Genomic DNA, 55,641 nt, shown 5'->3' with positions numbered 1-55,641 from the left:
CCGCGGCCCCAGAAGCCGAGATCATCGCCGTCGACGCCGCAGGCGGGATGTTGGATGCGGCCAGGGCCAAGTCGTGGCCGCCCTCGGTGCGGTTCGTCCATTCGCGCATCGAGGACCTCAAAGACCATGACATCACAGGACCTTTCGACGGCATCTTCGCCGCTTACCTGATACGCAATCTGGCCGACCCGGACAGCCAGCTGCAGACGTTCGCTGCGCTGCTGCGCCCTGGTGCGCCACTGGCCGTGCACGAGTACTCCGTACGCGATTCCAGCATGGCAACCCGGATCTGGCACGCGGTCTGCTGGGGCATCATCATTCCGTCGGGATGGTGGCGCACCCGCAGCACCACGTTGTATCGCCATTTATGGCGCAGCGTCCTGACTTTCGACGGGGCCGCCCGGTTCCGCCGACGCATCTGCGATGCGGGCTTCTCCGCGGTTCGCAGCGAAACCATGCCGGGCTGGGAACGCGACATCGTCCACACCTTTCTTGGCACAGCACCAGATGGGCAGGCGCCCGAATGACCGACCGTCGCCGCCAGAAACACCACGCTTCGCCGGGCCTATCCGATGCCCGAGCACTGACGTGGCGACCACGCGTCGCCGTCGTCGGCGGTGGCATCGCCGGCTTGGCCGCCGCGACCGGTCTCGCCGAGCGAGGTGTCGCGGTCGAGGTGCTGGAAGCTCAGAGCTATCTCGGCGGCCGGGTCGGCGGCTGGACCGACGACACCGGTGGCACCGACCTGCCGATGAACCGCGGATTCCATGCCTTCTTCCGCCAGTACTACAACCTGCGGGCTCTGCTGCAGCGCGCCGATCCGCAGCTACGAATGCTGACGCCGGTGACGGATTATCCGCTGATCGACGGTGCCGGACGCCGGGACAGCTTTCGCGGACTGCCCCGGATACCACCCTGGAACGCACTCGCTTTCGCGTTGCGCAGTCCGACGTTTCGGCTCTCCGATCTGGTGCGCATCGACGCTAAAGCGGCTGCACCATTGGCCGCCGTGTCGGTTCCCGACATCTATCGCCAGTTGGATCACATCGACGCCGAAACCTTCTTGAAGAGCATCAACTTTCCCGAATCGGCGCGCCACCTCGCGTTCGAGGTGTTCTCGCGCAGTTTCTTCGCCGAGCCGTCTCACCTGTCAGCCGGCGAACTGGCGGCGATGTTCCACATTTACTTCCTCGGATCCAGCGAGGGCCTGATCTTCGACGTCGTCAATGCGAATTTCAATGTGGGACTGTGGAATCCGCTGCAGAACTATCTGCGCAAACACGAGGTCGATTTTCGGCTGGGAACCCAGGTGGAGCAGGTTGAAACCAGAGGTTCCGCGGGCTTCACCGTCCGCACCGATTCAGGTGATCCGGTGGAAGTGGACGCCGTGGTGCTGGCCGTCGATCAGGGCGGGCTGCAGCGAATCGTGGCTGCCTCCAACGAACTCGGCAATGAACTCTGGCGAGCTCAGATACAGGGGCTGCGCACCGCACCGTCCTTCATCGTGCATCGACTCTGGCTCGATCGGCCCGTCGCATCCCACCGGTCTGCTTTCCTCGGCACCGCGGGCCATCCGCCGCTCGACAACATCAGCGTGCTGGAACGCTACGAGGCCGAAGCCGCTGCCTGGGCCGGCAGCCACGGCGGCTCGGTGGTCGAACTGCACTCCTACGCGGCGGATTCGGTGGAATCGACAGAAGCCGGAATCCGGCAGCTGCACAAGCTCTACCCCGAAACCGCTGCCGCGCAGATACTTCACGAACGCGTATTGCGACGACGCGACTGCCCGTTGTTCACTCCGGGCACCTACACCCGCCGCCCGACGGTGGTGACGCCGCAACCCGGGCTGACGCTGGCCGGTGACGGCGTTCGCATCGATCTACCCGTGGCGCTGATGGAACGCGCAGCCACCACCGGCTGGGCGGCCGCCAATCAGCTGCTACACCAGTTCGGCATCGCGGGTCACGATCTGTACACGGTTCCCACCCGCGGGCGTTCGGCGCTGCTGCGGACACTGGCGACCCGGCAAGGATCCGCACGGCCATGAGAATCGGGGCGCGGCTACGCGATCAAATGCCGAAAGACTGGCCACTACAGGTGATCCCACGCGAGTCGTGGACGGGCCAGCGGCCTACCTACGGCCAGGCTAAGCCGAGCATCATCAACGCCGCCCTGGATCGCTCACAACGCCGGCCCAGCGGAAACTGGTTCGTCTTCGCCGCCAGTCGGGAGGTGCGCGACGGGCGTCCATTCGGCACCCGGGTCGCCGGCGTCGAACTCGTCGCATGGCGCGACCGACTCGGCCGGCTATGCGTCGGACCCGGCGGTTGCCCGCATCTGGGTGCGGATCTGTCCACTGGAACCATCGCCGACGGGGTGCTGTTCTGCCGATGGCACGGCCTGGCGCTCGACGGCAAGAGTTGCAAGCTCGGCTGGACACCGTTGCCCAGCCACGACGACGGGCTATTGGCCTGGGTACGGCTCGATTCGGTCGGCGGCGAAGCGCCACTGGATATGCCCGTGATCCCCACCCGGCCCACCGGCAACTCTCTGTCGGCGGTCACCCGCGTCGTCGGGGTCTGCGAACCATCCGACATCATCGCCAATCGCCTCGACCCGTGGCACGGCAGTTGGTTTCACCCGTATTCGTTCACTCGGCTCGAAGTGCTCACCACCCCGACCCCCGAGGACGACCGTTTCGTCGTCTCGGTCACCTTTCGTATCGGCCGACTGGGAGTGCCGACGATCGCGGAATTCAACTGTCCCGAGCCACGCACCATCGTGATGCGCATCCTCGAGGGCGAAGGCACCGGGAGCGTCGTCGAAACCCACGCCACCCCAATCGGACCCGGGTTGGACGGACAACCGGGCGTTGCCGTCATCGAAGCCATCGTCGCTCAGTCGCCGCGCCAGGGGTTCCAAGCGGCGCTGAAAGTGGGCTCGTTGCTCAGACCGCTGATGCGTCACGCGGCCGACCGACTGTGGCGTGATGACCTGGCCTATGCCGAACGCCGCTATCGGCTACGTGCGGGTTTGTAAATTTCGGCCCTGATTTCGCGGTACGGCCAATGAAAAAATTCTATGCCGCCATCGTCGTCGGCACCGCGGCCGCGCATTTCGCGTATCTCGCCTATCTACCCAGCGGCGGATTTCTGGCGCTGCGCTGGCGCCGGACTTTCTGGCTGCACCTGCCGGTCGTGTGCTGGGGCGTCGGCGTGGTGGTGTGGGAGTTCCCGTGTCCGCTCACTTCGCTGGAGTCATGGGCACGCAGCCGCGCCGGAATGGCTGAGTTGCCGAAAACGGGTTTCACGGGGCGATACATCGATGGCGTGCTGTATCCCGCGAACCGGACGGGTATCGCGCAAACGCTCGCATTCGCCGCCGCCGCCGCCTCATGGGCTGCGTTGCTGATTCGGGCCCGCCGTGCCGGGTATGCGGTCCGGGGGGCGCACGATCGCGAGGAGGCGAATCGCATTGACCGACAAGAAGTTCAGCAAGGGCGACAGCGTCGAGTGGAAGAGCCACGGCCAGACCGTCAAGGGAAAGGTCGAACGCAAGATCACCTCTGATACCGAGGAAGCGGGGCGCACGGTACGCGCCTCCAAGGACGAACCGCAGTACCAAGTGCGCAGTGACAAGACGGGCAAGGACGCGGTGCACAAGCCCGACGCGTTGCGTCGCGACAGCAATTGATCGAGACGTCATGAGCCTCGTCAGCACAAACGCGTAGGCGGCTGTGCCGAACTCCCAGGCGAGAACGCCGTACGCTGTAGATCTGATGATGGATTCAGGTCGGTGACCACACGCCGCGCTAGCGACCCACCTCCTGGCCGAGAAGAGCTGCACAGGCTGTTGTCGGCCGATATCCGCGCGATCACTGCGCAGTCCGACCGCGTCGGCCGTCACTTTGCCCGGATGAACGACGTCAGCAGTAATGATTTTCACGCGCTGCTGCACATCATGGTCGCTGAAACAGCCGGCAAGCCGCTGACCCTCGCTGAGCTGCGACAACGCATGGATGTCTCTCCCCCCGCCATCACCTACCTGGTCGATCGGATGATCGAGTCGGGCCATATCAGGCGCGAACCGGACCCGAAGGACCGCCGGAAATGGCTGCTGCGTTACGAGAATCGCGGCATGGCGTTGGCGCACTCGTTCTTCCAGCCGCTCGGTGGCCACATCAGCGACGCCATGGCCGAGTTGTCAGAGCGGGATCTCGCCGCCGCACACCAGGTCTTCATGGCCATGCTGTCCGCTATGTCGAAGTTTGAGGACGCCCTGAACGCCCCCTCAGCGGATCAACCTGCGAACTTACGGCGCAACGGTGCAACCGGACGCCGGCGGCAGGGAACTGCCCGTTCCGGCGCTACCACCGGCTGACAGCAAACGCTGCTCGATCAATTCCGCCCCCCGCGCCACACCTCCGGTAGCGGCGAAACCGGCGGCCACCCGTCGCGCGCCGTCGGTCATCGCGATCGCCTCGACGACGGCGTCGCGAAGCCGGCGTGCGGTGAGACGTTTCGCCGGCAGCCGGGTCCCGCACCCAGCCACCTGTACGCGGCGCGCGACTTCGCCTTGGTCACGGGCGTAGGGCACCACGCACACCGGGATGCCGCGATCGAGAGCTTTGACAGTCGTTCCCATGCCGCCGTGACTGATGACACAGACCGCGCGATCCAGCACGGCGCCATGCGGCACGAACTGACGCACCGTCGAGTTACACGTCTGCGGTAGCCCAGGCGGCACCCCCGCCGGGAAGGTAGCGACGACGTGTACTGGCGCACCGGCCATCGCACGCAGCGCGATGTGCCCCAGTTCAGCGTCGGCCTGCGCGATCGAGGACGTGTTGACCAGCACGATGGGACGGTCAATGGCGTCCAGCCAGCCTGGGGCCGCGCCGCTACTCGGTTCGAAGACGCAGGCTCCGACGAAGTGCACGGCGTCGCCCCAGTCCGGGTGCGGGTATTCGAACGGCTCACCGCCCACGGCGAGCAGCAGCGGTGCCCGCCGCATCAACTCATCCACCGAATCGACGGCCGGTACTCCCAGTCTCGCGCGGATGCCGTTGATCGGCGGCAACGTCGGACGATCGAAGAGAAACCTGACGATCGGGCGCATCGAGGCGTCGCGGACGCCGCCGACCAGACCGGGCAGTGGCCGCAAACCGGGACCGAACGGGGGTGCCTCGCGCGACCGCAGGTAGGGCGTGAACGGCGAAAACACCAGCCAGGGCAGTCGGCTGGCTTCTGCCGCACAGATCGCTCCCCAACAGTTCGCGTCGACGATGATCGCATCGGGTGCCACCTGGGCTATCGCACGGCGAAGGTCATCGACCTCGAACGCCGCCCGTCGGCAGAGTACGTCGATCGAGCTTTTCAGGACGCCCAGTGCGCCCCGCGCAAGCCAGTCCTGCCCGACGATGGCCTCGATCCGCGGGTCGATCGCCTCGGTGTGCACACCTGCCTTCCGCATGATGGCGACCTGACCGGCCATCGTGCGCAAATGAACCTGGTGGCCACGCGCGACGAGTTCAGCCAGTTGAGCACCCATCGGATACAGATGCCCCAGCGCGGGAGACCCATAAGCAAGAACTACTGCCACGCCCGCGCCTAGGTGATCGGGACCGCGCCGAGGCCACGCAGCGTGGGCAGGTCACCCGATCCGCATCCGTGCAGGCAGATGGCAAGCTCGTCGATGAATCCCTGCAACCACGAGGTGGCAGCGTCCGCCGACTCGATCGCGGCGGGCAACAGCGGTCGAGCGACGGCAACCACGTCCGCACCGAGAGCGAGCGCTTTGGCAGCATCCATCCCGGTCTTGATTCCACCCGAGGCGACCAGCGGTAGGTGTGGCAGCGCCGCACGCACCTCCAACAACGCCTGCACGGTCGGTATCCCCCACTCCGCCAAGTCCGGAAAACGCACTTCGCCGTAGCGCACCAACTGCTCGACCCGCGACCAGGAGGTGCCGCCCGCGCCCGCGATGTCGATTGCCGCCACCGGCACTTCGCCGGTCCAGCGCAGCAAGGAGGCGACGGCCGTGGCGCCGATGCCGTGGCCGACCTCCTTGAGCAGCACCGGATACTCCAGCATGGCAGCTACATCGTGCAGCCGGTCCAGCGATCCGGAAAAGTCACTGTCGCCGTTGCGTTGCATCGCTTCTTGCAGTGGATTCGTATGGACTGCAAGCACATTCGCCCCTACGCGGTCGAGAGCCCGGACGACGTCGGGCAACGAATCCTTGGTGAACTGCGCGAGGCCGATGTTGCCGAACAGCAGCACGTCCGGTGCCACATCACGGACGGTGAAGCTGGCTGCAGCCCGTTCACCCATGGCACTGTCCAGCATGACTCGCTGCGACCCCAGCATCATTCCGATGCCGAGCCGCTGCGCGGCGGTGGCCAGGTTCCGGTTGATCGTGGCGGACAACTCGGCGCCGCCGGTCATGGCGCCCACCAGAACTGGCGCCCGCAGCCGCTTGCCGAGGAAGTCCACGGAGAGATCGATGTCGGCCAGGCTGGTTTGAGTCAACGCGTTGTACGGCAGCCGGTAGCGTTCCAAACCCGTCGTCACCTTTTGATAGCCCACATCGCCGTCGCGACACACGTCGATATGTCGACGCTTGCGGGTTGTCATCTCGCCTCGATCAGCCGTCATGAGCTGTCCGGGCCAGATTGAACCAAGACCGCGATTTCGTTGCGACGCAACGCCGGAACAGTCCACGGCGGGTCGTAGAACCATGCCGCGGGGGTGTCGAGAGTTTCAAATCCGTACTCGCTCAACGTGTTCAGCAACTTCGCTGTCTGAGCGGCAACGGCGCGACGAGTGGGACTGCCGGCAAAGCGGCGCACCGCGACCGTCTCGGGAGGTACCGTCACCAACCTCACCGCAGCGTCATCGGGTTCGGGCAGCGAGTCGAGGGTCATCCCCGCGGGCATGAAAAAGCGGATCACCCACTCGGCGCCATCGGCCTGCTGGACCACCGGCGCGGTCATCGAGATCTTCTCCCCGCCTTCGCATTTGGACTGTTGAGATACCGGTGCCGTCATCGCAATCTTCTTCTGGACATGGTTCGCGCCGAAGATGTAGCGAGCGAGCCGGCGAAATCCGACGCTGCGCGCAGACTCCTCGCCGGCCTGCACGGCAGTCTCGGCCGCCACCCGAGCGTCGTAGCGACGTATCTCCACGCTGCGCGTCAGTTTCTCGGCACTGTGCAGGGGTTCCTCGGTGCCGTGCCGATAGCCGAACACCGAGCCTGCCGCATCGATGGCCTGACCCAACACGGCGACGATTGATCCCAGCATCGACACCCCTCCTGTCCGATACCCTCCCCGCGGCCCATTGCTACCAGACTACGCGGCGGCAGGATAGTAGTTAAGATACTGAATGATTAATTCGTTTAAGTTACGCGCCGGCGGCGCCCCGCAGCCGAAGCTATCCCCAAAGCGAAGCGCGATTGACTTAATTGCTTTTCGCCAATGCGTCAGGACGTACAAGGACTAAGCTTTCGCTAGTTGAGTCCACAGCTGAGACTCGGAGTGACGCACGGAAGCGTTGCCCTTGGCCTTCCACTAAGCGCAAATCATGAACGGCCACCCTCATGCATTCTGTTGGCTCGCAAGACAATAATCGCCCCCGCTACCGCTACACCATCGACTGCGGCCGAGCTCAAATCTTCGTCTACGCGCGCAGCCTCGCGGTAGTGCTCCGGGTCGACGGAGACATAGACGCCGTCAACGCCGCAACGGTCGGAACCGAGATCCGTCGCTTCAGCAAGCTGAAGACCCCATTGGTCCTTGATGTCAGCCGGCTGAATTACCTGGGCATCGACGGTTTTCAGGAACTGTTGAAACTTAATCACGAACATCAGACCACCTCGCTGTACTGCAGCATCGTCACCGGAATGGCGATGCAACCACTGCTGCGCATCATCAACGACCACGGACTTCCGGTGGTCAAGTCAGTCCCGGAAGCGTTGCAGCTAATCGACGATGCGCTTTCGGGACGACGTCAGTTCCTGCATCGACTCGTCCGGTAGCGCAACACCGCTAGCAGTCAGTGCCGCGGCCGAAGGTAACGTTCGACCCCTACGCCCGTGCAGATGCAGAACAGCGATTGGAGCGGTGCGATGACATCCCAGGACGACTTGCCCTCGATCTCTGGCCGCCATTTTCCGTTTCGCTACGACGTCCGCGTGGCACCGCTCTGGTTGCCCTTCAAGTGGCCCGGTGACCAGGGCGTCACTCTGACCGACGACGGCCGCTTCATCGCCCGGTACGGCCCGTTTCGCGCCGAAGCGCCGCTGTCACACGTGCAGGACGCGCACGTCGCCGGGCCCTATCGCTGGTGGACGGCGGTAGGGCCCCGCCTGTCATTCGTCGACGACGGCCTTACCTTCGGAACCAACGCTGCGGCCGGAGTATGCATCCACTTCGACCCGCCCCTGCCGAGAGTCATCGGGTTCAAGAGCCACTCGGCGCTGACGGTGACAGTCGCCGATCCTGAGGGTCTGGCGGCAGCACTCAAGAGCAACGCAGCAACTTAGCCGAGATCCGTCTGAAAGCCGCGCATCGCAACTATCAGCGCGGCGAATACTCGATGAGCTGCCTGCAGATCGACGTCAGTCAGGTGAGCCAGGGCTCGATGGGTATGCAAACTGAGCGGAGTGAAGAACGCCCTGGCGGTGGCCAACCCGGGTTCGGAGAACCGCAGGATCACCTTCCGGCGATCGGCAGGATGGGAGTCGCGCCGGATGTGGCCGGACTCGATCAGGCGGTTCACCAGATAGGTGATCGCCGCTCCAGACAGCCCCATGCGGTGACTCAGGTCACCCGAAGTCATTGGCTCGCCCGCGGTTTCGGCAACCATGATGTGCAGCAGAGCGCGAAAGTCGGTAGGTCGCACGTCCTGCGAGATCGCAAAAAGCCGGCCGATCTGGTCTGATTCTGTCGACAACTCTCGCAGATCGGCCGAGATCAGCGACTCCAGTTCGGTGCGGTTGGAGACCGGCTCATCAGGTTCCATTCGACCTACAGCGTATCGCTTTTTCGTTTTCATTTCAGTTGATTAATGTTTAAATCACTGAAATGCTTCGTCTGGTGTGGGAGGGGATCACTGCGGCCGTGACGGGCCGACGTTCATGGCTGCTCGGATTGGCCGTGATTCTGTTGGCCGGCGGTTTCATCGGACTGATCGGCGGGAACGCCGCAGCAGGACAGGCGCCGTTGTCGGTGCCTGACGACTCTGATTCGGCGAAGGTACAAACGCTGTCCGGCCAATTTCCCGGTGGTGACCGGGTTCCGCTGATCGTGGTGGTCAACCGCGCCGCCGGCGCGGAGATCGACCCCACAGCGCTGCAGCGCGCCACCGAACAAGCGCGTGACCGGATGCTGGCGACAGCACCCCAAGAGGCACCCACAGCGCCCGTGGTTCTGTCGGCCGATGGCCAGGCCGCGATCGGCGTGGTGCCGATCAGCACCGGCCTGTCCGGGTTGCCCCTCAACGATGCCGTGGCAGCAATGCGCAACGCCGCAGACCAGGGCCTACCGTCGGGATTGACCGCGCACGTCACCGGCGGTCCGGCCTTCGGCGCCGATATTGCCAGCGCGTTCAGCAATGCCAACATCACTTTGCTCGCGGTGACTGCGGCGGTAGTAGCCCTGTTGCTGATCGCCACCTACCGCTCACCGGTGTTGTGGCTGGTGCCCCTGATAGTGATCGGCTTAGCCGATCGGATTGCGAGCGCGGTAGGCACCGGGGTGGCGTCGCTGACCGGGCTGAGTTTCGACGGGTCGACGGCAGGCATCACGAGCGTGCTGGTGTTCGGTGCGGGCACCAACTACGCGCTGCTGCTCATTTCTCGCTACCGCCAAGAACTTCGGCGCCACGGCGAGCACCGGGACGCGCTACGGCAGGCGGTACGGATGGCGGGACCCGCGATTCTGGCCAGCAACGCCACCGTGGTGCTGGCCTTGCTCACCCTCATCTTCGCCTCCACGCCGAGTACCCGCAGTCTTGGCGCGCTGGCCGCCTGCGGCCTTCTTGTTGCCGCGGGATCCGTGCTGATCCTGCTGCCGCCGCTGCTCGCGCTCTGCGGTCGTCGCCTGTTCTGGCCCTTTATCCCGCGCCCCGAGGACTCCACGACCTCCGATTCCGGATTGTGGCACCAGGTCGCGCAGCGGGTAGCCCGTCGTCCGGCCCTGGTCGCCTCGCTCGCCATACTGCTGCTGACCGCTTTGGCTACCGGACTGCTGGGCACCAAGATCGGCTTGTCGCAGACGGAGCAGTTCCGGGTCAAGGCGGACTCGGTGACCGGGTTCGACATTGCGGCACAGCACTTTCCCGCCGGTCTGGTCAATCCCACTGTGGTGATCGCACCCGCGCGCGAATCAGCAATTGTGCAGCAGGCCATCAACTCCACCCCCGGCGTGGTGTCGGCCACCCGGGTGGGCGACTCGGCGTCGGGGCTGACCAAGTGGTCGGTCGTAATCAGCGCCGCGCCGTCCTCTCCGAAAGCGTTCAATACGATCACCGCACTTCGGCAGTCAACCAGGGACGCAAGTCCGGAGGCATTGGTCGGCGGTCCCGATGCGCAGGCCCTCGACACCAGAGACGCGGCACAACATGACCGGATATTGCTGATCCCGGCGATCCTCGCGGTCATCTTGGTCGTGCTCTATGTGCTGTTGCGTTCGGCACTGGCTCCCCCGACGCTACTGGCGGCCACGATTCTTGGGGCGCTGGCCGCGATCGGCCTCGGCGGCTGGGCCAGCATTCACATCTTCGGATTCCCGGCCCTGGACAACATCGCCCCGCTGTACGCCTTCCTGTTCCTGGCCGCTCTTGGTGTGGACTACACCATCTTCTTGGTCACCCGCGCCCGGGAGGAGGCGGCCGAGCACGGCGCGCGCGACGGTATGGTGCGTGCTGTATGGGCCACCGGCGGTGTCATCACCAGCGCGGGAATCGTTCTGGCAGCGGTCTTTTGCGTCCTCGGCGTGCTGCCGCTGATCGTGATGACCCAACTGGGCATCATCGTGGGCTTGGGCATTCTGCTGGACACCTTTGTGGTGCGCACCCTGGTGATCCCCGCACTATTTGCCTTGATCGGTGACCGTATCTGGTGGCCGGCAGTCGTTACGAACGTCAAAATAGAAGGGAGCCAACGTGAATAAATCAACACTGGCCGGAACCGGCCTTGCCGTCGCTGCGACGTCAGGCATTGGGAGCATCGCCAGCCCGGGGAGCACAACAGGCTGGTACGACACCATCCGCAAGCCGAGCTATCAACCGCCCAAAATCGCCTTCCCCTTGGTGTGGACCACCCTCTACGCCGACATCGCGGCCGCCTCCGCGGTGACTATCGACGAACTCCGCGCCGCGGGCCGCGACGACAAGGCGCGCAGCTTCATTGCCGCGCTGGGGATCAATCTGGTTCTCAACGCCGGCTGGAGCTGGCTGTTCTTCCGCTTCCGCAAATTGGGCGCCGCGGCGCTCGGCGCGGCCGCTCTGACCGCCAGCAGCGCCGACCTTGCCCGCCGGGCCGCCGATGCCGACCCGCGGGCCGGAGCCGCTCTGTTGCCGTATCCGCTGTGGTGCGGGTTCGCCACCATTCTGGCCACTCACATCTGGCGACTCAATCGCTAAGGAGCTTCAATAATGCCCTCCCTGTTGTGGTTTCGGCGCGACCTGCGACTCAACGATCACCCGGCGTTGGCTGCCGCCGCCGAAAGCGATGAGGTGCTCGCGTGTTTCGTGCTGGACCCGCGCCTGGTGGCCTCGTCGGGCCCGAGACGACTGCAGTTTCTGGGCGACTCACTACGGGAATTGAACGACGATCTCGACGGCCGACTGCTGGTGACCGGCGGACGTCCAGAGGAACGAATTCCTGCGCTCGCCAAGCAAATTGATGCCGCCAAGGTGCATATCTCCGAGGACTTCGCCCCGTTCGGTCGGCGGCGCGACGAAAAGGTTGACGCAGCGCTGGATTCGGTGCCGTTGGTAGCCACCGGATCGCCGTATCTGATCTCACCCGGCCGGGTGACCAAGGACGACGGCACCCCCTACAAGGTGTTCACGCCGTTCTTCGGCAAGTGGCGCGACACAAGCCGCAGAGCACCGGCGAAGACCGGGGCCGATTCGGCCCGCTGGATCGACCCGGCACAACTGAAAGCCAAGCAGGAAGCCAAGATTCCCGACCCTGGCGCCGACATGGACATCAAAGGGGGCGAGTCGCAAGCACTGGAACTGTGGGCCGCATTCCTCGAGGACGCGCTGACGGACTACGCCGACGACCGCAACCGGCCCGATCTGCCTGGCACCAGCAGGATGTCAGCACACCTCAAGTTCGGCACCATCCACCCTCGAACCCTGGTCGCAGACCTCAACTTACGGCGCAAAGGCGACGCGGCATACTTCCGGGAGTTGGCTTTCCGCGACTTCTATGCCGCGGTGCTGCACCACTGGCCGGACAGCGCGTGGTGGAACTGGAACCGTGACTTCGACGCGATCGAAACCGACACCGACGCACAGGCGAAAAGAAACTTCGAGAAGTGGAAGGACGGCAAGACCGGCTACCCGATCGTCGACGCCGGCATGCGGCAACTTCGCGAGACGGGCTTCATGCACAACCGGGTACGCATGATCGTCGCCTCCTTCCTGGTCAAGGACCTGCACCTGCCGTGGCAATGGGGTGCGCGCTGGTTCCTCGAACAACTCGTCGACGGCGATATGGCCAGCAACCAGCACGGCTGGCAGTGGGCCGCGGGGTGCGGCACCGACGCCGCGCCCTACTTCCGGGTGTTCAACCCGACCACCCAGGGCGAAAAGTTCGATCCGTCAGGCGATTACATCCGGCGCTGGGTCGGCGAGTTGGCCGAGGCGGACGACGTCCATCTCAAGAAAGGCAACCGGCCGCAGGGGTACGCCGCACCGATCGTCGACCATGCCGCCGAACGCGTAGAGGCGCTGAGCCGCTATCGCAGCATCGGCTGACCCGATTCGAACAGCTCACCGACGGTTTTTCCCTGGCTTCTTTTCACAACCCCCGTTGGCATGCCATTATCAGCCGATTCACAGTTGACCCACATGTCAGTTTCATTCACCGCCAGGGAGGCGCGCATCATGGCCCAGATCGTTCGAACGTTGTTGGTGTCGGGTGCCGCTGTCGGCCTGATAGCAGGCTGCTCGTGTTCGATCGGAGCGAAGGGACCGGGCGCCGTGAGCAAGAGCGACGTTCAGGGCCAGATCACCACCAAGATGACCGACGCCAACGGCAACAAGCCTGAATCGGTGACCTGTCCGGGTGACCTGACGGCCAAGGTCGGGGCGCAGCTCAACTGTGAAATGAAGGTCAAGGACGAGAAGTACAACGTCAACGTGACCGTCACCAGCGTCGACGGCAAGGACGTCAAGTTCGACATGGTGGAGACGGTCGATAAGGACCAGGTCGCCCACATCATCAGCGACAAGCTTTTAGCGCAGGTGGGCTCCAAGCCCGATGCGGTGACCTGCCCCGACAACCTCAAGGGCGTGCAAGGCGCGACCCTGCGCTGCCAACTGACCGACGGCAAGTCCAAGTACGGCGTCAACGTCACGGTCACGAACGTGTCCGGCGGCGACGTCAACTTTGACTTCAAGGTCGACGACCAGCCGGAATCGCCCTAGCGGGCGATTCCGGGGCCGAACGTCCGCTAGGCGGGCAGGTTCTTCTTGATGGCGCCGTCCTGCGCCTGAGCGACCGCGGTGGCGAAGTCAATCGGCACGGAGTCGCCCGGAGGGCCTTCGAAGTGCAGCGTGACGGATGCCTTGCCTTCGGTGAATACCAGCACGGTCGCCGTCTTGGATTTGTCCGGTGAAGTACCCGCCACCACGGTTCCCCCGTTCCCTACCGAAACGGGTTGCGGGGTACCGCCGACCACCGAAGTGTCGATCGAACCCAGCGTTCCGTTCATCGCGTTGACCGCGGCCGCGGGATCCGCCAGGACGAAGATATTGACGCTGATGATGTTGACGCCGGTCGAGTTCTTGAACGTGCCCTGAACGCCGGGCGTGCCCTCGGTCGGGGTTGGCGGCTGCCCAACGGAGAACGGGTCTCCGGACAACGCAGTGATATCCGCGGCCTGAATCAGCAGGTTGGTGTAGTCACTAGGCGCGGCCGTCGCTGACGTGGCCGTTGCCGATGTCGCAGAACCGGTGCTCGAGGCGGCAGCGGACGTCTTCGACGACGAGGGCGCCGCCTTTTCGTCCTTGCTGTCACACGCGGGGACCAGGACGCCCAGGGCGATGGCCGCCGTGACGCCCATCATTGCGATCGTCGGCTTCTTCATGCGCGCTCCAATTTTCTGTTGTCGCCCGGCAGGCCCGATTCCGTTACCGGTACGGTTCGATCGAACAACACGGGCGGCGCACCCGCAACCCGCTCACACCAGCCGGGTGCAGTTGACTCTGCGCTCAGGGCGACAAACCGTGAGTGGCCCCCGCCAAGAACGCAGAATCAACTTGCCGGGCAGCCCATACGCGGAAAAGCCGGCATCCCCGCGACTACTTGGCGCAACCCGTTCACGAGGGACTCGTGCGCTAGGAGGGCAGGTTCTTCGTGATCGTGGTGGCCTGTGCCTGCGCGACGGCAGTGGCGAAATCATTCGGGACCGGGTCGTCCTGCGGCCCTTCGAACTGCAACGTCACCGAGACCTTGCCCTCGGTGAACGCCAGCACGGTCACAGTCTTGGAATTGTCCGGCGAAGTACCCGCCACCAGGGTTCCTCCGTCGCCGACCGGAACGGGTTCCGGGGTGCCCCCGACCACCACGCCGTCCACCGATGCCAGCGTCGCGTTCATGGCGCTGACCGCAGCTGCCCCGTCTTGCACAACGAAGAGATTGAGATTGATGACCTTGGTGCCGGTCGAGTTCGCGAACGATGCCTGCGCACCCGGCGAACCAACTGTCGGGCTTGGCGGCTTGCTCACCGAGAACGGTTCCGGCGACACAGCGCTGATGTCGGCGACCGGAACCACCAGGTTGGTGTAATCGGGGCCGGGGGGCTGGGCCGACGCGGACGGGCGGGCCGCCGCCGACGGTGCCGTGGCACAGTCACCGCCACATGCGGGAACCAACGCGCCCAGCGCTATCCCCAATGCCAGGCCCAGCGTGACAATTGCCGCTGTCTTCATTTGTCGCTCCCGGACTAGTGAGCAGCTTTCTTGCGTTCGATATCGGCCAGAGCCGCCGCCAACTCCGCGCGCTGAGCGGCCGATGTCTCCCATGACAGCTTACGGTTCTTGACAACCTTGGCCGGCGAACCGACCGCGATCGAGTAGTCCGGGATGACTCCGCGGACCACCGCATGTGAGCCGAGCACGCAACCTCGCCCGATGGATGTGCCGCGCAGGATCGACACTTTCACGCCCAACCAGGTGTCCGGCCCGATCCGTACCGGGGACTTGATGATGCCCTGATCCTTGATCGGCAGCGTGATGTCATCCATCCGATGGTCGAAATCGCAGACGTAGCACCAGTCGGCCATCAGCGCCGAATCGCCGAGTTCGACGTCGAGGTAGCAGTTGATGACGTTGTCGCGGCCGAGAACCACCTTGTCGCCGAACCGCAACGAACCCTCGTGCGCGCGGATGGTGTTCTTGTCTCCGATGTGGACCCAGCGCCCGATCTCGAACTGAGCCAGTTCGGGCGTGCAGTGAATCTCCACACCCTTGCCCAGGAACACCATGCCGCGGGTGATGATGTGCGGATTCTTCAGCTTGAACTTCAGCAGTCGCCAGTACCGCACTAGGTACCAGGGCGTGTAAGCCTTGTTGCGCAGCACCCACTTCAACGACGCGAGAGTCAAGAAATTGGCCTGGCGGGGGTCCCTCAATTGGGCGCCACGCCACCGGCGGTGGAGCGGCGCACCCCACATGCTCGTCATGGCCCGAAAGCCTACCCAAGGGGCCACGGGTTACCCTCACCTGTACTCGAAAGCCTCCGAAAGGAAAGAGTGTTCGCGCGACGTCTCTGGGCGGCCGTCTCGGCGGCGGTGCTGATCGCGGTCACCGGCGGTTGCGGCAACACAGACTCCTGGGTGGACGCAGCGCCCGCGCTGGGCTGGCCCGCGCAATACGGTGACGCCGCCAACAGCAGCTACACCCCGACGTCCGGCGCCACCAAGCTCTCGCTGCGATGGACCCGTTCGGTCAAGGGCAGTCTGGCGGCCGGCCCGGCGCTCGGTGCTCGCGGCTTTCTCGCGTTGAATGCGCAGACGCCGGGCGGGTGCTCCTTCATGGAGTGGGAGACCGGAAGCGGGCGGCAGCGCTGGTGCATGCGGTTGCTGCAGGGCGGCGGCTTCGGCGGCCCGTTGTTCGACGGCTTCGACAACTTGTACGTCGGCCAACCGGGCGCGATCATCTCCTTTCCGCCGACTCAATGGACGCGCTGGCGTGAGCCGGTGATCGGCATGCCGACCACACCGCGGTTCCTGGGCGACGGCCACCTGCTGGTGAGCACACACCTGGGTCAGGTTCTGGTATTCGATACTCACCGCGGCGCGGTGGTCGGCAGTTCGCTCGACCTGGTCGAAGGCGTCGATCCCGCCGACGCGACGCGCGGGTTGGCCGATTGTGCGCCGGCCCGTCCAGCGTGCCCGGTCTCGGCAGCCCCCGCGTTCGCAAAAGCCAGCGGGATGGTGGTGGTCAGCGTCTGGCAGCCAGGTGCACCGGCCGCGGGCCTGGCCGGCCTGACGTACCACCATGGCCAGCTCGCCCGCGAATGGACCAGTGACGCCGTCAGCGCCGGCGTGATCGGCAGCCCGGTGCTGTCCGCCGATGGAGCCACCATCTACGTCAACGGCCGGGACCAACGGCTATGGGCGCTGCACGCCGCGGACGGAAAGCCGAAATGGTCAGTGCCGCTCGGGTTTTCTGCACAGACTCCGCCGTCGATCACCCCGCAGGGCCTGATCGTCTCCGGAGCTGGCGCCGATAGCCGACTGGCTGCGTTCCGCGATGCGGGTGACCACGCCGACAACGCGTGGCGACGCGATGACGTCGTAACGCTGTCGACCGCGTCGCTGGCCGGCGGCGGTGTCGGCTACACGGTGGTCGCCTCGCATGACGGCAGTCCGGGTTTGTCGCTGTTGGTCTTCGATCCGGCCAATGGCCACACCACAAACAGCTATCCGCTGCCTGCGGCCACCGGATCGCCGCTCGGGGTTTCGATCGACAAGGACCGGCGGGTGGTCGTGGCGACGAGCGACGGCCAGGTCTACAGCTTCGACCCGCAGTAGCTTTACAGTGCCAGCGGCGGGATGGCGTTGCGCGGCACCTGGATCTGAGTGGCGCCTGCGAACGACGGAAGCAATTCGCCCTGGGCGAAGTAGAAGATCAGGGCGTCGTCGGTGATGGCGAAGTTCTGGTAGTTGGTTGGGTCGTGACCCGCGCCGGGCGAGACGGCGACACCCAATCCGGTCTGACGCTCCAGCTCGCGCTGCACGATCGGGTAGATCGCGTCGAGCGCGTTGGCGTTCGGCGCGAACAGCGTGTCGAAGGTGATGGGCGCCTTCGTGCCCAGGTTGTAGTTGAAGGCCTTGTACCAGTTCGACGGACGCGCCCCGCCGACGTCCTGGAAGAACTTCATCACGACGCTGCGGGTGCTGTGCGGCGGTTGGCCGGCCGTGTGCTGTTCGTTGGTGGCGTCCATCTGGTACGGCTGGTCGCGCCGTCCGGTACCCGCAACGTTGACGAATCCGTCGCGGTTCTGCGTGATGTATTCGGTCAGCGCCTGCTCGTCCGGGTAATCGACGGGGAACGTGATATCCAGCGTGTAGGTGGGGCTGGTCTGGTGGATATGGCAGATCTGGCCGGCCTCGACCGAGCCGCCGAGGCCGTCACAGGCCGGCGCGGCCTTCGCCTGCCAGCCCGTCAAGCCTCCCGAGCCCAGCACCGCCGCCGATACCGCGGCCGCGATCAAATAACGCATCGTCGTCCTCGTCTTCACACACCGAGTTTTCCCACACCAAGTTTTTGCCACCAAGGAGGCGTGAGCACGCCACCCAGATAATCGCCGTCAGCGTACCCGGCGTTACCGAGAGGGACAGCAAACGTATGCCACGGCCTGGCTCGCGGCCCCGAAACCGATGCGAGCGATGACCACCGATAGCGCCGCGCTACCCCGTAACCGCAGCTTTTTGCGCAGGACGTCGGGATCCACCGCAACGCCGCGCACCAGAATCTCCAGCGCCCCGCAGTCGTGCGCGGACAGCGCCTGACGCAGCCGCCGCTCATTGAACGGCAGCTGCTCGAGCACCTCGAATCCGCGCACTCCCGGCGGCAGCCAGTCGCCAGAGAGGTAGGCGATGTCGGCGTCGAGTTGCCACAAGCCGTGCCGTGCCGCGTAGTGACGTACCAACCCGGCCCGGACGACGGCGCCGTCGGGATCGACGATCCACCGCCCGGCCGGGCGCACCGGGCAGTCATCCGGGTCGCAGTCGGTAATCTGCTCTCCCCGATCGAGGATGCTGGCACGACGGCGCACACCGACACCGGCCAACCCACCCGACCACAGACAGGCCTCGCGGACCGACCCGCGATAGGACGTCACCTCGATTTCACCGTCGAACCCGAGTCGGCCGACCTCATCGAAATCTATTCCGGGAGCGCACTTTACGACCAGATCCCGGTCGCGGTAGCAGTCCAACAGCGGACCGAGTGCGGGCCGGTAATCATCAGGGCTGAACCGGCGGCGGCCGCTGCTGCGCCGCGCCGGGTCGACGATGACCGCCGTCATCCGGGTCACCGGGCGCAGCGCGTCGGCGCGACACAAGTCGGCGGTCACGCCCAGATTGTGGCGCGCCATCGCCAGCCGGACCGGATCGATGTCGCTGCCCACCACTCTGGTCGCGGATCCGCTCAGCGCGGCCAGTTCGGTGCCGATCGAACAGGTCGCGTCATGCACGACGCGTCCAGCGAGTCGGCCGGCGCGGTGCAGTGCCACCGCCGCCGTCGTGGCCTGCTGCAGGGCCTCGTCGGTGAACAGCCAGCGCGACGTGTCACCCAGTCGGCCCAGCTTCTCCCGCGCTTTGCGGCGCAGCAGGCTCGTCTCCATCAGCATCGGCGCCCGGTCACCGAATCGGGCCCGGGCAGCGGCGGTGTCCGCGATCCGGGTCGCGTCGGTCAGTTCGAGTTCGGCGACCACCGCCAGCGCCTCGGCGCCGGTCTGCGAGCGCAGAAAGGTGACGTCGTCCGAGGTGAAGCGCAGCCCGCTACTGCTCAGGAGGGCTTGACTCCGGTGATCATGACGTTGTAAAACCAGCCCTTCGGGGCGACGTGCCGCCAGACGTTGGCATCCACCCAGCTCAACGCCCGCCACCCGCCGAAGGCGAACTTCGCCCAGTTCCAGCCGAGCTTGCCGGGCGGCACCGTCGACTCGAAGGTGCGAACCGGCCAGCCGAACATCGCGGCGGTGAACTCTTCACTGGCGGTCGCAACTTCTACCGCGCCGGCGTTGGTAGCCATCTGCTCGAGGTCGCTGGGCTCGAAGGTGTGCAGGTCGACGATCCACTCGAGGGCCGCGGCACGCGAGTTCTCGTCGATTTCGGCCTGCGGCCGACGCCACCCGCCGAGCCCGGGCAGCTTGACTGCGCGGATGGTGACGTTCCAGGTCAGGTCGGCCAGCCTGCGGGCGTAGCCGTTGCCGACGGTGGTCGGCTCGCCGGCGAACACGAACCGGCCGCCCGGCTTGAGTACCCGGATGACCTCGCGCAACGACAATTCGACATCGGGAATGTGGTGCAGCACGGCATGCCCGACCACCAGGTCGAAGGTGTTGTCCTCGTAGGGGATGCCCTCAGCGTCGGCGACCCTGCCGTCGATGTCCAGGCCCAGTGCCTGCCCGTTGCGGGTGGCGACCTTGACCATGCCGGGTGAGAGGTCCGTGACAGAACCACGCCGGGCCACCCCGGCCTGGATCAGGTTCAGCAGGAAGAACCCGGTGCCGCAGCCCAGTTCCAAGGCGCGGTCGTAGGGCAGATCGTCGATGACCTCGTCGGGCGTAATGGCGTCGAACCGGCCCCGGGCGTAATCGATGCAGCGCTGGTCATAGGAGATCGACCACTTGTCGTCGTAGCTCTCCGCTTCCCAGTCGTGGTAGAGCACCTGGGCGAGCTTGCTGTCGTGGCGGGCCGCTTCGACCTGCTCCGCGGTCGCGTGGGGATTCGGCGCAGCATTATCCGCGGGGATTTCAGTACTCCTCGTCATGAAGGGCAGCCTAACCGCCCGGCCGATCCTTTTCCGCGCCACCACCTTGACCAGTACCGCGACCAGCGGCGAACACCTCGACGTAGCGGCGCTCTTCAGCGGCCGACGGCTCGGGTGTGTAGACCGCGTTGATTCCGGCTTTGGCCGCCGCCAGCGCGGGCGCCGGGCCGGCCAGAAAACGTCTGGCCCACGCCGCGGCGGCGTCGTAGACGTTGTCGGGAGCCACCATCTCGTCGATCAAGCCGAGCGTCAATGCCTCCTCAGCATCGAAGAAGCGTCCGCTGAACACCAATTCCTTGGCCCGGCTCGTTCCGACCACGTGCGTAAGTCGGGCCATTCCCCCGCCGCCTGGAATCAGACCGGCCAGGATCTCGGTCGCGCCGAACTTCACGTTGTCGCCACTGACCCGCCAGTCGGCGGCTAAAGCCAGCGTGAGGCCGGCGCCCAGCGCGTATCCGGTGATGGCGGCCACCGTCGGCTTTGGGATCGCCGCCACGGCGTCGATGGCCTGACGTCGGACTCGGGCGGCGGTACCGGCTTCCGGCGGGTTCAGCGTCTGCAGTTCGGGCACATCGTCACCAGCGGAGAAGATCTCGTGGCCACCGAACAGAATCACCGCAGCCACGTCGTCGCGCCGGCCCAGTTCATCAGCCGCTGCGACGACCTCCCGGTAGACCTGCCGGGTCATCGCGTTGGTCGGCGGCCGGGAAATCAGCAGCATGGCCAAGCCGGCATCCTGGGAACCGTCGCTGACTACGACGCTCACGAACTCGCTCAACGCGCACTCATAGTGGCCAGTCCATGGATCCGCCCTTTTCGCGGGCCCGGTGGTAGCGCTCGGAGTCAAAGAACTCGAATACCCAGTTGTCGCCCCGCTTCTCGAGCAGCGGCTGCACGGGCACGATTTGACGTTCGACGGCCAGCACATCGGCGACGGTGCGGTCGCCGGCCAGCGAATCCAGCTGGGTCCAGGTCGGCGGCAGCAGCACATTGCGGCCGCCCTCGAATTCGTCGATGGCGTCTCGCGGAAAAGCCCAGCCGGCCAGGTCGGATTCGGTGTTGTCGCCGTCGGCGCGCTGTCCCTCGGGTAGCGCTGCCACGAAGAAGTAGGTGTCGTAACGACGGGTGCGCTCGGCCTCCGGCGTGACCCAGTTTGCCCAGGGCCGCAACAAGTCTGAGCGCAGCACCAGGTTTTCGTTGCGCAGGAAGTCCGCGAAGGACAGCGTCCGGTCGTCCAGGGCACGGCGAGCGTCGGCGTAGACCGAGGCGTCGCGCACAATACTGTCCGGATCGTTGGCCGGGCCTGCAAAGAGCACGCCCGATTCCTCGAACGTTTCCCGCGCCGCCGAGCAGACCAGCGCGATGGCCAGATCGGTCTCGATGCCGAACCGCTGCGCCCACCACTGCGGCGGCGGACCTGCCCATGCGATGTCGGCGTTGCGGTCCCGTTCGTCGACGCCACCGCCGGGAAAAACGATCACGCCGGGGGCGAACTCCATCTTGGAGTGCCGCCGCATCAGAAAGATCTTCAGGCCTTTGGCAGTGTCGCGGACCAGCATCACGGTGGCCGCGGGCCGGGTCGGTAGCGGGATGTAAGGCTCGGTCACTTCTGCCTCCGATGCGCAGCGCGGGTGCGCACCCGACGGGCGAAATATCGCCCGTCCACAAAGTCGAGTGCGATCCGCTGGCCGAATGCCGTGGAGAGGTTCTCCGCTGTCAGCACGTCGGGCAACAGACCAGATGCCACCACGTTGGCCTCCGACAGGAGCAAGCAGTGACTGAAGCCCGGCGGCACCTCCTCGACGTGATGGGTGACAAGCACCAGCGCGGGCGCGTCCGGGTCGGCGGCCAAATCGGTGAGGCGGGCCACCAGCTCCTCGCGGCCGCCAAGGTCCAGGCCCGCGGCCGGTTCGTCGAGTAGCAGCAGCTCCGGATCCGTCATCAAGGCACGGGCGATCAACACCCGTTTGCGTTCACCTTCGGACAGCGTCCCGTAGGTGCGATTGGCGAGGTGCTCGGCACCCAGGCTCTCCAGCATGTCGACCGCGCGCCGGTAGTCGACGTCCTCGTAGGGCTCCCGCCACCGGCCCAGCACCGAGTAGCCGGCCGAGACCACGAGATCACGCACCACTTCGTCGCCCGGTATGCGCTGCGCCAACGCCGACGAGCTCAGCCCGATCCGCGCACGCAGCTCACTGACGTCGACGCGGCCGAGTCGCTCCCCCAACACGAAGGCGACACCGGACGACGGGTGCTCGGATGCCGCCGCGATGCGCAGCAACGAGGTCTTGCCGGCGCCGTTGGGACCGATGATTACCCAGCGCTCGTCGAGTTCGACGGCCCAATCCAGCGGACCGACCAGGGTGCGGCCACCGCGGCGCAGCGACACATTTCGGAAGTCGAGCAGAAGATCAGGATCGGCCTCGTATTCGCCTTTGGCGGGGCCGCTTTCAGGACCGATTTCGGGCACCCGATCATCGTGCCGTACCCGGGCACCGCGACCGCTGCCGGGTCGCCTACCCCCGCGAGCGCTACTCGGCGGGGATATCGACGCGGCGCACCACGCCGTCCACCGCATCGGCGGCTTCGATCTCTCCGCGGGTCACGCCGAGCAGAAACAGCACGGTGTCCAGGTAGGGGTGGCTCAACGAAGCATCGGCCACCTCACGCAGCGCGGGCTTGGCGTTGAATGCCACCCCCATGCCCGCCGCCGCCAGCATGTCGATGTCGTTGGCGCCGTCGCCCACCGCGACGGTCTGCTCCATCGGCACCCCGTACTGCTTCGCGAACGCGCGGAGCGCGGTGGCTTTGCCAGGCCGGTCGACGATCGTGCCGGCGACGCGGCCGGTGAGGATGCCGTCGACGATCTCCAGTTCATTGGCGGCGACGAAGTCCAGCTTCAATTCCTCGGCCAGCGGTTCGATGATGCGCCGGAAGCCACCGGAGACCACTCCGCAGCGAAATCCCAACCGCTGCAACGTGCGCAGCGTGGTCCGAGCGCCCGGCATCAGTTCCAACTGGTCGGCGACCTCGTCGATCACCGAGGCGGGCAGCCCCGCCAGGGTCGCCACCCGCTGTTCCAGTGATTCCGCGAAGTCCAGTTCGCCGCGCATGGCGGCCTCGGTGATCGCCGCGACTTTGCCTTGAGCGCCGGCGCGGGCCGCCAGCATCTCGATGACCTCGCCCTGAACGAGAGTGGAGTCGACGTCAAAGACGATTAGCCTCTTGGTGCGCCAGGCCAGGCCGTAGTCCTCGACCGCCACGTCCACCTGTTCGGCGGCGGCCACCTTCGTCAGCGCGCTCTGCAGCGGGCGGTAAGCACCCGGCGGCACCGACACTCGCAGCTCCAGGCCGGTGACCGGATAGTCCGAGACGCCCCGGATGAAGTCGATGTTGACGCCCAGGGCGGCGATTTCCCGGGCGAGCGCGCCGAACGCCTCCGCAGTGATCGGCCGGCCCAGCACGACGATGGTGTGGGTGGACGGATCACGGATGATCGGCAGGTCGTCGCTGCGCTCGATCGTGACGTCGAGACCCAGGTCCCGGATCGCGGCTTGCACGTCGTCGCGCAAGGCGGAGCCGTCCGCGACTTCCAGCGGACACGACACCAGCACGCCAAGCGTCAGGCGCGCCCTGATGACTACCTGTTCGACGTTGAGCAACTCAACGCCGTGCCGACCCAGCACCTCGAAGAGCGCCGACGTCACGCCAGGCTGATCCCGGCCGGAGACTGTGATCAGCGCCGACACATTGGGTGACCTGGTCACCCGCGGTTGCACCCCCGGTACATCAGGAGCGGACGGTGGCGTCGTCTAGTCGAGTGACGTCGTGGCCCTCTTCACCGTGCGCGCGACCGACGTGCGATTCAGCGCGCATCCGCTCCACCATGTGCGGGTAGTGCAGTTCGAATGCCGGACGCTCGGAACGGATCCGGGGCAGTTCGGTGAAGTTGTGCCGCGGCGGCGGGCAACTGGTCGCCCACTCCAGCGAGTTGCCGTAACCCCACGGGTCGTCGACCGTCACGACCTCGCCGTAGCGCCAGCTCTTGAACACGTTCCACACGAAGGGGAACATCGACGCGCCCAGGATGAAGGCTCCACAGGTGGAGACCATGTTCAGCCCTTGGAAGTTGTCGCTCGGCAGGTAGTCGGCGTAGCGGCGCGGCATGCCCTCGTCACCCAGCCAGTGCTGCACCAGGAACGTGGTGTGGAAACCGATGAACGTCAGCCAGAAGTGCAGCTTGCCCAGCCGCTCGTCGAGCAGGCGGCCGGTCATCTTCGGGAACCAGAAGTAGATGCCGGCGTAGGTGGCGAACACGATGGTGCCGAACAGCACGTAGTGGAAGTGCGCGACGACGAAGTAGCTGTCGGTGACGTGGAAGTCCAACGGCGGGCTGGCCAGCAGCACACCGGTCAGGCCTCCGAGCAGGAAGGTGAGCAGGAAGCCGACCGAGAAGAGCATCGGCGTCTCGAAGGTCAACTGGCCCTTCCACATGGTGCCGATCCAGTTGAAGAACTTGATTCCGGTGGGCACGGCGATCAGGTACGTCATGAAGGAGAAGAACGGCAGCAACACAGCGCCGGTCGCGAACATGTGGTGCGCCCACACCGCCACGGACAGCGCCGCGATCGAGAGTGTCGCGTAAACCAGCGTGGTGTAACCGAAGATCGGCTTGCGGGAGAACACCGGGAAGATCTCCGAGACGATCCCGAAGAACGGCAGCGCGATGATGTACACCTCGGGGTGGCCGAAGAACCAGAACAGGTGCTGCCACAGCAGCACTCCGCCGTTGCCCGGGTCGTAGATGTGCGCTCCCAGGTGCCGGTCGGCAGCCAGGCCGAACAGCGCGGCCGTCAGCAGCGGGAAGGCGATCAGCACCAGGATCGACGTCACCAGGATGTTCCAGGTGAAGATCGGCATCCGGAACATGGTCATGCCGGGCGCGCGCATGCACACCACGGTGGTGATCATGTTGACCGCACCCAGGATGGTGCCCAGACCGGCAACCGCCAGACCCATGATCCAGAAGTCGCCGCCGGGCCCGGGTGAGTGGATCGCGTCGGTCAACGGGGTGTAGGCGGTCCAGCCGAAGTCGGCGGCTCCGCCGGGAGTGATGAAGCCCGCGATCGCGATGGTGGCGCCGAACAGGAACAGCCAGAACGAGAACGCGTTGAGCCGCGGGAACGCGACGTCGGGTGCGCCGATCTGCAGCGGCAGCACCAGGTTGGCGAAGCCGAACACGATCGGGGTTGCGTAGAACAGCAACATGATCGTGCCGTGCATGGTGAACAGCTGGTTGTACTGCTCATTCGACAAGAACTGCAGACCCGGTGCCGCCAGCTCCGCCCGCATCAGCAGGGCCAGCAGCCCGCCGATGAAGAAGAAGATGAAGCACACGACGCAGTACATGATGCCGATCAGCTTGTGATCGGTCGTCGTAATCAGCTTGTAGACAAGGTTCCCTTTGGGACCGGTCCTAGCCGGGTACGGGCGGACTGCCTCGAGTTCTCCCAAGGGGGGCGCTTCGGCTGTCAACAGCTCCTCCAAACATCCATCCGGACAGGGGCACACCAATACTGGGCGGAAAACCAATACGTAGATGGAATCTTAGCCCGCTATCCCGACGGCGGAAGGTCTGGTCCTACAAACTGTCGTAATTGGTTTTTTCGCGTCGTTCCGCTCGGGTCGACAGATCACGTTCTGCAGACGCCGCGAGCCTGAATCTATGGCGCCGAAACTGCGCCCAGATCGCGTCCTGACGCAGATCAGCGCTGCTGCCGCAGTGTCGGCGACGTCAGTGCAGTCTCGGTGCTCGGCGGATCTGGACCGGCCTGGCCGGATGTTAACGTCGGACACGTGCAATCCGGCCTTCGATCAACCCTGGCCGCAGCGCCACTCGCTTCCCTGCTGGCGGCGCTGGTCCTGACGTGCAGCGCGTGCGGCGGCGATAAATCCCCGGCCGCATCGCGGTCGATGGTCACGCCCACTACGCAGATCGCGAATGCAGGGGTGCTGGGAAACGATCGCAAACCCGACGAGTCGTGCGCACATGATGCCGCCCCGTCTGACCCGGGTCCGGCGACCCGGACTGCGCGCAACGCGGCGGGGGTCAACCCGGGCGAAGCGCAGGTGCCGGCCGACCCGCAGCGCATCGTGGTGCTCTCCGGCGATCAACTCGATGCGCTGTGCGCGCTGGGCCTTCAATCCCGGGTCGTCGCCGCTGCCCTGCCCGACGGCTCGAAGAGCCAACCGTCCTACCTGGGCAAGGCGGTGCATGACGCACCCGGCGTCGGTTCGCGCAACTCACCGGATCTGCAGGCCGTTGCGGCGGCCCACCCGGACCTGATCCTGGGCTCGGCTGCCCTGACGCCGTCGTTGTACCCGCAGTTGGCGGCGATCGCGCCGACCGTGTTCACCGCCGCTCCCGGAGCCGCCTGGGAGGACAATTTGCGTGGCGTGGGCGCCGCCACCGCTCGGGGTGCCGCCGCCGACTCCCTGGTCGACGGATTCAAAAAGCGCGCGACCGACGTCGGCACCAAACACGACGCGGCCCACTTCCAGGTGTCGGTTGTTCAGCTGACCACCAACGCCCTTCGGGTCTACGGAGCCAACAACTTCCCGGCCAGCGTGTTGGCCGCGGTCGGAGTGGACCGGCCCGGACCGCAGCGGTTCACCGACAAGCCGTACATCGAATTCGGCACCACCGATGCCGACCTGGCGAAGAATCCGGACTTCTCCGCGGCCGACGCCGACATCATCTATGTGTCCTGCTCTTCCGAAGCTGCCGCCGAACGCGCGGCCACCATCCTCGACAGCGACCCGTGGCGCAAACTCGGCGCCAACCGGGACAACCGGATCTTCATCGTCAACGACGAAATCTGGCAGACCGGCGAGGGACTGATCGCGGCCCGCGGCATCGTCAACGACCTGCGCTGGATCAACGCCCCGATCAACTAACCGATCGCCCGGCACCGCCGCGACTGGCCCGAAACTTTTAACTTAGCTAACCTTTATTAGAGCGCGTAGTGACCGAAGAGCGAACCGAAGAGGATGAAGATGAGCACTGTTTCCGCATACGCCGCGACGTCGGCAACCGAGCCACTGACCAAGACCACCATCGAGCGTCGCGACCCCGGCCCGCACGATGTCGCGATCGATATCAAGTTCGCCGGTATCTGCCACTCCGACATCCACACCGTCAAAGCCGAATGGGGCGTGCCGAACTACCCCGTGGTTCCCGGTCACGAGATCGCCGGGGTGGTGACCGCCGTCGGTTCCGAGGTGACCAAGTTCAAGGTGGGCGACCACGCCGGCGTGGGCTGCATGGTGAACTCCTGCGGAGAGTGCAGCAGCTGCAAGGCGGGGCTTGAGCAGTACTGCAAGCCGGGCGCTACGTTCACCTACAACTCGATCGATAAGGACGGCACCCCGACCTATGGCGGCTACAGCCAGGCCGTCGTCACGAACGAGAACTTCGTGGTGCGCATCCCCGACTCGCTGCCGTTGGACGCCGCGGCGCCGCTGCTCTGCGCGGGTATCACCTTGTTCTCGCCGCTGCGGCACTGGAAGGCCGGGCCCGGCACGCGACTGGCGGTCATCGGCCTCGGCGGGTTGGGTCACGTCGGCGTGAAGCTCGGCGTAGCGATGGGCGCGGAGGTGACCGTGCTGTCGCAGTCGCTGAAGAAGATGGAAGACGGGCTGCGACTGGGCGCCAGCCACTACTACGCCACCTCTGACCCGGCCACCTTCAAGAAACTGCGCAGCAGCTTCGATCTGATTCTCAACACCGTCTCGGCGAACTTGAAGCTGGGCGACTACCTCAGCCTGCTCGACGTCGACGGCACCCTGGTCGAACTGGGCATCCCCGAGCACCCCATGGAGGTGCCCGCGTTCCCGCTGGCGCTGGCCCGGCGCAGCCTCTCCGGGTCCAACATCGGCGGGATCGCGGAGACCCAGGAAATGCTGGACTTTTGCGCCGAACACAACGTGACGCCTGAGATCGAGGTCATCGACGCCGATTACGTCAACGAGGCGTACGAGCGGGTGCTCGCCAGCGACGTCCGCTACCGGTTCGTCATAGATATCTCGACCCTGTGAGACGTCTCAAGCCTGTGAGCTAGCTACGGCTACGTTCGGGGCGCCGTCGTCCTCGGCGTGGACGAAGTCAGAAATTCCGGCCAGTGGCCACCCGGCGGCGGCGAGCTTTGCCGCCACTCGGGCGACCCCCTCCGGGCTGGCGTCGATGTGCGACATGTTGGCGATGAATTCCGCGATCACGTCGCGGCTGTCATCCTCGGGAATCTCGTCGATCTCGTCGACCGCATCCTCGATCTCATCCTCGCTGAGCGGGGTGCTGCGGAGCAGTTCGAGCAGCGGGATCCGGTCGGGCCCGGGAACGCCGTCGGGGTAGCTGATCTGGAGATAGCTGACTACTGAGCGGAAGAACGCCGCCGGAGAGTGTGGGCTTTTCGACACCCCACTAGTTTCTCGGCTGGGCCGTCCGCAGCAACACTTTGCCACTGAAGTAATCGCACAATTCACGTTTCGTTCACGCCCCGATCCAGGTGATTTGGACCGAAAGCGCAGCGTATGCACCAATAACGAAGCCAAGCATCAAGCGTCCGCGCAACGAATGCTGGCGCGAGGCTCAGGCAGAAGCGTCGCTCCTGCTGTCCTCGAAACCAGTGATGCCGGCCAACGGCCAACCGGCGGTAGCCAGGATGCCGGCCACGCGCTGGATGTTCTCCGGACCGGCGTCATGATTGGTGACGCCGGAGATGAATTCCTCGATCTCGTCGCGATCGATCACACCGTCGGCGGTGGCCGTCGACCCTTCGGCGGTGATGTTGCGCACCACCTGTCGGATTTGGTCATCGGTCAGCGGGGTACTGCGCAGCAGCGCAAGCAGCGGCACCCGGTCAGGTCCTGGAACACCCTCTGGGTAACCGGCCGTGAGCCACTCCACCACGCTGTTGAAGGACGCCGACAATGACGAAGAGGACTTAGCTGCGGTACTGGTCATTTCTTCAGTGTCACGAAGGCGCCACTTGCGGCGCCAGCAACGGCAGCAAACTGGAAAGACAATTCATGTGCCGTTCACTGCTCGACCACACGGCGGTTCAAGACCTTGGGGCTCGCCGCGCGGAGCAAAATGGATGCCGTGAGTTGGACACGATACGAAGGAAAGGCGCTTGCAGGTGCGACCCTCACCGGGGATGCGCTGCATGCCGCGCTCGAAGACTCTGTCCGCGCACAGAACCCGCACCTGACCGATGTCCGATTGGAGCGGGCCACGGCTACCGATGCCTACGACGCGCCGCAGCGGCGGTGGTACGTGGTCACCTACCTGGCGGACAACGGACTGGGAGCCGGCCCGTCCGGTTCGCCGAACTGAGGACGTAGAACTCAGGAAGTGGCAGGAAGCCCGTTGAGGACCCGGGTCATCTGCTGCTTGGTGTCACCGGCCAGCTTTTCGAATACCAGCTTCATTGCCGGCGCGAATAGCGCGGCGGCGCCGTGCATCGTGAGATCGGCACGGTAGGTGATCTCCGACCCCTCGGTGGCCGGGGCGACGGAGATGGTGTCGGTTGAGGTTGCCGTCTTGTTCTCACCGACGAAGACCAGCCTCGTATCGGTCAAATCTTCCAGCGTGTAGGTCAATTCGGTGGATACACCCATTATTTTCGACACGTTGTGCCACGTCGCGCCGACGACCGGCGGTCCGCTCTCGTTGGGGGTGCACCGTTGCGTGCCCGGATCCCACTCTTCGGCGTTGGAGAAATCCTTGAGGTAATCGATCACGACGCCGGGCGGGGCGTTGACCGTAAAGGTGCGCGAAACTGAAACCATTCCGCAGTGTTACCCGATCGGTGACCGGTCACTCCCGAACTGCGGCTTTAGAAGTCCCAGTCCTCGTCCTCGGTAACAACGGCCTTGCCGATCACGTAGCTCGACCCCGACCCGGAGAAGAAGTCGTGGTTCTCGTCGGCGTTGGGTGAGAGCGCCGACAGAATCGCCGGGTTCACGTTGGTCTCGTCGCGCGGGAACAGAGCCTCGTAACCGAGGTTCATCAACGCCTTGTTGGCGTTGTAGCGCAGGAACTTCTTCACGTCCTCGGTCAGCCCGACGTCGTCGTAGAGGTCCTGGGTGTACTCGACCTCATTGTCGTACAGCTCGAACAGCAGCTCGTAGGTGTAGTCCTTGAGCTCGTTGCGCTTGGCCTCATCTTCCAGAGCCAACCCGCGCTGGTACTTGTAGCCGATGTAGTAGCCGTGCACCGCCTCATCGCGGATGATCAGCCGGATCATGTCGGCGGTGTTGGTCAACTTGGCCCGGCTCGACCAGTACATCGGCAGGTAGAACCCGGAGTAGAACAGGAAGCTCTCCAGCAGCGTGGAGGCCACCTTGCGCTTGAGCGGTTCGTCGCCGCGGTAGTACTCGAGCACGATCTCGGCTTTGCGCTGCAGGTTGGGGTTCTCCTCCGACCAGCGGAACGCGTCGTCGATCTCGGCTGTGGAACACAGCGTGGAGAAGATCTGGCTGTAGCTCTTGGCGTGCACCGACTCCATGAACGCGATGTTGGTGTACACCGCCTCCTCGTGCGGGGTCAGCGCGTCCGGAATCAGGCTGACCGCACCGACGGTGCCCTGGATGGTGTCGAGCATGGTCAGGCCGGTGAAGACCCGCATGGTCAGCTGCTTCTCGTTGGGGGTCAACGTGCCCCAGGACGGGATGTCGTTGGAAACCGGCACCTTCTCGGGCAGCCAGAAGTTGCCGGTCAACCGGTCCCAGACTTCCGCGTCTTTTTCGTCCTGCAGACGGTTCCAGTTGATCGCCGAGACGCGGTCGATCAGCTTTGCATTTCCAGTCACCAGAACCCCACTTCGCCAGGTGCCAATTCGTACCGGCTACGGCCGGACGCGCTTAGGTCTCAGACACTACCCCTGGTGTCCGACAAGCTGACGCAACACAACAAGTTGTGTTTTTCGCGTGTCGCCGCCGTGTCGCCTCATGTCGCTGCCAGAATGAGCTGAGCAGCGCGTTCGGGCTGGTCCCAATGCGGAAAATGGCCGCAGTCGTCGAACCAATGCAACTTGGCGTCCGGGAACAGTTCCAGTGCGCGCTCGGCCTGGCTTGGCAGCGTCACTCGGTCCTTGCGGCCCCATCCGATGATCACTCTGCCGTTCAGCGAGGCTGAGCCTTCCTGCTTCGGCCCGTGGACCAGCGCGTGCAGCGCCTCGTCGACACGCGTGGCGCGGGCGAAGCTGCGTAGCTCCTGCAGCACCAGTTCGGCCGGCAACTGCCACGGCTTCGCCGAGAACTGCAAGAGCAGGGCGGTCCTTCCCACCTTGCTGCTGGTCAGCGCGGGCAGCACCGGTTGAATGTGACGCACCAACCCGATCGACGCCCCGACCGTCGCGCCGAACACCTTCAACTGGTTGTCCGTCCAGAATCCGCCGGGATCAAACGCCACCACTGTCCCGGCGTGGCCGCGGCGGGCCATCTCCAACACCATCCTGGCGCCCATCGAGCTGCCCACCACGTCTACATCGCCGAGTCCGTGTGCGGCAATGAATCCTTGGACGGCATCGGTCAGCGACGCGACGGTCACCTCACCCGACGGAGGCGGGCTGTCGCCGAAGCCGGGCAGATCCACTGCGACGACTTCCCGATGCGTTGACAGCATCGGAAGCACCAAATCCCAGTTGCGCCAGCTGGATCCGAGTCCGTGAACCAGCAGCAACGGCTTGCCGGTCCCCCGGCGGACGAACTTCATGGTCGAGGCGGGACTGGTCACAACTCACCCCTTGCCGGGGTTGAGCACTACCTTTGTCCAGCCCTTATCGCGATTATCGAAGTGGCGGTACGCATCTGGCGCATCGCTCAAACCCAGGTTGTGCGACACCAACTGGGACGGAGTTGCCTTGTCGTGCAATATCAGCTGGCGCAGGTACCGGTTGTAGTTCTTGACGTTGGCCTGACCGGACGCAATTGTCTGCCCCTTGAAGAAGAAGGTGCCGAAGTCGAATGCCATCTTGCCTTCCTTCGCCAATTCGTCTGTGGCGCCGGGGTCTTCGGGCAGGAATACACCCACCACCCCGATCCCGCCGGTCGGCCGGACGACGTCGACGAGCGCGTTCATCGTGATATTCGATCGTTCGGTGCCAGAGGAGTCGTGGGCCTGATAGCCGACAGCTTCCACACCACGGTCCACGCCTTGCCCACCGGTGGCTTCCTTGATGTACTCGACCGGGTCGACTTTGCTCGAATCGACACCGATGGCGCCGAACTTCTCGGCCAGTCCCAACCGTTCGGCGATATGGTCGACGACGAAAACCTGTGCAGCACCTTGAATTTCGGCGGAGTACGCGGCCATGAGCCCAACCGGTCCGGCGCCCCATACCGCGACACTGTCGCCGGGCTGCATTCTGGCCAGCCGGGTTCCGTGCCAGCCGGTCGGGAAGATGTCGGCGAGCATCACGTAGTCGTTCTCTTTATCGACGCTGTCTTCGGGAAGTTGCAACGCATTGAAATCGGCGAACGGTACCCGAAGGTATTCGGCCTGTCCCCCGCTGTAGGGGCCCATATTCGCGTATCCGTACGCGCCGCCGGCCGCGCCGGGGTTGACGGTGAGACAGAAGCCGGTCAGCCCCCGCTCGCAGTTCTCGCAGAATCCGCAACTGACGTTGAACGGCAGGCAGACCCGGTCACCACGCTTGAGGCTCTGCACACCGGAGCCCACCTCGACTATCTCACCGAGGTTTTCGTGACCGATAACGGTTCCCGGTTCCAGCTCCGTGCGACCCTCGTACATGTGCAGGTCAGAGCCGCAGATGTTGGTCGCCGTGATCTTAACGACGGCATCGGTGGGCCGCTCGATCGCGGCATCGGGGACTTCCTCGACCGCTACATCGTGCGCGCCTTTGTATACAACAGCTCTCATGCAGCGGCGAGTACCCGAGCGCCCGCGATTTAACCGGTCGGCACATCGATGATTTGCACGACACCAGCAGACATTCCGGCGATGAACAATCTGCCGGTGTTCGAGTCGACGCTCAGCGTGTAGGGATTCTGCACCGTCGGAAACCGCTGTACGAGTTTGGGATTCGGCTCGCTCATGTCGTAGCCGATGACCTCGTTGGTCCCCGAGGACGCCACCCACAGCCGGTCGCGAGTGGCATCGTAGGCGATACCGTACGGACCGCCCGGCTGGTCGACGCTGGCCACCTCTCGTGGCGTGGGCAACGGGGTGAACACCCGGATCGCGTTGCCGCGGGTGTCGGTCGCGATCATCCTCCCGTGCCGATCGGCGACCAGATGCGTTGGTCCCGAGCCCGCCGGCGTCGAACCCAGGATGGTCAGCCGATCGGCGTCGTACACCGTGAGATCGTTCTTGCGGACATCCAGCACACCGACGGCGGTTCCGGTGGCCGCCGAGCCGGCCGGCTGGACGCTGTCGGTGAAGACCTTCACAATCTGTTCGCCGCGCAGCACTGTCACCGTGCCGCCAAGCTCATTGGCGACGAAGACGGTGCCGTTGGATGCCTCAACGGCGTCGTGGGGCTCGGTGCCGGTTTTGATCGGCGCTTGCGCCGGCCCCTGCGGCAGATTGACCCGCACCAGGGAATCCGCAGACTCCACCGGCACCAGCACCGGACCACCCGGTGCCGCGAGTTGGAGATGACGAACCCTGCCCGGCAACGGGATTCGGTGATTGATGGCGCCGGACTCCGCATCCATCAGGACCAATTCGTTAGGGTCGTGAGTCGCGACGGCGACCGTGCGCGTTCGTGCGTCGACCACGATGCCTTCTGGCGTATTGCCTACCGGGATGGTCCGTCCGATCGGCGTCTCGCTGCGAAGCGATGGCCCTTTTTGCGGTTCAGCCGCCGACGGCAACCCATTGGCCGGTGGCCGATCGCCCTCGGTGGGCACTCCGGCCGGCAGCATTCCGGTGGTGGTCACCCCGGCGTGCATCGACGCAGCGTCGTTGTGGCCGCACGCGGTGACCGTGAGCGCGACCAGAATGGCCCACAGCTTCCGCATCACCCGGCAGTAGTACCACTGGTTGGGTCAATCCAACCCCAGTGTCCGAGCGTGTGTGCCGGCTAACAACTCCCGCGCTATGCGACCACCGCGGCGCGCTTAGCCCCGGAGCCGTTGCCGACCGCGAGGAACTCGTACTCGGCGGGCTTGATCTTGCGGGTGTCCCGCCAGTACTGCCAGGTGTAGCCGCCCCAGAGCACCGTATTCCTGCCGTGCTCGTCGAGATACCAACTGGCGCAGCCACCGCTGTTCCACACCGAGCGGGAGAGCTGCTTCTGTAGCTCCTCGTTGAACCGGTCCTGAGCTTCGCGCGTCGGAGCCAGCGCCTGCGCACCGCGCTTGTCGCACTTGGCAATTGCGTCGGCCACATAGCGGATCTGGGATTCGATCATGAACACGACCGAGTTGTGGCCCAGGCCGGTGTTCGGGCCGAGCAGGAAGAACAGGTTGGGCATGTTCGCGACGGTGATGCCCCAGTGCGCGCCGATGCCCTCGGTGTTCCACCGGTCCACCAGGTCCTCGCCGCCGCGTCCCTTGATCTGGACGTGGGTGTAGGAGTCGGTGACGTGGAAGCCGGTGGCGTAGACGATCACATCGGCCGGCCGTTCCCGACCGTCGTCGGTGACGATCCCGTCCTTCGTGATCCGGCTGATTCCCTCGGTGATCACCTCGGCGTTCGGGCTGGCCAGTGCTGCGTAATATTTCGAGGAATTCAGAATGCGCTTGCAGCCGATGCGGTAGTTAGGCACCAGTTTGCGACGCAGCTCGCGATCTCGCACCGCACGGAAGATATTCCACTTGCAGTACACCTCAATGAATTTCAGTGCGTTGGGGCGCTTGGTCATGCCGAATGCCAGCGCCTCCTGTCCCCAATAGATCACCAGTCGCACCAACGCCCGCAGACCGGGGACGTTCTCCATCGCCGAGCGCAGCGACTTCGGAATCTCCGGGTTGGAGCGCGGCACCACCCACGGCGGAGTGCGTTGGTAGAGCTGAAGTTCGGCGACGTCGCCGACGATCTCGGGCACGATCTGGATCGCGCTTGCACCCGTGCCGATGATGGCCACCCGCTTGCCGGTGATATCGACGCTGTGGTCCCACTGCGCGGAGTGGAAGGCGGCACCGCCGAAGTCCTCGCGGCCTTCTATGTTCGGGAAGGACGGGATATGCAGCGCTCCGGCCCCCGAGACCAGGAACTGGCCGACGTACTCACGCCCGTCGGTGGTGAACACATGCCACCGGTATTCGTCGTCGTCCCAGTAGGCGCGGTCGACCGTCGAATTGAACTCGACGTAGCGGCGCAGCCCGTACTTCTCGGTGACTCCCTTGAGGTAATCCCAGATCTCGGGCTGGAAGGAGAAGGGGTTCTTCCAGTCCGGCTTCGGCTCGAACGAGAAGGAGTAAAGGTGTGACGGGATGTCGCAGGCGCAGCCGGGGTAGCTGTTGTCGCGCCAGGTGCCGCCAATGTCGCCGGCCTTCTCCAGGATGAGGAAATCCACCCCCTGCTTCTGCAGCGCGATGGCCATACCCAGGCCGGAGAAACCGGTGCCGATGATGATGGTGCGGGTGTGTATCGGCTTGCCCTGCGGTTTCGCGGCTTCCTCAGTGGCCGGGGACACGACATCAGTCATGGTGGGACTCTCCTGTTGTGGCCGGTGTTGGCGGGTGCGTCCGCGGGAAACAGGCGCCTACCTGCACTGCAGATACCCGGTCGTCGGGATGTAGATACCCAGTACCCCGGGTATCGGGTATATCCGAGTGTTGCCCATCGCCACAGCGATGTCAACGCGGTCCGAACTCAGGGCCGCGGGGCAGCCAGGGCGTGGTGGATGGGCTTGTCGGGATCCAGGTTGATGCCCATCGTTTCGGCGGTGCCGATGATGATGCCCATCATGATGGTCGTCAGCTGGGTGACGAACTGCTCACGCGTCATGGCGCGTGGACTGTCCGGCTCGGGACCCAGCCACCATTCGGTGGCCGACGCCGCGCACCCGAACGCGGAGAACGCGGCGAGTTCCATCGCCGCCTTATTCAACTCCATGTCGCGAAGTTCGTTACTGAACATCTCGGCGATGGTCAGCGTGATCTCGCGCCCTTCATTGAAGGTCCGCACCGTTTCCTTGGACTGCGCGCTGGAGCTGCCCCCGATATAGACCCGCATCACGTTGGGGTGCTGGTCAAGCAGGCTGACGAACTCTTCGACGGCACGCTGGATGACCTGACGCGCCGAGTCGGTGGCCAGGTTGATCGACGGGAAGATCGCACCCCACAACATGTCGCGCAGTCGTTCCCCGATGGCTAGGAACAGGTCGGACTTGTCGGTGAAATGCCGGTAGATCTTCGGCTTGGCAGTGCCGGCCTCCTCGGCGATCTCGCGCACACTGAGCTCGGGACCCAACCGGTCGATCGCCCGGAAAGCCGCGTCGACGATCTCGGCGCGCACCTTTTTGCGATGTTCGCGCCAGCGTTCGCTGCGCGCGTCGACTTTCACCCCGGGCTTCGGTGCCGAGGGATGAGGTATCGGTATAGAGGGTCGGGGCACTCTCACCACGTCAAGCACCATACCGTGTTGCGGCCGCTGACCAGGGCAGACCCACAGTGGTCGCCACGTCTGAGCTAAGTCGGACCGCCCGCGCCGCCGGAACGACGACCACTGATGACGGAATCGCACGTGCCGCGGTCCCTAACGGTGGCATGCAATTTTCCGCCCGCACCGGCGAACACCTAGGGCAAGCGGATCGACGCCGGCGCGGTTTGGCGCCAATGAGGTCAGCGTCGGCCGCGTTCGGCTCGGGCGGGCTTGCTGGCCGCTTTGCCCGCGGCGGCGCGGGCAGCCTGCTTGGCGAGGGACTTCTCTCGCGCAGTGCGTTTGGGCGCCGGTTGGGTCCGCCCGCGCGATGAAGTGGGTTTGCGGCCGCGCACCACACCGATGAGTTCCTCAACCAATTCCGGCTGCGGCCCTTCTAGGATCGCGAGCGCCACGGCGCAAGTGGGCGCATCGGTGATCGGGCGGTAGGTGAGGTCCTTGCGGTGGTACAGCCGCGCCAGTGATTGCGGAACGATGAGCGCACCCATCCCCGCCGCGACTAGTTCTATTGCTTCATTGGTGGTTTCGGGTCGGTGGTCGACCCGGATTCCGGGGACCTGCGCCCAGGCAAGGACGTCGTCGAGTGGCAGCAGGACCGGCTCGTCGTCGAGGTCCGTGGCGGTGATTTCATCGACCGCGGTGAGCAGATGACCGGCCGGCACCACGGCCACCGTCGTCTCCTCGTACAGGGGTATGACAGCCAGGTCGGTGGTGTCCGCCGGCAACCGAAGCATCGCCGCGTCGACGACGCCGTTCCGCAAATGGGCAACCGCGTCCGCCGCGGCAACGGGGTGTAGCCGCAGCGGGACCTCCGGGTGCCGCTCAGCCCAGATCCTGGCCCACTTCGCCGGCGTCGCGCCCGGGACGTACCCGAGGGTCAAGCAGGGCGGAGTGGGCAGTGAGGGCGAGGCCACAGCACCAGGCTAGCGATAGGCTGCTGCCATGAGCAGGCCTAGCGCGCAGTCGATGAAGCCGGCCACCGCGGCGAAGAAGCTGGACGTCTACCTACCCGCGACGCCCGCCGAATTCCAGGCAAGCGCGATCACCCGCGCCGAACTCGCAGCCCTGCACGCGGATCCGCCGCAGTGGCTCGAGACACTGCGCAAGGAGGGGCCGCATCCGAAGAACCTGGTGGCGGCCAAGCTGCGCGTCTCAATCTCCGGCCTCGCCCGCGGCGGCATCGTCGACGCGCTCACCACCGAACAGATCGACGCGCTGCTCAAGGACAAGCCGGAGTGGCTGGTCGCCGAGCGCGAAAGCTACCGAGCGGTGCTGAACGAGCAGCGGCGCATCAAGGCGGCGCATGCGGAAAACGCTCGGGAGAGCTGACCTGCGCCTCGCGGTGTCAAGGCGCAGTAAGTGTCCGACCCCCGCAGGAGTGTCAGGAAATGAGTGACCCGTTTTCTACATTTCCTTGCGCTGCTTAAAGCATGCAGCTGACGCAGCCCTCGACCTCGGTCCCCTCCAGCGCCATCTGACGCAGTCGGATGTAGTAAAGCGTCTTGATCCCCTTGCGCCACGCGTAAATCTGCGCCTTATTGACGTCGCGGGTGGTGGCCGTGTCCTTGAAGAACAACGTCAGCGACAGCCCCTGATCCACATGCTGGGTGGCCGCGGCATAGGTGTCGATGATCTTCTCGTAGCCGATCTCGTACGCGTCCTGGTAGTACTCCAGGTTCTCGTTGGTCATGAACGGCGCCGGGTAATAGACGCGGCCGATCTTGCCTTCCTTGCGGATCTCCACCCGCGACACGATCGGGTGGATCGACGACGTGGAGTGGTTGATGTAGGAGATCGACCCGGTGGGCGGCACCGCCTGCAGGTTCTGGTTGTAAATGCCGTGCTTCTGTACCGACTCCTTGAGCCGCTTCCAGTCGTCCTGGTTCGGGATCCGGATGCCCGCGTCGGCGAAGAGCTGGCGCACCTTCTCGGTCGCCGGCTCCCAGGCCTCGTCGGTGTACTTGTCGAAGAACTCTCCCGACGCGTACTTGGACCGCTCGAAACCCTTGAAGTGCGAACCACGTTCGATCGCAATCCGGTTCGACGCCCGCAGCGCGTGGTAGAGCACCGAATAGAAGTAGATGTTGGTGAAGTCGATGCCTTCTTCGGATCCGTAGAAGATGCCTTCGCGAGCCAGGTAACCGTGCAGGTTCATCTGCCCGAGCCCGATCGCGTGGGAGTCGTTGTTGCCCTGCTCGATTGACGGCACAGAGGTGATGTGCGTCTGGTCGCTCACTGCGGTCAGCGCGCGGATCGAGACCTCGATCGTCTGGGCGAAGTCCGGCGAGTCCATCGTCTTAGCGATGTTCAGTGACCCCAGGTTGCACGAAATGTCCTTGCCCACTTTGGCATAGGACAGGTCGTCGTTGAACAACGATGGCGTGGACACCTGCAGGATCTCCGAGCACAGGTTCGAGTGGGTGATCTTGCCCTCGATGGGGTTGGCCCGATTCACCGTGTCCTCATACATGATGTACGGATAGCCGGACTCGAACTGCAGCTCGGCGAGCGTCTGAAAGAACTCCCGCGCCTTGATCTTGGTCTTGCGGATGCGGCCGTCGTCGACCATCTCGTAGTACTTTTCGGTCACCGAGATGTCGGCGAACGCCACTCCGTAGACCCGCTCCACGTCATAGGGCGAGAACAGGTACATGTCTTCGTTGTTCTTGGCCAGCTCGAAGGTGATGTCCGGAATCACCACGCCCAGGCTCAGCGTCTTGATCCGGATCTTCTCGTCGGCGTTTTCCCGCTTGGTGTCCAGGAAGCGGTAGATGTCGGGGTGGTGGGCGTTGAGGTACACCGCGCCGGCACCCTGGCGCGCACCGAGTTGGTTGGCGTAGGAGAAGGAGTCCTCGAGCAGCTTCATGATCGGGATGACGCCCGACGACTGGTTCTCGATGTTCTTGATCGGCGCGCCGTGCTCACGAATGTTACTGAGCAGCAACGCAACTCCGCCGCCGCGCTTGGACAGCTGCAGCGCGGAGTTGATCGAGCGCCCGATCGACTCCATGTTGTCCTCGATACGAAGCAAGAAGCAGCTCACCGGCTCGCCGCGCTGCTTCTTGCCCGAGTTCAAGAACGTCGGGGTGGCCGGCTGGAAACGACCATCGATGATCTCATCCACCAGCTTTTCAGCCAGTCCAGTGTCGCCGGAGGCCAACGTGAGCGCGACCATGACGACCCGGTCTTCGAAGCGCTCCAGGAAGCGCTTCCCGTCGAACGTCTTCAGCGTGTAGGAGGTGTAGTACTTGAACGCGCCCAGGAACGTCGGGAAACGGAACTTCTTGGCGTAGGCCCGGTCCAGCAGCGTTTTGACGAAGTTGCGCGAGTACTGGTCGAGGACCTCACGCTCGTAGTAGTCCTTTTGGATCAGGTAGTCGAGCTTCTCGTCCTGATTGTGGAAGAAGACGGTGTTCTGGTTGACGTGCTCCAGGAAGTACTGGCGCGCGGCGAGCACGTCTTTGTCGAACTGAATCTTGCCGTCGGCGTCGTACAGATTCAGCATCGCGTTGAGCGCGTGGTAATCCGTTTCGCCGGTATCAGCGTGCTTGCCGGAGGTTACAGGCTCTGCAATGACGGTTGGTGACACGTCTTTTCCTTCCAAAATTCGGCAAGACCCTCGCGGACGGCGGCTACGTCGTCCTCGGTGCCCATCAGTTCGAAGCGGTAGAGGTATGGAACGTCGCACTTACGGGCGACCACATTGCCCGCGTACGCGAATTCAGCACCGAAGTTGTTGTTGCCCGCGGCGATGACGCCCCGAATCAACGACCGGTTGTGCTCGTTGTTCAAAAAGGCAATGACCTGCTTGGGGACGTAGCCACCATCGTTGATGTTCGGGGTGACTCGCCCGCCGCCGTACGTGGGCAGAACCAGCACGTACGGCTCGTCAACCTCAATGCGGCCATGCAGCGGAATCCGCGTCGCCGGAACACCCAGCTTCTGCACGAAGCGATGGGTGTTCTCCGAGACGCTGGAGAAATAGACCAGATTGCAGTTGGGTTCCGTGATCTCCATGGCACCGCAACCCCCTGTCTGATTACTTAGGCACTAGGCGCTGATCGCGGAATCGGCGAGTGCCTTGATGCGGTCGGGCCGGAACCCGGACCAGTGGTCGCTCTCGGTCACCACAACGGGAGCCTGCAGGTAGCCGAGGGCCATCACATAGTCGCGCGCCTCGGTGTCCAAGGTGATGTCGACCTTTGTGTATGTGACGCCCTGCTTGTCCAGCGCCTTATAGGTGGCGACGCACTGCACGCAAGCGGGCTTGGTGTAAACGGTGATGCTCATGGGCGTACCGCTCCTTATACGTAGGTGGGAGGTTAACGGGACTGGCAACGACTTGGGCAATACATATGCACTTTGTTCAGCGCTCCGGCGGGCTCCCAGATTCCCGTCCTGTGGCGACTTTCCCGGGCCGGCCAGGCTCGAGATGTCCGCCGATTCCGGGAAGCTCGTCGTGCCCCGCTTGGCCGGTCGGGACTCGGTGAACCTGGGATCTGCCGGTCTGCGAAACACTACACCTAGGGGGTGACTACGAGAAGAGCTACTACATGTTCTGAATAACATTTCTGAAATTCGCAGGTCGTAAGCTATCTGTGCGCACGTCTTCGGCGTGTCGCAGATCACAGTCTTAGATCCGGCGAAGATGGCCGGGAGACCCGAGCTAAGCATGAACTGAGGTATATCAGCGGCCACCGACAAGTTCGGTCCGCAACTGCGGGCCTCTATAGCCAGCAAAGCCGCCGACGAAACTGTCGGCGGCTTTGACTAGAGCTTTTGCTGCGTCGTAGTCCGCTCGTGGCGACCCCGGACTACAGGGTCAGCCCACCTCGGCGGCGAGCTTGCCGACCACGTCACGCACGTTCTCCGACAACTCCGCATTCTCCGCCGGAGCGCTGCCACCCAATGTCTTAAACGGCACCGAAAGCTTGATCGACTCGACCACGCGGGCCCCCGCGATGCCAAAAGACTTACGGGTGTCGTCATGCGCCCACACCCCGCCGTACTGCCCAAAGGAGCCGCCGACTACCGCCAACGGCTTGCCCTTCAATGCACCGTCGCCGAACGGGCGCGACAACCAGTCGATCGCGTTCTTCACCACAGCGGGCATGGTGCCGTTGTATTCCGGCGTCACCACCAGCGCGGCGTCGGCATCGGCCGCCGCGGCGCGCAGCGCGGACACCGCAGCTGGTTCGTCGACCTTTGCGCCGACGGCAGGGTCAATGTCGTCGCTATAGAAAGGCAACTCCCCCAGCCCGTCGAACACGGTCACCACTACGCCCTCCGGGGCCACCTGGGCCGCGAGTTCGGCGATCTGCCGGTTGACCGAACCGGTGCGCAAACTGCCCACCAGCGCCACGACCTTGATATCAGGCATTTCCTCATCCCCTTTGGTTGTTGATCTACATCTTCGCATCAATCAAGCGGACTATAGTCCGTTTTATTCCGGTCACGTTACAGTGCAGGAGTGAGCGGCATCGAGGAGCTGGGCAGACTGCCCCTTTCCACCCCGCAGGACCTGGCGCCGGAGCCGCTTGGCGAACGCAGTGACGCCGCCCGCAACCGGGCCCTGCTACTCGAGGCGGCGCGCCGCTTGGTCACCAGCCGCGGCGCGGACGCGGTGACCATGGACGATATCGCCGCGGCCGCCGGCGTCGGAAAAGGCACCCTGTTCCGCCGCTTCGGCAGCCGGGCCGGTCTGATGATGGTGCTGATCGACGAGGACGAAAAGGCCAGCCAGCAGGCATTTCTGTTCGGCCCGCCGCCACTGGGACCCGATGCGCCACCGTTGGATCGGCTGGTCGCTTTCGGACGGGAGCGGATCTGCTTCGCGCACACCCACCACCAGTTGCTGTCCGCCGCCAACCGTGATCCGCACATGCGCCACGTAGGTGCGGCCGCCGTCCAACGCACCCACGTCCGAGTGCTGCTGCAAGCGGCACATACCACCGGTGACCTCGATGTCCAGACCGACGCACTGCTGGCCCTACTCGACGCCGACTACATCGAGCACCAGCTCAACGAGGGCGGCCACACTCAGGAAACCCTTGCCGAGGCATGGGCGAGTCTGGCCCGTAAGTTGTGCGGACGCTGAGCCGGTCCCTTGTCGACCGACGATCCCGACACGACAAAGCGCTGGATCCTGCACGTCGACCTCGACCAGTTTCTGGCATCCGTCGAACTGCGCCGTCATCCCGAATTGGCCGGGCTGCCAGTGATTGTCGGCGGCAGCGGCGATCCGACCGAGCCGCGCAAGGTCGTCACCTGCGCCTCCTATGAGGCTCGCGAGTTCGGGGTGCACGCGGGCATGCCGTTGCGCGCCGCCGCGCGCCGCTGTCCTGATGCCACGTTCCTGCCGTCCGATCCGGCCGCCTACGACGAGGCCTCAGATCAGGTGATGGGCTTGTTGCGCGACCTGGGTCATCCGGTCGAGGTGTGGGGCTGGGACGAGGCCTATATCGGGGTGGCGGCGGGCGTGACAGCCGACCCCACCGATCTTGCCGAACGGATCCGTACCGTGGTGCTGGCCGAAACCGGGTTGTCCTGCTCGGTCGGCATCAGCGACAACAAGCAGCGCGCGAAGGTCGCCACCGGTTTCGCCAAACCGGCCGGGATCTTCACGGTCACCGAAGCGAATTGGATGACGCTGATGGCCGAGCGCCCAGTAGACGCACTGTGGGGTGTGGGTCCCAAGACAGCGAAAAGGCTTGCGACCCTTGGGGTGACAACCGTTCGGCAGCTCGCCCACAGCGACGGCGAACTACTCACATCCACCTTTGGTCCACGCACCGGGCTGTGGTTGCTACTGCTGGCGAAGGGCGGCGGCGATACCGAAGTCAGCGCCAAGCCGTGGGTTCCGCGCTCGCGCAGTCATGTCGTCACCTTTCCGCGCGACCTCACCGATCGCAGCGAAATGGATTCGGCAATAACGGAATTGGCTCTCAAGACGTTGGCCGACGTAGTGGCCGAAGGGCGCATCGCCTACCGCGTCGCCGTCACCGTGCGAACCGCGACCTTCTACACGCGCACCAAGATCCGCAAGCTGGAAGCGCCGACCACCGACGCCGCCGTCATCACCGCAGCCGCACTGAGCATCCTGGGCTTATTCGAACTGGACCGTCCGATCCGCTTGCTCGGCGTACGACTGGAACTCGAGATGCCCAGCTGAGCACGCGCCGGCAGCACCGAGAATGCTTGGACTGCAACGAGACTGAACTGACCGCAGCGAGACCACAGTAATCGCGACGACACTGCGCTAGCGGTGCCAATTTGCCGCGAAATGCGTTCGCCGACCGACGTCACCGAGTCGGCGGGCCCGGCCGCAATGCCCGGGTGAAGATCGCATTGACCTGACTCATGGACACACTGTAGGGCCACCAGGCAAACCGCTTGAAGGCGTACAGCGCACGGATATCCTGCGACGTGTAGATCAGGTAACGGTTCTTTGCCACGCCGGCCAAGATCTTGGCCGCAGCCCGCTCCGGCGACACGGCGTGACCGCTGAAGCGGTCAACCCAACGGGCGACCTGCGGATCACTGCGGTCGACGCCGGCGATCTCCACTGTGCCGACCAGCGGGGTCTTCACCGCCCCGGGCACCACCACCGACACCCCGATGCGGTGCCGCGCGAGATCGAAACGCAACACCTCGGAAAGTCCGCGCAGGCCGAATTTGCTGGCACTGTAGGCCGCATGCCAGGGCAGCGCCACCAACCCGGCAGCCGAGGACACATTGACCACGTGCCCACCGCGGCGGGCCGCCACCATCGCTGGGACGAACGTCTCGATGACGTGGATCGGTCCCATCAGATTGATCGCGATCATCTTGTTCCACTGCTCGTGGCTCAGTCTGTCCACGGTGCCCCACGCCGAAACGCCGGCGATGTTGAGTACGACGTCCATGCTGTGGTGCGCGGCGTGGATGTCGGCCGCGAACGCGGCCACCTGGGCGTAATCGGAGATGTCCAGAACCCGGTGCGCGGGTACGTCCGCGCCCAATGCGCGGGCGTCGGCCACGGTGTGCGACAAACCCTCGGCGTCACGGTCGGTCAGATACAGTTCGGCGCCCTGCTCGGCAAGTCGTAAAGCGGTGGCGCGGCCGATACCGCTGGCCGCGCCCGTCACAAAACAACGCTTACCTGCGTAATACCCGGAGCCTCTTTGCGCCATGGTCGCGACGATACCGGCGGTATCGAATCGGCTGGGAGCGGGCAGCCAGAGACTCCGGAAATCAGTTGAGCAAAATACGAGACAAGACCGGCTCACGCCCGCTAACGTTATTTACGTACACGTCAAAAGGTTCACCGCCGCCTAGCGGCGCGAATCGATGGCCATAGTCTCCGACCCTCCGGCGGCACCCCGAATTGCCTGCGGGAGGGTCGGTTCGGGCCTACGGGCCCAACCCAGGCGCCGGTCCATCAGCTTGTTCGCAAGTCGGTGGATCGGCGCCGGGACCAGTACTGGCTGATCACCCGAGCCCCGCCGCTACTTCGCCGCCCCCGCCCAGAACGAACCGACCCACATATCCGCCAGCACCCGCATGCGGCGCTCGATGTCGTGATCCTCGCCGACCACGAACGGGTCCCCGGTCAGCGACAGTGCAGTGATGGCCAGCAGCGTCCGAACCAGCGTCGGCACGTCATCACTGATCGGTTTTGCCGTGCCTGCTCGCACCTCTGCCTCGATCAGGCCCAGGACCGCACGAAGTAACTCCTGGAACAACCGCTCGACGATCACGCCGATCTCGGCGTCTTGATAACGGGCGGCATTGCAGGCCGTCATGACCGGATCGTTGTGGGAATACACCAGCGTCGCGCTCTGGACCATCCGATACGCGAACTGCTCTGGCGACTCGCCCGGCGGACGCGGCGCGAAGTGCTGGGTGCGTTCCTGAAGTTCGTTGGCAGCCTCAGCCAGAACCTGGGCGAGCACGGAGTATTTGGATTCGAAGTAGAAGTAGAAGCCCGACCTCGCCACCCCGGCGCGCTTGCTGATGGTGCTCACCGACAGTTCGGAAAACGGCAGCTCTTCCATCAGATCGCGCATCGCGTCGATGATGGCCTGCCGGTGCCGATCGCCGCGACGTCGAGCGACCGTCGAACCCCAGTCGGCAGCGCCGACAGCGTCAGTCACACCAGAACCATGCACCATGCCACCTCGAAAGCAAACTTGACAGTTGTCAATTCTACTCCAATTATGGGTGCTACAGGTCACAGTGTCAGCCCGTAGCGGGGGCCGCAAAGGAGCGTCCATGGCAACCATCAGTACGCCGGCATATCTTCTTGACCAGGCGCAACGCCGATTCACGCCGTCGTTCAACAACTTTCCGGGCATGGGCCTGGTGGAACGTCAGTTGCGCAAGACGCAGTTCCCGGAGCGAAAGCTGGCAGACCCGCCGCCAGGAAGCGGGCTCAAGCCCGTGCTAGGGGACGCCGGTCTGCCAATTCTCGGGCACCTGATCGAGCTCTTGCGCGGCGGACCCGAGTACCTGCAGTTTCTGTACGAAACGCAGGGCCCCGTCATCTTCGGGGACTCCCCCATCTTGCCGAGCGTGGTGGCGCTGGGCCCCGACGCTGCCCAAACCATCTACTCCAATCGCACCAAGGACTTCTCTCAGCAGGGTTGGGTCCCGGTGATCGGGCCGTTCTTCCGTCGCGGGCTGATGCTGCTCGACTTCGAAGAGCACATGTTCCACCGGCGGATCATGCAGGAGGCGTTCGTCCGCACCCGGCTTGTCGGCTACGTCGGGCAGATGGACCAGGTGGTCTCGCAGGTGATCGCCAACGACTGGGTGGCCGACGATGCACGCTTCCTGCTGTATCCCGCGATGAAGGAACTCACCCTCGACATCGCGTCGATGGTGTTCATGGGCCACGAACCCGGCACCGACCACGAACTGGTCACGAAGGTGAACAGGGCATTCACCACCACCACCCGAGCCGGCAACGCGATCATCCGTTCCGCTGTACCGCCGTTCACCTGGTGGCGCGGCATCAAGGCGCGCGAACTACTGGAAAATTACTTTGCGGACCGGGTCAAGGAGCAACGCGCCAAGGAAGGCGACGACCTGCTGTCGGTGTTGTGCCGCACCGAAGACGAGGACGGCAACCGGTTCTCCGACGAAGACATCATCAACCACATGATCTTCCTGATGATGGCCGCCCACGACACGTCCACGTCGACGGCCACCACCATGGCCTACAACCTGGCTCGACACCCCGAGTGGCAGCAACGTTGCCGCGACGAATCGGACCGCCTGGGCGACGGCCCGCTCGATATCGAGGCGCTGGAGAAGCTGGAGTCGCTCGACCTGGTGCTCAACGAGTCGATCCGGTTGGTGACGCCCGTGCAATGGGGAATGCGTCAGACGGTGCGCGACACCGACCTGCTCGGCTACTACATTCCCAAGGGCACCAACGTCATCGCGTATCCCGGGTTGAACCATCGCCTGCCCGAATTCTGGACTGACCCATTGAAATTCGACCCGGACCGGTTTACCGAGCCGCGTAATGAGCACAAGCGGCACCGGTATGCGTTCACACCGTTCGGCGGCGGCGCACACAAGTGCATCGGCATGATGTTCGGCCAGTTGGAAGTCAAGACGATCATGCACCGGTTGCTGCGCCGCTATCGGATCGAGCTCCCCCGGGCCGACTATGAGCCGCGCTGGGATTACGCCGGCATGCCGATCCCGATGGACGGTATGCCGATCGTGCTGCGCCCGCTGTAGGCACAGATGACGACGCTGCGAGCCAGGCTGAACGCCGCGGCAGGACGTGCTCGCCGCAGAAGCCCGTCTCCGTTCGAACCGGAATGGACGCCACCGCCGGCGCAGTTCGGCGTGAGCATCCGGCACAACGTCGCGGTGCCGATGAGCGACGGCGTCGACCTCCGCGTCGATATCCACTACCCCACGGTGCCCGAAACCGGCGAAGCCGCCGCCGGGCCATTCCCGGTGCTGCTGTCGATCACGCCCTACGGCAAGAAGGCGCCACCACCAGCGGCGCAGATAGGCGGCGGCGCCGCCCCGTACCTGATCAAACGCGGCTACATCGAGGTGATGGTCGACGTACGCGGGACCGGCGCCTCGGGCGGCTGTTTCGAGATGTTCGGCGATCGGCAGGTGCACGACGGGGTCGAGTTGGTGCAGTGGGCGGCCGGGCTGCCCAACGCCAACGGCCGCGTCGGCATGGTGGGAATCTCCTACCTGGCGATCAACCAGCTGTTCACCGCAGCCGCAGTCGGCCCGGAGTCGCCGCTGAAAGCGATATTTCCGGCGATGGCCGCCCGCGATTTCTACCGCGATGCCGCGGCGATGGGCGGGGTGCCGCACTTGCGCACGGTGCGGGCCTACGGGGCGGTTTACAACCTGCTCAACGTGGTCAATCCGACGCTGGAGTTGTTCAAACGCGGCGGGCACTCCCGACCGAGATCGGGTGGCTTCGCCGCGGTTCGGCAGCGCGGACGCGATCAGCGGCAATATTTCCGGCCGCTGATCGCCGATACGATCGCCGGCGGCGAGACCGCCTTCGACGGCCCGTTCTGGGACGCGATGCGACCGGCACTGGTGTTGCCCAAGATCGTCGAAAACGGCGTCGCGACCTTCCTGGTCGCAGGTTGGCACGATGCTTTCCAGCGGGGCGCGCCACTGAACTATGCGGCGCTGCAGAACGCATCCACCGGCCGGCCGGACGAATCCCCCATGCAGCCCGGCCAACCGGTGTCTGACCGGATACGACTGATGGCCGGCCCGTGGTATCACGTGTCGGACTTCGGCGGACTGCATCTCAACGCGGTGCAGTTGCGCTGGTTCGACTATTGGCTCAAAGACGACCCCGACGCGGCCATTTCCGGTGCGCCACTGACCTTTCAAGCGATCGGTAGCTCGCGGTGGTTCCGCTCTGACAACTATCCACTGGCTGAGGCGACACCCACCCGCTTCTATCTGTCCAATTCCGGCCAGTTGAACCGGGAAAGCGCACCCAACACCACGACGGCGACCCTCAACTATGTGAAGCGCGGCCCGGTGTCCGGCCGAAGTCTGGAGCAGTGGACGCTGGGAATGAACAGTTTCATGTTCTCCCAGCGCGGCCGCAGCATCCGGTACGACCAGGACAACCGCCGCCTGCAACGCGGCGCCCTCACCTACAACACCGAACCGTTCGCCGATGAGGTGTTGGTAGCCGGACCTATCGCCCTGACGATTCACGCGGCTGCCACCACGACGGAGACACTGTGGGTCGCCCATCTCGACGACGTCTCACCCGACGGAGCCAGCCGCCCGCTCACCCAGGGCGCTCTGCTCGGTTCGCACCGTGAGCTGGACCCGGAACGAACCTGGTATTTACCGGACGGCACAGTGCTGCGACCGCATCACGTGAGCACCCGATCAGCCGCCAAGCCTGTCGTGCCGGGCGAAGTGACCCGCTACGACATGGAGATCTTCCCGACCGCCGCGCTGATCGCCGCTGGTCACCGGCTACGGCTGACGGTCACCACCTACGACTTTCCGCATCTGGTGCCGAACAGGCCTTCGCGCCGCGCGCTGGAAGGCGGGCGCTACCAGCTACACCAGGGCGGGCCGACGCCGTCGCACATCGTCATCCCGTTGGTCGATCCGGACGCGGTGAGCTGAACCTGGCCGACAGCGCAAGCCGGCTGGCCTACGCTGTCAGTCCATCAACCTGTTCGCGCACGCGATCACCGCGCGCAGCGCGGATTGCGTCGAATCGTCCGCCCAGCCCATCGCCCACTCGGCGCGGGCACCGTCGGTGCCGCGGATGAAGGTCGCGGTCTGATCGGCTGCGTGCATCTGGTGAAACTTCAATGTTTCCAACCTGATTCCGCGCTCGTGCAGCATCGCGGTGAGCGCCGCGACCGGTCCGCCCGCGGCCGCGGTGGAGGTGCTGATTCGATCACCAACGGCAAGCACCGCCCGGTAATTGCGGGCTTGCGGACCTAACCGCGCGGCTGGTCGCTCGGCGTCGGTGCACGCCCACTGCCCGAGTCGGAGCGGCCCGGCGGTGTGGTTATAGGCGGCGACGAAGCATTCCCATGACATGGTGTCGGCCTGTTCTCGCAGGCCGTGCGGCAGTGCCATACCGAAGTGGAATCCGAACCAAGCATTTGCAGATGGTTCGAGATTCGGCGAAAGGTTCGATGAGGAGAAATTCATGGTGCCGGTCTTCTCTGGCTTGAAGGAGCGACCGACGGTAGTAGCTTCCGACCCACAGCGGGGGGTCGGTCTGGATCAGACCCCGCTGCGGGTGCTAGCTACTACGGCACTCTCGAAAAGACGCACGAGCGGTGACACTAGACCTCAGGCCGCGCGCTTCGCAAGTGCTTTTCGGAGGCATCGGAAGCAATATCCTCGGATCGCCTTGAATTCATTCCAAAACGGCTCGCGACCCGCGGCGATGGCGATAGCATCCCGATAGCGGTGAAATTGGCTGGCTGGTCAGATGCAGCAAACGAAGGCGCCGACGTTGTCCGCGCGAAGAGCAAGATGCTGCGGTCACTTCGGATGGCTGTCGCGGTGTGCTCGCGGGAGCGCTGACGGTGACACCGGCGCATCGGCCCCACCGTGGATAACGTCGGGGGACCCGCTGGGGACCGCTGCTTTGGCAGCCGGTTCCCAGCGGGCCGGCGGATGCGCCCCGCCCCGCATGTGGACCGGGCGATCGCGACGCGCGGCACCGGAACCAGCAAATGGACGTTGCCAGCGGTGGGTGCAACCGAATCCATGAGCTCGAGACCGCGGTGACCTGATTGTGCCGCCCTGTCCCACCGTCGCCGAAAACCAAACGACGAATAGGTTGCCAAACCGTCAATTTCTTCGGTGAAAGCCTACCCACTCGACTGTGACGCAGATAACATCTTCCATCAGCGCCAGTCGCTGCTGGCGCATGTGCAATACGCGCGAGAAGGGCACAACTCATGAGCGCAATCACCAAGCAGTCGCGGACCGTCCGGATCGCCGGTGCCGTGCTGGTCGCCGCGTTCGCCTTCGGGGCCGCCGGCTGCCTCAAACAGCCGGTTGCTCCGGTTCCGGTGGCGCCGCCCGCCACGGAGGCGCCGGCGCCAGACCGGTAAAGGTGACAGCGCCAGAGTAGGCCCGCCGCCAGGCGTCATTCCGCCAACAACTGCCGGTCGTTAATTGCGTCCGGAGGCTTGCTCGCGCTTGACCAGATTTGAGTTAATCCGTTGTTGCCCAATTGATTTGGTGCGCCAAGTGGTATAAATTAGCCTCTGCGTCAATTGCAGTCCTCGGTCTGCGGCTTGGCGCCTTGCAACGCCACGTAAACGCATAAAGGAAGGGCGCGACCGATGAACACAATGAGCACCAGAACGCGAGCCGCCAAGATCGTGGGCGCCGTACTGATAGCTGCGTTTGCAGTTGCGGCGGCGGGTTGCACTCCGGCCAACAAGCCGATCAGCCCGGCACCGGTGGCCCCGACGGAAACCATTCCTCCGGGCACGTCTTAAACGCGGCCGGACATTTACAGCGGAAGCGCGACGAACTGCCGGCTTCCGCTGTAACTGGTCGCGCGCTAAGACATCAAATCCCGCGACGGATTCAGTCGCAGGTAGGCCTGAATAGTAGTGCCGTTCATGGCGGTGTGCGTGCGCACCAAATCCGCCATTGCATTGACCAGATACAGGCCCCGACTCGCGGTACCGCTGGCACTCGGAGGCGTCAGGCCCACAAAGGGATCGTCGAGCCGTCCGCCGTCACGGGCCTCGCACACCAGATGTTCGTTCTGTCGCCAGAAAGCGAGCTGGCAGGCGCCCCCGGTGTACTGCAGGCTGTTGGTGGCCAATTCGGTGGCGATCATCTGCAGATCTTCCAGACCTTCGCTGGACAATCCCACCCAACCGGCGTAATCGGCCGCGAAGGACCGGGCCGGCCGCAGGTCGGCGCTCTTTCGCACGGTGTAGGTCACCGCGCCGGGATGCAGCGGCAGCGGCTGATTGCATTGGGCCAGGACGGCATCTGGGGAGTAGTTGGAGCTGCGATACGCCGATCCGCACTTCCACAACAGCGGATGCGTGCTGCGGGCACCGGCCAGAGTCTCGTCGCTGAACTGGGTCGCGTCATAGAGGCACAGGGCCATCACGTTCCGGTTCTTCAGCGCTCCGTTGACCAACGCCTCGTGCTCCATGCACGCAAGACGCTCGTCGACGGTGCGGCCGGGCCAGACCAGCTGACTCACGATACGCACCGGCCGATCCGGGTAGCGGTCGGCGAACGCGGCCTCCATCGCCAGGAACCGTCTTGGGTTGCGCGCTGCTTCGGTGATGTCAATCAGTCGTAGTTCGGCGTCAGATCCGGCTCGGGCCGCGCACAATTCCGGCCCCAACAGCGCCAGCCGGTCACGGGGTACCGCGACCAATACCGGCTCGTTCACTGCAAATCCGTCGGCCGCGAACCGGACCACAAAATCCAGGCATTCACGTTCGGTCTGATAGAAGAGCGCGGAATGGAGAAACCCCCGCTGGCGGAGATCCTGTCCAGTCCCGGTCGTGATGGTCATTCGGCGCTCCCGCGTGTCAAACGCCGGCACTCTGCTGTACCGGCGATTCGCTTGAACATTCCTGTACCCAAGAATGGGCTTTGCTATGCGCGTCATGTGTCATTTCCAGCGAGTTTCTTTTACAGCCACCACGCCGCCGCGGCATCTAGGTGACGCCGGATCCGGTAGCAGGCAAGACTGTCGTCGCCGGAGGCGACCGCTTCGAGGATTCGCAGGTGAGCGTGTTCGACGGCGATGAGGTCGGTCCCCGCTTGCTGGGCGGGACCAGTGCTGGTCCAGTGCCGGCCGAACAACTCGACGATGATCCGCAGAAAGAGCTCGAGCACCGCGTTTCCGGCCAGTTCCGCCAGGCCGACATGGAAACGAAATTCCTCGACAGCTGCCCGGCGAACATCGGCGGTGGATTGCGCCGGCGTATCGGTCAGCGGCTTGAGGAAGGCGGCCACTTCGTCGTCGGTATCCCGCGCGCCGAGCTTGGCGACAACCTTCGCAATATTGTCCACCTCGATCGCGTCTCGTACACAGCGCAGGTCCTCGCGGCTCGGCCTGCGGTACTGCAGGTAGAGCGCAATGGTGTCGATGCTGGCTTGCGCGCGCGGCTTGGCCACCACCAAACCGCCGCCGGGCCCGCGCCGCATGTGTGCGACCGCGTGATATTCCAGCAGACGTACCGCTTCCCGCAATGTCGCGCGGCTGACCCGGTAGCGATCCAGCAGCGCCGCCTCGGTACCGAAGACAGAACCGACCTGCCAGCCACTGGCGGCGATACCGTCGGCGATGTTGGCAGCCAGCCCTTCGGCGAGCTTGCCGCTGGGCGTCTCGGATTCGGGCCGCGCGTTACGCGCCTTGTCCCGGCCGGCCCGCGTGGCCTGGTGCCGCTGCAGCCACGAGGTCACCTCTTGGACGTGTCGCTCGCTGAGCGTCTTGGCACGTGCGGAATCGCCCGCGGTGACGGCGGCGACGATATCCGCGTGATCCCCACGCATCTGGTGTGCAGCCTCCACTGCCTCGGCCGCGGATGCTGTCTTCGATGTCCTGGCGTAGCGCTTGGTAAGCCTCATCAGAACGTCGATAAACAATTGCAAGACAGGGTTTTTCGACTCCTCAGCGAGCGCGATGTGGAACTCGCGCCTCGGCGCGGGCAGGCCGGGCCGCCACTGTTGTTCGGCACGCAGGACCGCCCTCAGTCGGTCGATTCCGGGCTCGTCGATGTGCTCGGCGGCCAGCGCGGCAGCCAACGGCTCGAGCACCAGTCGCGCATTGAGCAGATCGCTCAACGTCGTGCCCAGATATTCGAGATAGATGACGACAGCGCGGGTTGCCGGGCCGGCATCGGGTTCACAGATGAGCAATCCGCCATTGGGTCCGCGGCGCATCCGGGCAACCTGATGGTGCTCCACGAGGCGAACGGCTTCGCGCAGCACCGATCGGCTCACCCCATACCGTTGTTGCAGAGCTGATTCCGAACCCAGCGATTCCCCGATCGCCCAGCCCCGACGGACAATGTCCGCCTCGATGCAGCGAGCGATCTTCGCGGCTCGCTTGTCCGCCCGGACAGGGTCCGGCTCGGCGTTCTGGCCAACAGTCACAGCCGGCTCAGCAAGTGAGCAACATGCATCCCGCGACCGGGCCGCCGCCGACGGAAACCACGCCAACCTCTGGCCGCTGCGTCACCTGGCGCTCCCCCGCCTCTCCGCGCAGCTGCAACAACCCTTCGTGCAACGCCCAGTACCCATGCATGCGCCCAGCCGAAAGCTGTCCGCCGTAGGTGTTGAGTGGCAGTCGGCCGTCACGGGCAATGTGTGCGCCGCCCTCGACGAACGGGCCGGCTTCACCGTCCCCGCATATCCCGAGAGCCTCCAGCCAAGCGAGAGTCAGATAGGTAAACCCGTCATACAACTGGGCGACCTGGATGTCGGCAGGCGTCAGTTCCGTGCGCGACCACATCTGCGCCGTCGCGTCCGACATCGCCATCTTCGGGTAGTCGTCGCGGTGGAACCAGCCGCCGGCGCCATTGGAACCGCCGATCGCCTCGACCGCCACGGCACGGTGCGGGCAGTCGCGGGCGTACTCTGCGTGGGAGACCACCACCGCGATCGAACCGTCAATGGGCACATCGCAATCCAGCAGCCCGAACGGCGTCGACACCAACCGCGCACCCAAATAGTCGGCCATCGTCATCGGATCGCGGTAGACGGCACGGGGATTCAGAGCCGCATTGCGCCTGCCATTCAACGCAATCCAGCCCAGCTGCTCTTTGGTGGTGCCATACAGATCCATATGGCGGCGGCAGTGCAGCGCGAGCCAGTTCGCGGCCGAATAGGCATGGGCCGCAATGAGATCGTTGATGTCGTCCATCGCCCCGACCGCAGGCGGTTCTTCGCCCTTTGGCGTCTCGAACATGCGCGCCAGCGGCGGCGCGGGCGCATCCTTGTCTTGCGGGAGTACGGTGCCCCCCAGCATCTGGATGGTCCGGTAAACCACGACGTGGCGGGCGCGTCGCTCGGTGACCGCACGGCAGGCCGACATCACCGGACTCAACAGCCCGCCGGTGCCGAATCCGCTGCCACAGTCGGCGGCGTCGATTCCTAGTTCGGCGTTGACTTCGGCCGCCGGAGTATCACCGAGGGTCGCGATGCCATCGATGTCGCCCGCGGCCAGGCCCGCGTCGTCGATCGCGGCCCGCACCGCCTCCATCGTGAGATCCCGCCCCGGAATCCCGGTGCGGCGGCCGATCCGCGAAATGCCGTTGCCGGACAAGATCGCGTCTTTTTCGAAGTAGTTCATCTGCACCGTCCGTCGGACCTAATGCGCCGGATACACCGATATGTCGGAACCAATTGAGTGTACTGTATTGGTCGTGTCAGCCGAGTCGAGCTCCCCACTGCTGATTGAACACTGCGAGCACTGCGCGCGCTGGGTGCATCCCGCTACCGGCGAATGCCGTGACTGCGGCGCCAAACTGGTGGCAACACCGGTGGCCGGCGACGGCACGGTGTTCACCTACACCGTCAACCATCACCCGTACAACCCGGAAATCCCAACCCCGTATGTGATCGCGCTCGTCGAACTCAGTGACCAGAGCGGTCTACTTGTCGCCGCCAATATCGTTGACTGCGAACCCGATTCGGTGACGTCCGGGATGAAGGTTGCCCTCCTCCCGGAGAAGGGCACCGGCGGCGCCCCGCAGTTCGCCCCCGCCTAGCCGATCGCTGCGCCCGGCTTACGCC

General features: G+C 64.7%; 59 protein-coding genes (1 of these 59 running past the window's edge). 23 read left to right on the top strand and 36 right to left on the bottom strand.

Annotation, left to right across the window (positions count from 1 at the left end):
* The 6 genes from ACZY1I_RS06155 to ACZY1I_RS06130 form a co-directional block, all read left to right on the top strand.
* Nucleotides 1-527 carry the 3' portion of a class I SAM-dependent methyltransferase gene (locus tag ACZY1I_RS06155; RefSeq protein ID WP_463753354.1) on the top strand. The gene continues 208 nt to the left of window position 1, outside the view, so 527 of the gene's 735 nt are visible here — the last part of the coding sequence; its start codon lies beyond the left edge, outside the window; its stop codon occupies nucleotides 525-527.
* On the top strand, nucleotides 524-2,047 hold the full coding sequence (locus tag ACZY1I_RS06150) for an FAD-dependent oxidoreductase (RefSeq protein WP_463753352.1): 1,524 nt from the start codon (nucleotides 524-526) through the stop codon (nucleotides 2,045-2,047). The genes ACZY1I_RS06155 and ACZY1I_RS06150 overlap by 4 nt, the downstream gene beginning before the upstream one ends.
* The gene (locus ACZY1I_RS06145; protein WP_463753351.1) at nucleotides 2,044-3,039 is read left to right on the top strand and encodes a DUF5914 domain-containing protein; all 996 of its coding nucleotides are present in this window, start codon (nucleotides 2,044-2,046) and stop codon (nucleotides 3,037-3,039) included. Before ACZY1I_RS06150 ends, ACZY1I_RS06145 begins: the two co-directional genes overlap by 4 nt.
* A 29-nt stretch (nucleotides 3,040-3,068) precedes the next feature.
* The gene (locus tag ACZY1I_RS06140) at nucleotides 3,069-3,569 is read left to right on the top strand and encodes a DUF2784 domain-containing protein (RefSeq protein ID WP_463753350.1); all 501 of its coding nucleotides are present in this window, start codon (nucleotides 3,069-3,071) and stop codon (nucleotides 3,567-3,569) included.
* A complete protein-coding gene (locus ACZY1I_RS06135; protein ID WP_463753349.1) occupies nucleotides 3,475-3,693 on the top strand; it encodes a hypervirulence associated TUDOR domain-containing protein in 219 nt (72 codons plus the stop codon). The genes ACZY1I_RS06140 and ACZY1I_RS06135 overlap by 95 nt, the downstream gene beginning before the upstream one ends.
* A 102-nt stretch (nucleotides 3,694-3,795) precedes the next feature.
* Nucleotides 3,796-4,380 carry a MarR family winged helix-turn-helix transcriptional regulator gene (locus ACZY1I_RS06130; protein WP_463753348.1) on the top strand — a complete coding sequence of 195 codons (585 nt, stop codon included), beginning with the start codon at nucleotides 3,796-3,798 and terminating at the stop codon, nucleotides 4,378-4,380.
* Here ACZY1I_RS06130 and ACZY1I_RS06125 read toward each other — a convergent pair.
* From ACZY1I_RS06125 to ACZY1I_RS06115, 3 genes are read right to left on the bottom strand one after another with little or no spacing between them, the layout of a single operon-like run.
* Complete coding sequence (locus ACZY1I_RS06125; protein WP_463753347.1) at nucleotides 4,312-5,601, bottom strand: glycosyltransferase; 1,290 nt, start codon at nucleotides 5,599-5,601, stop codon at nucleotides 4,312-4,314. The two genes, ACZY1I_RS06130 and ACZY1I_RS06125, sit on opposite strands and share 69 nt — an antisense overlap.
* A gap of 8 nt (nucleotides 5,602-5,609) precedes the next feature.
* The gene (gene fni / locus ACZY1I_RS06120; protein ID WP_463753346.1) at nucleotides 5,610-6,656 is read right to left on the bottom strand and encodes a type 2 isopentenyl-diphosphate Delta-isomerase; all 1,047 of its coding nucleotides are present in this window, start codon (nucleotides 6,654-6,656) and stop codon (nucleotides 5,610-5,612) included.
* Nucleotides 6,653-7,303, bottom strand: a complete 651-nt coding sequence (locus ACZY1I_RS06115; RefSeq protein WP_463753345.1) for an SOUL family heme-binding protein — start codon at nucleotides 7,301-7,303, stop codon at nucleotides 6,653-6,655. Before ACZY1I_RS06115 ends, fni begins: the two co-directional genes overlap by 4 nt.
* A 296-nt stretch (nucleotides 7,304-7,599) precedes the next feature.
* Between ACZY1I_RS06115 and ACZY1I_RS06110 the strand changes: the two genes are divergently transcribed.
* Nucleotides 7,600-8,037, top strand: a complete 438-nt coding sequence (locus ACZY1I_RS06110) for an STAS domain-containing protein (RefSeq protein ID WP_463753344.1) — start codon at nucleotides 7,600-7,602, stop codon at nucleotides 8,035-8,037.
* A gap of 90 nt (nucleotides 8,038-8,127) precedes the next feature.
* Nucleotides 8,128-8,544, top strand: a complete 417-nt coding sequence (locus ACZY1I_RS06105; protein WP_463753343.1) for a hypothetical protein — start codon at nucleotides 8,128-8,130, stop codon at nucleotides 8,542-8,544.
* Here the strand turns inward: ACZY1I_RS06105 and ACZY1I_RS06100 are convergent.
* Nucleotides 8,541-9,023, bottom strand: coding sequence for a MarR family winged helix-turn-helix transcriptional regulator (locus ACZY1I_RS06100; RefSeq protein ID WP_463753342.1), 483 nt, complete (start codon nucleotides 9,021-9,023; stop codon nucleotides 8,541-8,543). The genes ACZY1I_RS06105 and ACZY1I_RS06100 overlap by 4 nt on opposite strands.
* A 62-nt stretch (nucleotides 9,024-9,085) precedes the next feature.
* Here ACZY1I_RS06100 and ACZY1I_RS06095 point away from each other — a divergent pair, with 62 nt between their 5' ends.
* The 4 genes from ACZY1I_RS06095 (at nucleotide 9,086) to ACZY1I_RS06080 (ending at nucleotide 13,664) form a co-directional block, all read left to right on the top strand.
* Nucleotides 9,086-11,173: an MMPL family transporter gene (locus tag ACZY1I_RS06095; protein ID WP_463753341.1), complete on the top strand. Its 2,088-nt coding sequence runs from the start codon at nucleotides 9,086-9,088 to the stop codon at nucleotides 11,171-11,173.
* A complete protein-coding gene (locus tag ACZY1I_RS06090) occupies nucleotides 11,166-11,645 on the top strand; it encodes a TspO/MBR family protein (protein ID WP_463753340.1) in 480 nt (159 codons plus the stop codon). The genes ACZY1I_RS06095 and ACZY1I_RS06090 overlap by 8 nt, the downstream gene beginning before the upstream one ends.
* A 12-nt stretch (nucleotides 11,646-11,657) precedes the next feature.
* Entirely contained in the window at nucleotides 11,658-12,992 is a 1,335-nt protein-coding gene (locus ACZY1I_RS06085; RefSeq protein WP_463753339.1) for a cryptochrome/photolyase family protein, read from the top strand.
* A 126-nt stretch (nucleotides 12,993-13,118) separates the two neighbouring features.
* On the top strand, nucleotides 13,119-13,664 hold the full coding sequence (locus ACZY1I_RS06080) for an anti-apoptotic protein (protein ID WP_463753537.1): 546 nt from the start codon (nucleotides 13,119-13,121) through the stop codon (nucleotides 13,662-13,664).
* Between the two features lie 26 nt (nucleotides 13,665-13,690).
* Here the strand turns inward: ACZY1I_RS06080 and ACZY1I_RS06075 are convergent, their stop codons facing one another.
* The 3 genes from ACZY1I_RS06075 to ACZY1I_RS06065 all read right to left on the bottom strand — a co-directional run bounded on the left by ACZY1I_RS06075 (nucleotide 13,691) and on the right by ACZY1I_RS06065 (nucleotide 15,922).
* Nucleotides 13,691-14,326 (bottom strand): hypothetical protein, encoded by a 636-nt coding sequence (locus tag ACZY1I_RS06075; protein WP_463753338.1) that lies wholly within the window; start codon nucleotides 14,324-14,326, stop codon nucleotides 13,691-13,693.
* Between the two features lie 250 nt (nucleotides 14,327-14,576).
* Nucleotides 14,577-15,170: a hypothetical protein gene (locus ACZY1I_RS06070; RefSeq protein ID WP_463753337.1), complete on the bottom strand. Its 594-nt coding sequence runs from the start codon at nucleotides 15,168-15,170 to the stop codon at nucleotides 14,577-14,579.
* A 14-nt stretch (nucleotides 15,171-15,184) separates the two neighbouring features.
* The gene (locus ACZY1I_RS06065) at nucleotides 15,185-15,922 is read right to left on the bottom strand and encodes an acyltransferase (protein WP_463753336.1); all 738 of its coding nucleotides are present in this window, start codon (nucleotides 15,920-15,922) and stop codon (nucleotides 15,185-15,187) included.
* Nucleotides 15,923-15,991: 69 nt separating this feature from the next.
* On the opposite strand from ACZY1I_RS06065, the gene ACZY1I_RS06060 reads away from it, so the two are divergent.
* Complete coding sequence (locus tag ACZY1I_RS06060) at nucleotides 15,992-17,275, top strand: outer membrane protein assembly factor BamB family protein (protein ID WP_463753335.1); 1,284 nt, start codon at nucleotides 15,992-15,994, stop codon at nucleotides 17,273-17,275.
* Nucleotides 17,276-17,277: 2 nt separating this feature from the next.
* On the opposite strand, the gene ACZY1I_RS06055 is transcribed toward ACZY1I_RS06060, so the two are convergent.
* From ACZY1I_RS06055 to ctaD, 8 genes are all read right to left on the bottom strand, one after another.
* Entirely contained in the window at nucleotides 17,278-17,967 is a 690-nt protein-coding gene (locus ACZY1I_RS06055) for an esterase (RefSeq protein ID WP_463753334.1), read from the bottom strand.
* A 102-nt stretch (nucleotides 17,968-18,069) separates the two neighbouring features.
* On the bottom strand, nucleotides 18,070-19,245 hold the full coding sequence (locus ACZY1I_RS06050) for a THUMP-like domain-containing protein (RefSeq protein WP_463753536.1): 1,176 nt from the start codon (nucleotides 19,243-19,245) through the stop codon (nucleotides 18,070-18,072).
* Nucleotides 19,246-19,256: 11 nt separating this feature from the next.
* Nucleotides 19,257-20,243, bottom strand: a complete 987-nt coding sequence (locus tag ACZY1I_RS06045; protein ID WP_463753333.1) for a class I SAM-dependent methyltransferase — start codon at nucleotides 20,241-20,243, stop codon at nucleotides 19,257-19,259.
* A 10-nt stretch (nucleotides 20,244-20,253) separates the two neighbouring features.
* Complete coding sequence (locus ACZY1I_RS06040; protein ID WP_463753332.1) at nucleotides 20,254-21,021, bottom strand: enoyl-CoA hydratase; 768 nt, start codon at nucleotides 21,019-21,021, stop codon at nucleotides 20,254-20,256.
* A gap of 7 nt (nucleotides 21,022-21,028) precedes the next feature.
* Entirely contained in the window at nucleotides 21,029-21,802 is a 774-nt protein-coding gene (locus ACZY1I_RS06035) for an NUDIX hydrolase (RefSeq protein WP_463753535.1), read from the bottom strand.
* A 44-nt stretch (nucleotides 21,803-21,846) separates the two neighbouring features.
* Nucleotides 21,847-22,713, bottom strand: a complete 867-nt coding sequence (locus ACZY1I_RS06030; protein ID WP_463753331.1) for an ABC transporter ATP-binding protein — start codon at nucleotides 22,711-22,713, stop codon at nucleotides 21,847-21,849.
* A 61-nt stretch (nucleotides 22,714-22,774) separates the two neighbouring features.
* A complete protein-coding gene (gene serB, locus ACZY1I_RS06025; protein ID WP_463753330.1) occupies nucleotides 22,775-23,992 on the bottom strand; it encodes a phosphoserine phosphatase SerB in 1,218 nt (405 codons plus the stop codon).
* Nucleotides 23,993-24,032: 40 nt separating this feature from the next.
* Entirely contained in the window at nucleotides 24,033-25,778 is a 1,746-nt protein-coding gene (gene ctaD, locus ACZY1I_RS06020; RefSeq protein WP_463753329.1) for an aa3-type cytochrome oxidase subunit I, read from the bottom strand.
* 321 nt (nucleotides 25,779-26,099) lie between these two features.
* On the opposite strand from ctaD, the gene ACZY1I_RS06015 reads away from it, so the two are divergent.
* Complete coding sequence (locus ACZY1I_RS06015) at nucleotides 26,100-27,200, top strand: iron-siderophore ABC transporter substrate-binding protein (protein WP_463753328.1); 1,101 nt, start codon at nucleotides 26,100-26,102, stop codon at nucleotides 27,198-27,200.
* 99 nt (nucleotides 27,201-27,299) lie between these two features.
* Complete coding sequence (locus ACZY1I_RS06010; RefSeq protein ID WP_463753327.1) at nucleotides 27,300-28,340, top strand: NAD(P)-dependent alcohol dehydrogenase; 1,041 nt, start codon at nucleotides 27,300-27,302, stop codon at nucleotides 28,338-28,340.
* 6 nt (nucleotides 28,341-28,346) lie between these two features.
* On the opposite strand, the gene ACZY1I_RS06005 is transcribed toward ACZY1I_RS06010, so the two are convergent.
* Both ACZY1I_RS06005 and ACZY1I_RS06000 read right to left on the bottom strand, forming a co-directional pair.
* Nucleotides 28,347-28,718: a DUF3349 domain-containing protein gene (locus tag ACZY1I_RS06005; RefSeq protein WP_463753326.1), complete on the bottom strand. Its 372-nt coding sequence runs from the start codon at nucleotides 28,716-28,718 to the stop codon at nucleotides 28,347-28,349.
* Between the two features lie 172 nt (nucleotides 28,719-28,890).
* Nucleotides 28,891-29,265: a DUF3349 domain-containing protein gene (locus ACZY1I_RS06000; protein WP_463753324.1), complete on the bottom strand. Its 375-nt coding sequence runs from the start codon at nucleotides 29,263-29,265 to the stop codon at nucleotides 28,891-28,893.
* A 138-nt stretch (nucleotides 29,266-29,403) separates the two neighbouring features.
* Here ACZY1I_RS06000 and ACZY1I_RS05995 point away from each other — a divergent pair, with 138 nt between their 5' ends.
* Entirely contained in the window at nucleotides 29,404-29,637 is a 234-nt protein-coding gene (locus ACZY1I_RS05995; protein ID WP_463753323.1) for a hypothetical protein, read from the top strand.
* 11 nt (nucleotides 29,638-29,648) lie between these two features.
* Here ACZY1I_RS05995 and ACZY1I_RS05990 read toward each other — a convergent pair whose 3' ends face one another.
* From ACZY1I_RS05990 to ACZY1I_RS05955, 8 genes are all read right to left on the bottom strand, one after another.
* Complete coding sequence (locus ACZY1I_RS05990) at nucleotides 29,649-30,092, bottom strand: SRPBCC family protein (RefSeq protein ID WP_463753322.1); 444 nt, start codon at nucleotides 30,090-30,092, stop codon at nucleotides 29,649-29,651.
* A gap of 47 nt (nucleotides 30,093-30,139) precedes the next feature.
* The gene (gene nrdF, locus ACZY1I_RS05985; RefSeq protein ID WP_463753321.1) at nucleotides 30,140-31,114 is read right to left on the bottom strand and encodes a class 1b ribonucleoside-diphosphate reductase subunit beta; all 975 of its coding nucleotides are present in this window, start codon (nucleotides 31,112-31,114) and stop codon (nucleotides 30,140-30,142) included.
* 137 nt (nucleotides 31,115-31,251) lie between these two features.
* Complete coding sequence (locus ACZY1I_RS05980) at nucleotides 31,252-32,040, bottom strand: alpha/beta fold hydrolase (RefSeq protein ID WP_463753320.1); 789 nt, start codon at nucleotides 32,038-32,040, stop codon at nucleotides 31,252-31,254.
* Nucleotides 32,041-32,043: 3 nt separating this feature from the next.
* Nucleotides 32,044-33,186, bottom strand: coding sequence for a glutathione-independent formaldehyde dehydrogenase (locus ACZY1I_RS05975; protein ID WP_463753319.1), 1,143 nt, complete (start codon nucleotides 33,184-33,186; stop codon nucleotides 32,044-32,046).
* Between the two features lie 29 nt (nucleotides 33,187-33,215).
* The gene (locus ACZY1I_RS05970) at nucleotides 33,216-34,289 is read right to left on the bottom strand and encodes a YncE family protein (protein ID WP_463753318.1); all 1,074 of its coding nucleotides are present in this window, start codon (nucleotides 34,287-34,289) and stop codon (nucleotides 33,216-33,218) included.
* 77 nt (nucleotides 34,290-34,366) lie between these two features.
* Complete coding sequence (locus tag ACZY1I_RS05965) at nucleotides 34,367-35,920, bottom strand: flavin-containing monooxygenase (RefSeq protein WP_463753317.1); 1,554 nt, start codon at nucleotides 35,918-35,920, stop codon at nucleotides 34,367-34,369.
* Nucleotides 35,921-36,087: 167 nt separating this feature from the next.
* Nucleotides 36,088-36,840, bottom strand: coding sequence for a TetR/AcrR family transcriptional regulator (locus tag ACZY1I_RS05960; RefSeq protein WP_463753316.1), 753 nt, complete (start codon nucleotides 36,838-36,840; stop codon nucleotides 36,088-36,090).
* 218 nt (nucleotides 36,841-37,058) lie between these two features.
* Nucleotides 37,059-37,790 carry a LysR family substrate-binding domain-containing protein gene (locus ACZY1I_RS05955; protein ID WP_463753315.1) on the bottom strand — a complete coding sequence of 244 codons (732 nt, stop codon included), beginning with the start codon at nucleotides 37,788-37,790 and terminating at the stop codon, nucleotides 37,059-37,061.
* Nucleotides 37,791-37,818: 28 nt separating this feature from the next.
* On the opposite strand from ACZY1I_RS05955, the gene ACZY1I_RS05950 reads away from it, so the two are divergent.
* A complete protein-coding gene (locus tag ACZY1I_RS05950) occupies nucleotides 37,819-38,205 on the top strand; it encodes a DUF5997 family protein (protein WP_463753314.1) in 387 nt (128 codons plus the stop codon).
* Between the two features lie 94 nt (nucleotides 38,206-38,299).
* On the opposite strand, the gene nrdE is transcribed toward ACZY1I_RS05950, so the two are convergent.
* The 4 genes from nrdE to ACZY1I_RS05930 form a co-directional block, all read right to left on the bottom strand.
* Complete coding sequence (gene nrdE / locus ACZY1I_RS05945) at nucleotides 38,300-40,465, bottom strand: class 1b ribonucleoside-diphosphate reductase subunit alpha (protein WP_463753313.1); 2,166 nt, start codon at nucleotides 40,463-40,465, stop codon at nucleotides 38,300-38,302.
* Nucleotides 40,435-40,893: a class Ib ribonucleoside-diphosphate reductase assembly flavoprotein NrdI gene (nrdI, locus tag ACZY1I_RS05940; RefSeq protein ID WP_463753312.1), complete on the bottom strand. Its 459-nt coding sequence runs from the start codon at nucleotides 40,891-40,893 to the stop codon at nucleotides 40,435-40,437. The genes nrdE and nrdI overlap by 31 nt, the downstream gene beginning before the upstream one ends.
* 33 nt (nucleotides 40,894-40,926) lie before the next feature.
* Complete coding sequence (nrdH, locus tag ACZY1I_RS05935; protein ID WP_463753311.1) at nucleotides 40,927-41,166, bottom strand: glutaredoxin-like protein NrdH; 240 nt, start codon at nucleotides 41,164-41,166, stop codon at nucleotides 40,927-40,929.
* Nucleotides 41,167-41,698: 532 nt separating this feature from the next.
* Nucleotides 41,699-42,256, bottom strand: coding sequence for an NAD(P)H-dependent oxidoreductase (locus ACZY1I_RS05930; protein ID WP_463753310.1), 558 nt, complete (start codon nucleotides 42,254-42,256; stop codon nucleotides 41,699-41,701).
* A gap of 90 nt (nucleotides 42,257-42,346) precedes the next feature.
* Here ACZY1I_RS05930 and ACZY1I_RS05925 point away from each other — a divergent pair, with 90 nt between their 5' ends.
* Nucleotides 42,347-42,973, top strand: a complete 627-nt coding sequence (locus ACZY1I_RS05925) for a TetR/AcrR family transcriptional regulator (protein ID WP_463753309.1) — start codon at nucleotides 42,347-42,349, stop codon at nucleotides 42,971-42,973.
* A gap of 9 nt (nucleotides 42,974-42,982) precedes the next feature.
* On the top strand, nucleotides 42,983-44,047 hold the full coding sequence (locus ACZY1I_RS05920; protein WP_463753308.1) for a DNA polymerase IV: 1,065 nt from the start codon (nucleotides 42,983-42,985) through the stop codon (nucleotides 44,045-44,047).
* Between the two features lie 130 nt (nucleotides 44,048-44,177).
* Here the strand turns inward: ACZY1I_RS05920 and ACZY1I_RS05915 are convergent, their stop codons facing one another.
* Entirely contained in the window at nucleotides 44,178-45,047 is an 870-nt protein-coding gene (locus ACZY1I_RS05915) for an SDR family oxidoreductase (RefSeq protein ID WP_463753307.1), read from the bottom strand.
* 315 nt (nucleotides 45,048-45,362) lie between these two features.
* The gene (locus ACZY1I_RS05910; protein WP_463753306.1) at nucleotides 45,363-46,028 is read right to left on the bottom strand and encodes a TetR/AcrR family transcriptional regulator; all 666 of its coding nucleotides are present in this window, start codon (nucleotides 46,026-46,028) and stop codon (nucleotides 45,363-45,365) included.
* Nucleotides 46,029-46,128: 100 nt separating this feature from the next.
* Here ACZY1I_RS05910 and ACZY1I_RS05905 point away from each other — a divergent pair, with 100 nt between their 5' ends.
* Both ACZY1I_RS05905 and ACZY1I_RS05900 read left to right on the top strand, forming a co-directional pair.
* Complete coding sequence (locus ACZY1I_RS05905) at nucleotides 46,129-47,607, top strand: cytochrome P450 (RefSeq protein WP_463753305.1); 1,479 nt, start codon at nucleotides 46,129-46,131, stop codon at nucleotides 47,605-47,607.
* 111 nt (nucleotides 47,608-47,718) lie between these two features.
* Nucleotides 47,719-49,512, top strand: a complete 1,794-nt coding sequence (locus tag ACZY1I_RS05900; RefSeq protein WP_463753534.1) for a CocE/NonD family hydrolase — start codon at nucleotides 47,719-47,721, stop codon at nucleotides 49,510-49,512.
* A gap of 36 nt (nucleotides 49,513-49,548) precedes the next feature.
* Here the strand turns inward: ACZY1I_RS05900 and ACZY1I_RS05895 are convergent, their stop codons facing one another.
* The gene (locus ACZY1I_RS05895; protein WP_463753304.1) at nucleotides 49,549-50,052 is read right to left on the bottom strand and encodes a homocitrate synthase; all 504 of its coding nucleotides are present in this window, start codon (nucleotides 50,050-50,052) and stop codon (nucleotides 49,549-49,551) included.
* A gap of 761 nt (nucleotides 50,053-50,813) precedes the next feature.
* Between ACZY1I_RS05895 and ACZY1I_RS05890 the strand changes: the two genes are divergently transcribed.
* Entirely contained in the window at nucleotides 50,814-50,969 is a 156-nt protein-coding gene (locus ACZY1I_RS05890) for a hypothetical protein (protein ID WP_463753303.1), read from the top strand.
* Nucleotides 50,970-51,130: 161 nt separating this feature from the next.
* Here the strand turns inward: ACZY1I_RS05890 and ACZY1I_RS05885 are convergent, their stop codons facing one another.
* From ACZY1I_RS05885 to ACZY1I_RS05870, 4 genes are all read right to left on the bottom strand, one after another.
* Nucleotides 51,131-51,343 (bottom strand): hypothetical protein, encoded by a 213-nt coding sequence (locus tag ACZY1I_RS05885; protein WP_463753302.1) that lies wholly within the window; start codon nucleotides 51,341-51,343, stop codon nucleotides 51,131-51,133.
* A gap of 84 nt (nucleotides 51,344-51,427) precedes the next feature.
* Nucleotides 51,428-52,411, bottom strand: a complete 984-nt coding sequence (locus tag ACZY1I_RS05880; protein WP_463753301.1) for an anti-sigma factor RsbA family regulatory protein — start codon at nucleotides 52,409-52,411, stop codon at nucleotides 51,428-51,430.
* Between the two features lie 119 nt (nucleotides 52,412-52,530).
* Complete coding sequence (locus ACZY1I_RS05875) at nucleotides 52,531-54,000, bottom strand: FadR/GntR family transcriptional regulator (RefSeq protein ID WP_463753300.1); 1,470 nt, start codon at nucleotides 53,998-54,000, stop codon at nucleotides 52,531-52,533.
* A gap of 7 nt (nucleotides 54,001-54,007) precedes the next feature.
* Nucleotides 54,008-55,198: a thiolase family protein gene (locus ACZY1I_RS05870; protein WP_463753299.1), complete on the bottom strand. Its 1,191-nt coding sequence runs from the start codon at nucleotides 55,196-55,198 to the stop codon at nucleotides 54,008-54,010.
* A gap of 40 nt (nucleotides 55,199-55,238) precedes the next feature.
* Here ACZY1I_RS05870 and ACZY1I_RS05865 point away from each other — a divergent pair, with 40 nt between their 5' ends.
* Complete coding sequence (locus ACZY1I_RS05865) at nucleotides 55,239-55,616, top strand: Zn-ribbon domain-containing OB-fold protein (RefSeq protein ID WP_463753298.1); 378 nt, start codon at nucleotides 55,239-55,241, stop codon at nucleotides 55,614-55,616.
* Nucleotides 55,617-55,641 lie beyond the last annotated feature (25 nt).

It is taken from the genome of Mycobacterium sp. IDUB_37, from assembly GCF_055419245.1.
Note: the sequence above shows the minus strand (reverse complement) of the source record. Positions and strands in the feature narration are given on the sequence as shown.

Excerpts from the sequence above, each read along its gene's own strand:
- ACZY1I_RS06150 (WP_463753352.1), top strand. The coding sequence starts at position 524 with ATGACCGACCGTCGCCGCCAGAAACACCACGCTTCGCCGGGCCTATCC.
- ACZY1I_RS06145 (WP_463753351.1), top strand. The coding sequence starts at position 2,044 with ATGAGAATCGGGGCGCGGCTACGCGATCAAATGCCGAAAGACTGGCCA.
- ACZY1I_RS06140 (WP_463753350.1), top strand. The coding sequence starts at position 3,069 with ATGAAAAAATTCTATGCCGCCATCGTCGTCGGCACCGCGGCCGCGCAT.
- fni (WP_463753346.1), bottom strand. The coding sequence starts at position 6,656 with ATGACGGCTGATCGAGGCGAGATGACAACCCGCAAGCGTCGACATATC.
- ACZY1I_RS06115 (WP_463753345.1), bottom strand. The coding sequence starts at position 7,303 with ATGCTGGGATCAATCGTCGCCGTGTTGGGTCAGGCCATCGATGCGGCA.
- ACZY1I_RS06110 (WP_463753344.1), top strand. The coding sequence starts at position 7,600 with ATGCATTCTGTTGGCTCGCAAGACAATAATCGCCCCCGCTACCGCTAC.
- ACZY1I_RS06105 (WP_463753343.1), top strand. The coding sequence starts at position 8,128 with ATGACATCCCAGGACGACTTGCCCTCGATCTCTGGCCGCCATTTTCCG.
- ACZY1I_RS06100 (WP_463753342.1), bottom strand. The coding sequence starts at position 9,023 with ATGGAACCTGATGAGCCGGTCTCCAACCGCACCGAACTGGAGTCGCTG.
- ACZY1I_RS06095 (WP_463753341.1), top strand. The coding sequence starts at position 9,086 with ATGCTTCGTCTGGTGTGGGAGGGGATCACTGCGGCCGTGACGGGCCGA.
- ACZY1I_RS06085 (WP_463753339.1), top strand. The coding sequence starts at position 11,658 with ATGCCCTCCCTGTTGTGGTTTCGGCGCGACCTGCGACTCAACGATCAC.
- ACZY1I_RS06075 (WP_463753338.1), bottom strand. The coding sequence starts at position 14,326 with ATGAAGAAGCCGACGATCGCAATGATGGGCGTCACGGCGGCCATCGCC.
- ACZY1I_RS06070 (WP_463753337.1), bottom strand. The coding sequence starts at position 15,170 with ATGAAGACAGCGGCAATTGTCACGCTGGGCCTGGCATTGGGGATAGCG.
- ACZY1I_RS06065 (WP_463753336.1), bottom strand. The coding sequence starts at position 15,922 with ATGACGAGCATGTGGGGTGCGCCGCTCCACCGCCGGTGGCGTGGCGCC.
- ACZY1I_RS06055 (WP_463753334.1), bottom strand. The coding sequence starts at position 17,967 with ATGCGTTATTTGATCGCGGCCGCGGTATCGGCGGCGGTGCTGGGCTCG.
- ACZY1I_RS06045 (WP_463753333.1), bottom strand. The coding sequence starts at position 20,243 with ATGACGAGGAGTACTGAAATCCCCGCGGATAATGCTGCGCCGAATCCC.
- ACZY1I_RS06035 (WP_463753535.1), bottom strand. The coding sequence starts at position 21,802 with ATGCTGGTCCGCGACACTGCCAAAGGCCTGAAGATCTTTCTGATGCGG.
- ACZY1I_RS06010 (WP_463753327.1), top strand. The coding sequence starts at position 27,300 with ATGAGCACTGTTTCCGCATACGCCGCGACGTCGGCAACCGAGCCACTG.
- ACZY1I_RS06000 (WP_463753324.1), bottom strand. The coding sequence starts at position 29,265 with ATGACCAGTACCGCAGCTAAGTCCTCTTCGTCATTGTCGGCGTCCTTC.
- ACZY1I_RS05990 (WP_463753322.1), bottom strand. The coding sequence starts at position 30,092 with ATGGTTTCAGTTTCGCGCACCTTTACGGTCAACGCCCCGCCCGGCGTC.
- ACZY1I_RS05975 (WP_463753319.1), bottom strand. The coding sequence starts at position 33,186 with ATGAGAGCTGTTGTATACAAAGGCGCGCACGATGTAGCGGTCGAGGAA.
- ACZY1I_RS05970 (WP_463753318.1), bottom strand. The coding sequence starts at position 34,289 with ATGCGGAAGCTGTGGGCCATTCTGGTCGCGCTCACGGTCACCGCGTGC.
- ACZY1I_RS05965 (WP_463753317.1), bottom strand. The coding sequence starts at position 35,920 with ATGACTGATGTCGTGTCCCCGGCCACTGAGGAAGCCGCGAAACCGCAG.
- ACZY1I_RS05950 (WP_463753314.1), top strand. The coding sequence starts at position 37,819 with ATGAGCAGGCCTAGCGCGCAGTCGATGAAGCCGGCCACCGCGGCGAAG.
- nrdI (WP_463753312.1), bottom strand. The coding sequence starts at position 40,893 with ATGGAGATCACGGAACCCAACTGCAATCTGGTCTATTTCTCCAGCGTC.
- nrdH (WP_463753311.1), bottom strand. The coding sequence starts at position 41,166 with ATGAGCATCACCGTTTACACCAAGCCCGCTTGCGTGCAGTGCGTCGCC.
- ACZY1I_RS05930 (WP_463753310.1), bottom strand. The coding sequence starts at position 42,256 with ATGCCTGATATCAAGGTCGTGGCGCTGGTGGGCAGTTTGCGCACCGGT.
- ACZY1I_RS05915 (WP_463753307.1), bottom strand. The coding sequence starts at position 45,047 with ATGGCGCAAAGAGGCTCCGGGTATTACGCAGGTAAGCGTTGTTTTGTG.
- ACZY1I_RS05910 (WP_463753306.1), bottom strand. The coding sequence starts at position 46,028 with ATGGTGCATGGTTCTGGTGTGACTGACGCTGTCGGCGCTGCCGACTGG.
- ACZY1I_RS05905 (WP_463753305.1), top strand. The coding sequence starts at position 46,129 with ATGGCAACCATCAGTACGCCGGCATATCTTCTTGACCAGGCGCAACGC.
- ACZY1I_RS05895 (WP_463753304.1), bottom strand. The coding sequence starts at position 50,052 with ATGAATTTCTCCTCATCGAACCTTTCGCCGAATCTCGAACCATCTGCA.
- ACZY1I_RS05890 (WP_463753303.1), top strand. The coding sequence starts at position 50,814 with ATGAGCGCAATCACCAAGCAGTCGCGGACCGTCCGGATCGCCGGTGCC.
- ACZY1I_RS05885 (WP_463753302.1), bottom strand. The coding sequence starts at position 51,343 with ATGGTTTCCGTCGGGGCCACCGGTGCCGGGCTGATCGGCTTGTTGGCC.
- ACZY1I_RS05880 (WP_463753301.1), bottom strand. The coding sequence starts at position 52,411 with ATGACCATCACGACCGGGACTGGACAGGATCTCCGCCAGCGGGGGTTT.
- ACZY1I_RS05870 (WP_463753299.1), bottom strand. The coding sequence starts at position 55,198 with ATGAACTACTTCGAAAAAGACGCGATCTTGTCCGGCAACGGCATTTCG.
- ACZY1I_RS05865 (WP_463753298.1), top strand. The coding sequence starts at position 55,239 with ATGTCGGAACCAATTGAGTGTACTGTATTGGTCGTGTCAGCCGAGTCG.